General features: G+C 58.7%; 57 protein-coding genes and 1 tRNA gene (2 of these 58 only partly in view). 11 read left to right on the plus strand and 47 right to left on the minus strand.

Annotated features, from left to right (window positions below; genetic code table 11):
• The 6 genes from RHM62_RS15850 to RHM62_RS15875 form a co-directional block, all read right to left on the minus strand.
• Nucleotides 1-319 carry the beginning of a Fe2+-dependent dioxygenase gene (locus RHM62_RS15850; protein WP_322123019.1) on the minus strand. It extends 377 nt beyond the left edge of the window, so only the first 319 of its 696 coding nucleotides appear in the window; it begins with the start codon at nt 317-319; its stop codon lies beyond the left edge, outside the window.
• A gap of 12 nt (nt 320-331) precedes the next feature.
• Complete coding sequence (locus RHM62_RS15855; protein ID WP_322123020.1) at nt 332-2428, minus strand: TonB-dependent siderophore receptor; 2097 nt, start codon at nt 2426-2428, stop codon at nt 332-334.
• Between the two features lie 93 nt (nt 2429-2521).
• The gene (locus RHM62_RS15860) at nt 2522-2938 is read right to left on the minus strand and encodes a biopolymer transporter ExbD (RefSeq protein ID WP_322123021.1); all 417 of its coding nucleotides are present in this window, start codon (nt 2936-2938) and stop codon (nt 2522-2524) included.
• Nucleotides 2938-3654 (minus strand): MotA/TolQ/ExbB proton channel family protein, encoded by a 717-nt coding sequence (locus RHM62_RS15865; RefSeq protein WP_322123022.1) that lies wholly within the window; start codon nt 3652-3654, stop codon nt 2938-2940. Before RHM62_RS15865 ends, RHM62_RS15860 begins: the two co-directional genes overlap by 1 nt.
• 11 nt (nt 3655-3665) lie before the next feature.
• On the minus strand, nt 3666-4292 hold the full coding sequence (locus RHM62_RS15870) for a TonB family protein (protein ID WP_322123023.1): 627 nt from the start codon (nt 4290-4292) through the stop codon (nt 3666-3668).
• A gap of 36 nt (nt 4293-4328) precedes the next feature.
• Nucleotides 4329-4544 carry a (2Fe-2S)-binding protein gene (locus RHM62_RS15875; RefSeq protein WP_322123024.1) on the minus strand — a complete coding sequence of 72 codons (216 nt, stop codon included), beginning with the start codon at nt 4542-4544 and terminating at the stop codon, nt 4329-4331.
• 615 nt (nt 4545-5159) lie between these two features.
• Between RHM62_RS15875 and RHM62_RS15880 the strand changes: the two genes are divergently transcribed.
• Entirely contained in the window at nt 5160-5708 is a 549-nt protein-coding gene (locus RHM62_RS15880; protein WP_322123025.1) for a fasciclin domain-containing protein, read from the plus strand.
• 279 nt (nt 5709-5987) lie between these two features.
• Here RHM62_RS15880 and RHM62_RS15885 read toward each other — a convergent pair whose 3' ends face one another.
• Nucleotides 5988-6155 (minus strand): hypothetical protein, encoded by a 168-nt coding sequence (locus tag RHM62_RS15885; RefSeq protein WP_322123026.1) that lies wholly within the window; start codon nt 6153-6155, stop codon nt 5988-5990.
• Between the two features lie 473 nt (nt 6156-6628).
• Between RHM62_RS15885 and RHM62_RS15890 the strand changes: the two genes are divergently transcribed.
• Entirely contained in the window at nt 6629-7468 is an 840-nt protein-coding gene (locus RHM62_RS15890; RefSeq protein WP_322123027.1) for a universal stress protein, read from the plus strand.
• A 106-nt stretch (nt 7469-7574) separates the two neighbouring features.
• Here RHM62_RS15890 and RHM62_RS15895 read toward each other — a convergent pair whose 3' ends face one another.
• The 22 genes from RHM62_RS15895 to RHM62_RS16000 form a co-directional block, all read right to left on the minus strand.
• Entirely contained in the window at nt 7575-8666 is a 1092-nt protein-coding gene (locus RHM62_RS15895) for a chemotaxis response regulator protein-glutamate methylesterase (protein ID WP_322123028.1), read from the minus strand.
• Entirely contained in the window at nt 8663-9181 is a 519-nt protein-coding gene (locus RHM62_RS15900; protein WP_322123029.1) for a chemotaxis protein CheD, read from the minus strand. The genes RHM62_RS15895 and RHM62_RS15900 overlap by 4 nt, the downstream gene beginning before the upstream one ends.
• The gene (locus tag RHM62_RS15905; protein ID WP_322123030.1) at nt 9178-9999 is read right to left on the minus strand and encodes a CheR family methyltransferase; all 822 of its coding nucleotides are present in this window, start codon (nt 9997-9999) and stop codon (nt 9178-9180) included. The genes RHM62_RS15900 and RHM62_RS15905 overlap by 4 nt, the downstream gene beginning before the upstream one ends.
• A 58-nt stretch (nt 10000-10057) precedes the next feature.
• Nucleotides 10058-10573 carry a chemotaxis protein CheW gene (locus RHM62_RS15910; protein ID WP_322123031.1) on the minus strand — a complete coding sequence of 172 codons (516 nt, stop codon included), beginning with the start codon at nt 10571-10573 and terminating at the stop codon, nt 10058-10060.
• 14 nt (nt 10574-10587) lie between these two features.
• Nucleotides 10588-11589: a methyl-accepting chemotaxis protein gene (locus RHM62_RS15915; RefSeq protein WP_416172269.1), complete on the minus strand. Its 1002-nt coding sequence runs from the start codon at nt 11587-11589 to the stop codon at nt 10588-10590.
• Complete coding sequence (locus RHM62_RS15920) at nt 11586-12656, minus strand: hypothetical protein (protein ID WP_322123032.1); 1071 nt, start codon at nt 12654-12656, stop codon at nt 11586-11588. The genes RHM62_RS15915 and RHM62_RS15920 overlap by 4 nt, the downstream gene beginning before the upstream one ends.
• Before the next feature lie 58 nt (nt 12657-12714).
• The gene (locus RHM62_RS15925) at nt 12715-14868 is read right to left on the minus strand and encodes a chemotaxis protein CheA (protein WP_322123033.1); all 2154 of its coding nucleotides are present in this window, start codon (nt 14866-14868) and stop codon (nt 12715-12717) included.
• Nucleotides 14865-15170, minus strand: coding sequence for an STAS domain-containing protein (locus RHM62_RS15930; RefSeq protein ID WP_322123034.1), 306 nt, complete (start codon nt 15168-15170; stop codon nt 14865-14867). The genes RHM62_RS15925 and RHM62_RS15930 overlap by 4 nt, the downstream gene beginning before the upstream one ends.
• 12 nt (nt 15171-15182) lie before the next feature.
• Nucleotides 15183-15560, minus strand: a complete 378-nt coding sequence (locus tag RHM62_RS15935) for a response regulator (protein ID WP_322123035.1) — start codon at nt 15558-15560, stop codon at nt 15183-15185.
• Between the two features lie 25 nt (nt 15561-15585).
• Nucleotides 15586-16791 (minus strand): methyl-accepting chemotaxis protein, encoded by a 1206-nt coding sequence (locus RHM62_RS15940; RefSeq protein WP_322123036.1) that lies wholly within the window; start codon nt 16789-16791, stop codon nt 15586-15588.
• Between the two features lie 628 nt (nt 16792-17419).
• On the minus strand, nt 17420-18310 hold the full coding sequence (locus tag RHM62_RS15945) for a TadE/TadG family type IV pilus assembly protein (RefSeq protein ID WP_322123037.1): 891 nt from the start codon (nt 18308-18310) through the stop codon (nt 17420-17422).
• A gap of 36 nt (nt 18311-18346) precedes the next feature.
• A complete protein-coding gene (locus tag RHM62_RS15950; protein ID WP_322123038.1) occupies nt 18347-19270 on the minus strand; it encodes a type II secretion system F family protein in 924 nt (307 codons plus the stop codon).
• A gap of 14 nt (nt 19271-19284) precedes the next feature.
• The gene (locus tag RHM62_RS15955) at nt 19285-20157 is read right to left on the minus strand and encodes a type II secretion system F family protein (protein WP_322123039.1); all 873 of its coding nucleotides are present in this window, start codon (nt 20155-20157) and stop codon (nt 19285-19287) included.
• Nucleotides 20154-21887, minus strand: coding sequence for an ATPase, T2SS/T4P/T4SS family (locus RHM62_RS15960; RefSeq protein WP_322123040.1), 1734 nt, complete (start codon nt 21885-21887; stop codon nt 20154-20156). Before RHM62_RS15960 ends, RHM62_RS15955 begins: the two co-directional genes overlap by 4 nt.
• A gap of 13 nt (nt 21888-21900) precedes the next feature.
• Nucleotides 21901-23826, minus strand: a complete 1926-nt coding sequence (locus RHM62_RS15965) for a type II and III secretion system protein family protein (protein WP_322123041.1) — start codon at nt 23824-23826, stop codon at nt 21901-21903.
• A gap of 70 nt (nt 23827-23896) precedes the next feature.
• Entirely contained in the window at nt 23897-24877 is a 981-nt protein-coding gene (gene cpaB / locus RHM62_RS15970) for a Flp pilus assembly protein CpaB (RefSeq protein ID WP_322123042.1), read from the minus strand.
• Nucleotides 24878-24947: 70 nt separating this feature from the next.
• Complete coding sequence (locus tag RHM62_RS15975; RefSeq protein ID WP_322123043.1) at nt 24948-25223, minus strand: hypothetical protein; 276 nt, start codon at nt 25221-25223, stop codon at nt 24948-24950.
• 458 nt (nt 25224-25681) lie between these two features.
• Entirely contained in the window at nt 25682-26116 is a 435-nt protein-coding gene (locus RHM62_RS15980) for a ProQ/FinO family protein (RefSeq protein ID WP_322123044.1), read from the minus strand.
• 88 nt (nt 26117-26204) lie between these two features.
• A complete protein-coding gene (locus RHM62_RS15985; protein WP_322123045.1) occupies nt 26205-27767 on the minus strand; it encodes a DHA2 family efflux MFS transporter permease subunit in 1563 nt (520 codons plus the stop codon).
• A gap of 34 nt (nt 27768-27801) precedes the next feature.
• Complete coding sequence (locus tag RHM62_RS15990) at nt 27802-29010, minus strand: HlyD family efflux transporter periplasmic adaptor subunit (protein WP_322123046.1); 1209 nt, start codon at nt 29008-29010, stop codon at nt 27802-27804.
• On the minus strand, nt 29007-30524 hold the full coding sequence (locus RHM62_RS15995) for an efflux transporter outer membrane subunit (RefSeq protein WP_322123047.1): 1518 nt from the start codon (nt 30522-30524) through the stop codon (nt 29007-29009). The genes RHM62_RS15990 and RHM62_RS15995 overlap by 4 nt, the downstream gene beginning before the upstream one ends.
• A gap of 58 nt (nt 30525-30582) precedes the next feature.
• On the minus strand, nt 30583-31047 hold the full coding sequence (locus RHM62_RS16000; RefSeq protein ID WP_322123048.1) for a MarR family transcriptional regulator: 465 nt from the start codon (nt 31045-31047) through the stop codon (nt 30583-30585).
• A gap of 296 nt (nt 31048-31343) precedes the next feature.
• On the opposite strand from RHM62_RS16000, the gene RHM62_RS16005 reads away from it, so the two are divergent.
• A complete protein-coding gene (locus RHM62_RS16005; RefSeq protein WP_322123049.1) occupies nt 31344-31961 on the plus strand; it encodes an excisionase family DNA-binding protein in 618 nt (205 codons plus the stop codon).
• A gap of 145 nt (nt 31962-32106) precedes the next feature.
• Here the strand turns inward: RHM62_RS16005 and RHM62_RS16010 are convergent.
• From RHM62_RS16010 to RHM62_RS16025, 4 genes are all read right to left on the minus strand, one after another.
• Nucleotides 32107-32181: transfer RNA gene (locus tag RHM62_RS16010), tRNA-Val, on the minus strand.
• A 55-nt stretch (nt 32182-32236) separates the two neighbouring features.
• Complete coding sequence (gene dnaQ, locus RHM62_RS16015; protein WP_322123050.1) at nt 32237-32944, minus strand: DNA polymerase III subunit epsilon; 708 nt, start codon at nt 32942-32944, stop codon at nt 32237-32239.
• 42 nt (nt 32945-32986) lie between these two features.
• Entirely contained in the window at nt 32987-33421 is a 435-nt protein-coding gene (gene rnhA, locus RHM62_RS16020; RefSeq protein ID WP_322123051.1) for a ribonuclease HI, read from the minus strand.
• A gap of 2 nt (nt 33422-33423) precedes the next feature.
• A complete protein-coding gene (locus RHM62_RS16025) occupies nt 33424-34194 on the minus strand; it encodes a class I SAM-dependent methyltransferase (protein WP_322123052.1) in 771 nt (256 codons plus the stop codon).
• Between RHM62_RS16025 and gloB the strand changes: the two genes are divergently transcribed.
• The 4 genes from gloB to RHM62_RS16045 all read left to right on the plus strand — a co-directional run bounded on the left by gloB (nt 34193) and on the right by RHM62_RS16045 (nt 39420).
• Nucleotides 34193-34972, plus strand: a complete 780-nt coding sequence (gene gloB / locus RHM62_RS16030) for a hydroxyacylglutathione hydrolase (RefSeq protein ID WP_322123053.1) — start codon at nt 34193-34195, stop codon at nt 34970-34972. The two genes, RHM62_RS16025 and gloB, sit on opposite strands and share 2 nt — an antisense overlap.
• A 227-nt stretch (nt 34973-35199) precedes the next feature.
• Entirely contained in the window at nt 35200-36675 is a 1476-nt protein-coding gene (locus RHM62_RS16035) for a transglycosylase SLT domain-containing protein (protein ID WP_322123054.1), read from the plus strand.
• Between the two features lie 175 nt (nt 36676-36850).
• Nucleotides 36851-37633 carry an enoyl-ACP reductase FabI gene (fabI, locus tag RHM62_RS16040; RefSeq protein WP_322123055.1) on the plus strand — a complete coding sequence of 261 codons (783 nt, stop codon included), beginning with the start codon at nt 36851-36853 and terminating at the stop codon, nt 37631-37633.
• Nucleotides 37634-38013: 380 nt separating this feature from the next.
• Nucleotides 38014-39420: a DEAD/DEAH box helicase gene (locus RHM62_RS16045; RefSeq protein WP_322123056.1), complete on the plus strand. Its 1407-nt coding sequence runs from the start codon at nt 38014-38016 to the stop codon at nt 39418-39420.
• An 87-nt stretch (nt 39421-39507) separates the two neighbouring features.
• On the opposite strand, the gene senA is transcribed toward RHM62_RS16045, so the two are convergent.
• A complete protein-coding gene (gene senA / locus RHM62_RS16050; RefSeq protein WP_322123057.1) occupies nt 39508-40704 on the minus strand; it encodes a selenoneine synthase SenA in 1197 nt (398 codons plus the stop codon).
• A 46-nt stretch (nt 40705-40750) separates the two neighbouring features.
• On the opposite strand from senA, the gene senB reads away from it, so the two are divergent.
• Nucleotides 40751-41710 (plus strand): selenoneine biosynthesis selenosugar synthase SenB, encoded by a 960-nt coding sequence (gene senB, locus RHM62_RS16055; RefSeq protein WP_322123058.1) that lies wholly within the window; start codon nt 40751-40753, stop codon nt 41708-41710.
• Between the two features lie 46 nt (nt 41711-41756).
• Nucleotides 41757-42827, plus strand: a complete 1071-nt coding sequence (gene selD / locus RHM62_RS16060) for a selenide, water dikinase SelD (RefSeq protein WP_322123059.1) — start codon at nt 41757-41759, stop codon at nt 42825-42827.
• Between the two features lie 54 nt (nt 42828-42881).
• Here selD and ntrC read toward each other — a convergent pair whose 3' ends face one another.
• The 4 genes from ntrC to glnA all read right to left on the minus strand — a co-directional run bounded on the left by ntrC (nt 42882) and on the right by glnA (nt 47652).
• The gene (ntrC, locus tag RHM62_RS16065) at nt 42882-44381 is read right to left on the minus strand and encodes a nitrogen regulation protein NR(I) (RefSeq protein ID WP_322123060.1); all 1500 of its coding nucleotides are present in this window, start codon (nt 44379-44381) and stop codon (nt 42882-42884) included.
• Nucleotides 44382-44447: 66 nt separating this feature from the next.
• Complete coding sequence (glnL, locus tag RHM62_RS16070) at nt 44448-45521, minus strand: nitrogen regulation protein NR(II) (RefSeq protein WP_322123061.1); 1074 nt, start codon at nt 45519-45521, stop codon at nt 44448-44450.
• Between the two features lie 55 nt (nt 45522-45576).
• The gene (locus RHM62_RS16075; RefSeq protein ID WP_322123062.1) at nt 45577-46062 is read right to left on the minus strand and encodes a DUF4124 domain-containing protein; all 486 of its coding nucleotides are present in this window, start codon (nt 46060-46062) and stop codon (nt 45577-45579) included.
• A gap of 174 nt (nt 46063-46236) precedes the next feature.
• Nucleotides 46237-47652 (minus strand): type I glutamate--ammonia ligase, encoded by a 1416-nt coding sequence (gene glnA / locus RHM62_RS16080; RefSeq protein WP_322123063.1) that lies wholly within the window; start codon nt 47650-47652, stop codon nt 46237-46239.
• A gap of 387 nt (nt 47653-48039) precedes the next feature.
• Between glnA and RHM62_RS16085 the strand changes: the two genes are divergently transcribed.
• Nucleotides 48040-48504 carry a rhodanese-like domain-containing protein gene (locus RHM62_RS16085; RefSeq protein WP_322123064.1) on the plus strand — a complete coding sequence of 155 codons (465 nt, stop codon included), beginning with the start codon at nt 48040-48042 and terminating at the stop codon, nt 48502-48504.
• On the opposite strand, the gene RHM62_RS16090 is transcribed toward RHM62_RS16085, so the two are convergent.
• The 7 genes from RHM62_RS16090 to RHM62_RS16120 all read right to left on the minus strand — a co-directional run bounded on the left by RHM62_RS16090 (nt 48501) and on the right by RHM62_RS16120 (nt 54839).
• Nucleotides 48501-49838, minus strand: coding sequence for a TAXI family TRAP transporter solute-binding subunit (locus tag RHM62_RS16090; protein ID WP_322123065.1), 1338 nt, complete (start codon nt 49836-49838; stop codon nt 48501-48503). The genes RHM62_RS16085 and RHM62_RS16090 overlap by 4 nt on opposite strands.
• Nucleotides 49839-49922: 84 nt before the next feature.
• Entirely contained in the window at nt 49923-50492 is a 570-nt protein-coding gene (locus RHM62_RS16095; protein ID WP_322123066.1) for a hypothetical protein, read from the minus strand.
• A 204-nt stretch (nt 50493-50696) separates the two neighbouring features.
• Nucleotides 50697-52376, minus strand: a complete 1680-nt coding sequence (locus tag RHM62_RS16100; RefSeq protein ID WP_322123067.1) for a peptide chain release factor 3 — start codon at nt 52374-52376, stop codon at nt 50697-50699.
• A 150-nt stretch (nt 52377-52526) separates the two neighbouring features.
• Complete coding sequence (locus tag RHM62_RS16105) at nt 52527-53024, minus strand: glycine zipper 2TM domain-containing protein (protein WP_322123068.1); 498 nt, start codon at nt 53022-53024, stop codon at nt 52527-52529.
• 122 nt (nt 53025-53146) lie between these two features.
• Nucleotides 53147-53437 carry a hypothetical protein gene (locus tag RHM62_RS16110; RefSeq protein ID WP_322123069.1) on the minus strand — a complete coding sequence of 97 codons (291 nt, stop codon included), beginning with the start codon at nt 53435-53437 and terminating at the stop codon, nt 53147-53149.
• 94 nt (nt 53438-53531) lie between these two features.
• On the minus strand, nt 53532-54179 hold the full coding sequence (locus RHM62_RS16115; protein ID WP_322123070.1) for a phosphatase PAP2 family protein: 648 nt from the start codon (nt 54177-54179) through the stop codon (nt 53532-53534).
• Between the two features lie 165 nt (nt 54180-54344).
• Nucleotides 54345-54839, minus strand: a complete 495-nt coding sequence (locus tag RHM62_RS16120; RefSeq protein WP_322123071.1) for a glycine zipper 2TM domain-containing protein — start codon at nt 54837-54839, stop codon at nt 54345-54347.
• 317 nt (nt 54840-55156) lie between these two features.
• Here RHM62_RS16120 and RHM62_RS16125 point away from each other — a divergent pair, with 317 nt between their 5' ends.
• On the plus strand, nt 55157-55471 hold the full coding sequence (locus RHM62_RS16125; RefSeq protein WP_322123072.1) for a DUF5710 domain-containing protein: 315 nt from the start codon (nt 55157-55159) through the stop codon (nt 55469-55471).
• Between the two features lie 92 nt (nt 55472-55563).
• Here the strand turns inward: RHM62_RS16125 and RHM62_RS16130 are convergent, their stop codons facing one another.
• Together RHM62_RS16130 and fdhF are read right to left on the minus strand one after the other, a co-directional pair.
• Nucleotides 55564-55839: an HU family DNA-binding protein gene (locus RHM62_RS16130; RefSeq protein ID WP_009665054.1), complete on the minus strand. Its 276-nt coding sequence runs from the start codon at nt 55837-55839 to the stop codon at nt 55564-55566.
• 180 nt (nt 55840-56019) lie between these two features.
• Nucleotides 56020-56933, minus strand: partial view of a formate dehydrogenase subunit alpha gene (gene fdhF, locus RHM62_RS16135; RefSeq protein ID WP_322123073.1) — the 3' end only. Its footprint extends 1903 nt past the window's final position; 914 of the gene's 2817 nt are visible here — the last part of the coding sequence; its start codon lies beyond the right edge, outside the window; it ends in the stop codon at nt 56020-56022.

The raw sequence follows: 56933 nt of genomic DNA on the forward strand, positions 1-56933 counted from the left end.
CCACCGAGGTGCGCACCGCGTTGTCGATGTGGCTGCCGAAGGCATTGGCCGATCCGTCATACCGGTTGAACAGCGGCGGATAGGTTTTCTTGGGCAACGCACCGGTCATGAACAGCGCACTTTTGCCGAGCGCCTCGATGACGATGGCGCGCGCGGCGCGCGATGCCACGTCGTCTTCCGGCAGTTGCCGGTTGTTCTTGACGCGGGCCGATTGCGAGCCGGCGGTCAGCTTGCCGTCGGCCCAGTCGGCACGATCAATCAGTTTGCGACAGCTTGCCAGCGCCTCCGGAGAGAGCAATTCAGGTATGCGCAACAGCATGGGCGGCTTTCGTCAGAACTTGGTGGACATCGACAACTGGAAAGTGCGGCTGGTGCCGGGTACGGCGTGACCGGCGTACACGCCCTCGTAATAATCCCTGTCCAGCAGGTTGAAGATGTTGAGCTTGAGCGCGACCTTGTCGAGCTGGTATTCGAGCAAGCCATCCCAGCGCGCATAGGCCGGCGCGGCATTGAGGTTGGTGGCGTTGCCGTAGCGCTTGCCGACTGCCTCGACCCCGCCGCCGATTTTCCAGTGACTGTCCAGCTTGTAGGTACTCCAGACATTGGCGGTGTATTTCGGCGTGTTGACCGGGGCCTTGCCGAGCGTATTGGCTTGGTCGCCGGTGGCTGCGTCGATACGGGCATTCATCAGCGCGAGACCGCCGAAGATATCCCAACGCGAGGTGATCTTGCCGGCGGTTTCGAACTCGATACCGTCGGTATGGCGCTTGCCCGACAACAGGTTCTGGGTCAGATTGGTTTCGGCCAGGTCGGTGTTGCGCTCGTTGGTTTTTTCGGAGCGAAACAGCGCGGTACGCAGCATCAGGTTGCCCTCCAGCAGATCCCACTTGGCACCGATTTCAAGGTTGCGGCTTTTTTCCGGTGGCGTGTTGGTGGTGCGGTCATCGAGCGCATACAACTCGCCCGACGGATTGAACGAAGTGCCATACGAGGCATAGTACGAGGCCGTTTCGGAGGGCTGGAAAATCAGTCCGGTGCGATAACTCCAGACATTGTCATTGCGCTCGAGCGGCCCGCCGGTGGCGCGGGCGTAGTCGGCGCTGAAGCTGTCATGGCGCGCGCCGCCGATGACTTTCCACTGCGCATTGAGTGACATCGTGTCCTGCGCATATACGCCGACGGTGCGGGCACTGTAGCTGACCGGATTGATGCGGTTACGCACGCCGTAGCCGGCCGGCAGCACCGGATACGGATCCGGATTGCCGACCGTGGTGGAAGGATTACCGGGTGTCGTGGCGACATTCCAGCGATTGGCATCTTCCTGCACCAGCTCGACACCGGTCAGCAAGGCGTGTTTAAAACCAAGTGCATTGACCGTCGTGGTGAAGTCGGTCTGGCTGGTCAGTGTGTGCTCGACGCCGCCGCGACGCTGGGCCTGACGATTGATGACCGTGTCCGGATTGATGCTGGTGGTACCACGCGTCAGCCTGGGCGCGATGGCCCACAGGTCGCGCTCGTAATCAGCCTTGCGCAGGATGGAGCGCAGTTCGGTGTCCTTGTCGAAGCGGTGGAGCCAGCTGGCTGTCAGGACATTGGTTTCTTCTTTCTGACTATCCTCGCCGGGCAGACCGTAGAAGGTATTCACCGGCACATTGAGCGGTTTGCCCTCGAAGTACGGCACGCCGAAGTCGGGCACGCTGTCGCCTTTCAAGTAGTAGTACGACAGATTGAATTCATTGCGGGTGCCGATGCCCCAGCTGACCGAGGGCGCAATGCCGAGTCGATCATTGCCGACGCCATTGCGGAAGCTGTTGGTGTCGGTCTTCATCACATTGAGTCTGACTGCGGCGTTCTCGCCGATGACCTTGTTGAGGTCGAGCGTGCCGCGCTTGTAGTCATCGCTACCGACGGTGACGCTGGCTTCGTTGGTGTCGAACAGGAACGGCTTCTTGCTGACCTGGTTGACGACACCGCCGGTCGAGCCACGGCCGAACAGCATCGAGGCTGATCCGCGCAAGACGTCGACCTGCTCGATGTTAAAAATCTCGCGGTTGTACTGGGCGATGTCGCGCATGCCATCGAGGTACAGGTCGCCGACCAGCGAGTAACCGCGCAACGTGACGTTGTCGCCAATGCGGCCGCCCTCGCCGGCATTGAAGGTCAGGCCGGCGACATTGCGCAATGCCTCCTTGAGCGTATCGGCGCTGCGGTCCTCGATCAGTTTTCTGGTCACCACGGTGACCGCTTGCGGGATATCGCGCAACGGTTGCGCCGTCTTGCCGACGCGGGACTTGAGGCCCTGATAGCCGGTCTCTTCACGGCTGGCATTGACGTCGATGGTGGGCAGGGCTTCCTGAGCTTGAACATTGCCAAACGAGAAGGCGGCAAGCATCGCGCCCAGCGGCAGCAGGCGGGGGGAATGGGACATGTGTTTCTCCGGAAAATAAACGTGGTCTGCAGCAGGCTGCAGGAGTTGGCTGGCTATCCGGACAAACAGGAATGGCTTGCTGTGAATGGGAAATTATTTGACCAGCGGCTCGGTCACGAAACCGATCTTGCTCAGGCCACCGGCTTGCGCCGCCGCCATCACTTGCGCGACTTTTTCATATCGGGTAGTACGTTCGGCACGCAGATGCAGCTCGGGTTGCGGCTGTGCTTGCGCAGCCGTAGCGATGCGCGCTTGTAATTGGCGATCATCGATGACTTCGGCATTCCAGTACACCTGGCCGGCTGCATCGATCGCCAGGTTGATGCTCTCCGGCCTGGCGACATCGGGCTGGCTGCTGGCGCGCGGCAAATCGATTTTCACGCTGTGGTTCATCACCGGTATCGTCATGATAAAAATCACCAGCAGCACCAGCATCACGTCGACCAGCGGCGTGGTGTTGATCTCGGGATTAAAGTCATCGTCCTGGTCGGACAGCGAGCCCATGGCCATCAGGCACTCCTGGCCAGTGCCAGTCCGGCCGCCGGCGTATCCTGTCCCGAACGGGCACCGGTGACAAACCACGCATGCAGATCGAAGCCGAACTTATTGAGTTGCGCCAGCGTCGATTTGTTGCCGCGCACCAGTGCGTTGTAGCCGAAGGTGGCCGGAATTGCCACCGCCAGCCCGAGCGCCGTCATGATCAGCGATTCGCCCACCGGTCCGGCGACCTTTTCGATGCCAGCCTGGCCACTGGTGCCAATGGCAACCAGCGCATGGTAAATCCCCCAGACTGTCCCGAACAGACCCACGAAGGGCGCGGTCGATCCGACCGAGGCAAGTACCGCCATACCCTGCTGCAAACGGCCGGCAGCGTCATCAATCCCCTGCCGCAGTGACATCGTGACCCAGTCGGATTTTGATAGCTGGTCATGCAGATGACCTTGATGTGTCGCGTGATGCGCCATCGCAGCACTACCCGCTTGCGCCAGTTCGGCAAACGGATTGTCGCGACCGAGCCGTGCGACGCCCTGCTCCATCGAACTGGCGTCCCAGAACTGCAAGCCAACCAGTGCAGCCGAGCGACGCAGTCGCAGCAGTTGCACCCCGCGCGTGATGATCACAAACCATGAGGCCACCGACATCGCCATCAGCAGCAATGCCACGCCCTTGATGACAATATCTCCCTGTTGCCACAGGCTTTCCAGTCCGTACGGGCTGACTTCCATGATGTGTCCTTTTATTGAATTGAAAAATTGATCGAGACCAGCGCATACACCGCGACGGCAATGCCGTCTTCGAGGTGCGGCTGGAAGCGCGCTTTCAGCACCGACTGGCGGGCCGATTCGTCGAGCCGGTCGTAGCCGGACGAACTGCGTAGCTCGACCTGTTCGGCGCGCCCCTGCTGGTTAACCAGCACACGTAAAGTGACCTTGCCTTCTTCGGCAGCACGTCTGGCAAGCGGCGGATAGACCGGTTGCGGCGCTTCCAGGTATTGCACGCCGGAGACGGTTTTCGGCGGAGCCGGAGTGACTGCTTGCGCGACGACGGCCGGTGCCGGACTCGATGACATGTGCGGCACGGACGGCACAACGACCGGTGCACTGGTTTCTTGCGACGCGGGAGCCGGTGCGGCTGTCCTGACTTGCATCGCCGGTGGCGAAGGCGACGGGGTTTTTACTGAGGGGACAATTTTCGGAACCGGTGTCCTGACTGGCTCGGCTGCCGCTGCAGGCCTTGGCACGGGCGCTGGCGCAATCAGGCTGGCGATCAGTTCGCGTGGTGCGGCCAGTGCCACTGTCTGCGGCGAGCGACTTTGCAGCACAAACAAAAATCCGCCATGTGCCAGCAGAATAAGTAGCAGCAATCCGCTACGGTGCCACCGGATCAGCGATAACTGCAATCAGGCCGCCATCATCGACGGATGGAACACCATCGGCTGCGCTGGGACTGCCTGGCTCAGGCACTCGCGCAAAACCCGCTTGGCGCAGCCATGACATTTGCCGCAACACGTGCCGACCTGGAGGCTGGTACGCAGCGCGACCATCGACGTCACACCTTCACTGACTGCCTGGCGAATGGCCCGGTCGGAGACATTGTTGCAGATGCAAACAATCATTCGATACCTCGTGAAAGACAATAAAAAAGCGGAGCAGCATTCAACCGATCCGGCTCGGCCCTCATCAATGAGAACGATTCTTGTTTAGATTATTAAGCATCGGCGGATAAAATGCAAGAATTTATCCGCCATGCAAAAAGAGAGAGCACAGGCCCGGCACTTGGGTAAGCCGGACATTGCCGCGTAGCGCAACAGGAAAGCAGGGCCTGCAGCGTAGACAACAAAAAGCCGGCTATAGAGCCGGCGTTTTTGGGCTTAGCGCGGTGTCTTGCGCTGCAATTCCGCCAGATCCCAACCTAGCTGGCGGCGGACTTCATGTGGATCAGGAGGTGGTTTGCGTGCGCGCTGGCGACGCCCCATGTATTGGCGGACTTGCTCTTTGGTTGGTTGTTTTGAATCCGACATGTCACACCTCGCACATTCAACATGGACCTGGAGGAACTCGTGCGTCCACTGTCACGACCTGCGTTGTTAAACGTGAATGGCGTGTTGGTAGTTGACGGTTCCACAAGATGCCGGAGGCAGGTAATGACGGAGAACAAAGACTTGAATCCGATGCAGGAAAGCAACCGTAGAAGGACAGGTAAGCCTCCTCTAACTCAATAAGGAATCATCATGCGTTCACTTCGTACTGCTCTCGTTTTCACTGCGTTGCTCGCGACAGCCAGCGTTTCTTTTGCCGACGTCATGGTCGGTGGCCAAAGCATGATGCCAAGTAAGGACATCATCGACAATGCCGTCAATTCAGCTGACCACACCACGCTGGTCGCCGCTGTCAAGGCCGCTGGTCTCGTCGAGACACTCAAGGGCAAAGGTCCGTTCACCGTCTTTGCACCGACCAATGCGGCCTTCGGCAAACTGCCGGCCGGCACCGTCGAGACGCTGGTCAAGCCGGAGAACAAAGCCACGCTGACCAAAATCCTGACCTATCACGTGGTCCCCGGTAAATACGACTTCATGGCACTTGCCGCCGAAATCAAGAAGCACAACGGCAAGGCAGAACTGGCCACGGCCAGCGGCGGCAAACTGAGTTTTGCAATGAACGGCATGCACAACATCAGCGTCATGGACGAGACCGGCCACACCGCCAGCATCAGCACCTATGACGTCACCCAATCGAACGGCGTAATCAATGTGATCGATACGGTCCTGATGCCGAAATAAGCGTTACACGATCCCTGTGGACTGGTGCACTGCACCGCAACCCGGAGAAGTTTCCGGGTTTTTTTTCGTCCGGAAAACCGTCAAAAGGCGGGATTCAAGCAGGGTGGGCGCAGCCCTTCGTGCCCACGCAAGCAAACCACCCATCGCTGCCAATACACCCTCCAACAGCCGGGCATGCCTTCCTATAATCCCATCAAGGCCACGGCGCCGGAGCGACATTGACATACTGCTCTCCGCCATCAGATGGTGTCGGGCCTGCGTTGTAAGGCATCCCGGCGTTTAACCGCGCGCCCAGCAACAAGGCGATTTCCCGCCGCGACGCACTGAAATCTTCCGGAACCAGCGGCTGGTTTTTTCCGGCCAATGCACTTTGGCCCAGTCAATCAAGGCGTCGAAACGCTGGTTGAATTCATCGGCAAACTGCGCATTACGGCTTGGTTCGGACATGGTGGCATCCCCATTCATGGAGTCAGTAAGACTTCAGATCCTAGCAGACGCCCGCGTGGACCACGATGACTGCGGACAGATGCGAAGCAATCAATCGTTCCGGCATCGTGCACTGCCTGCTATTTTGCGTAAATCAATCACCAACACTCAAAAGCGGGCGTGCTTCCCCATCCGGGCCAATCCGGCCTCTCGTTACTGATGTCGTTATGGCTGAGCCGGGTGCTTGCCGGTTTCAAGGGCATGTCCGATATTTATCGCTCTATCCAAGAGCGGCGTGGTGCCGACCGTCGGTTGAGGTGGATCAAGTGACAACCAATCAAACCGGGGGTCGTCAAGGCATGGGTCGACTTGCCAGCCCTGCGGGCCTACACTGAGCGGCAAGCATTTGTCATTCTGCTATGCAGTTTGCCGGTTGCCCGCCCAGAGAAAACCATTCTCTGCGAAGCGGCGCCATCCGTTACCAGGAGCTCTTCATGTCTTACAAGACCATCCTCATCCATCTCGACGAATCCCCGAACATCGACTCCCGCATCGACCTCGCGGCACAGTTGGCCAATACCCACGAAGCGCATCTGATCGGACTGGCCACCACCGGCGTCTCGCGCTACTTCTACGAATCAATGGCTACCGGTGCCGGCGATGCCGGTATCGGTCCCTACCTTGAGACGCTGCGCGAACAGGCACGCGGACGGCTTCAGCATTTTGAAGACAAAGTGCGCCGGCTAGGCGTCAGTTCCTACGAAAAACACCTGGCGGACGACGAAGCCGAGAGCTGCCTGGCCATGCGTGCCCGTTATTGCGATCTCGTCATCCTCGGCCAGTACGATCCCGAGGGCACCATCCCGTCGATCTACGCCGACCTGCCCGAATACGTCACCCTCAACGGCGGCTGTCCGGTCCTCATCATTCCGTACATCGGCACCTATCCACTGAAACCGGGGCATATTCTGATTGCCTGGGATGGCGGTCAGGAAGCGGCAAAAGCGGTGCGCAACGCACTACCTTTCCTGCAAGCTGCGAAGTCCGTCGAAGTCGCCGTATTCAATGCGCAGCAACGGCCCGACAGCCACGGCGAAGAACCCGGTGCCGACATCGCCCTGTACCTGACACGCCACCACGTGAAAGCCAACGTACGTCAGGAGCAGTCCGAGATCCCGGTCGGCGAAGCCTTGCTATCGCTGGCGGCAGACCTCAATGCCGATCTGCTGGTGATGGGCTGCTACGGTCATTCGCGTTTCCGCGAAGTCTTGATGGGCGGCGTCAGCCGCACCATCCTCGATTCGATCACGCTACCGGTGCTGATGTCGCACTAAGCGACCACGGCAAAACCCGCCGCACCGTAGCTGTGGGCACAGCGTCATCGTGCCCACGCTACAAAACCTCCGCGCGGGTCGATCGCATTTAGCTTCGGCACACGGCTCAGCCGCGCTGGTAGAACCGCACCATCTCTGCGGCGATCCGGTCCAGCGGCATTTCGATATCGACCGCGCCCAGCTTGACCGCCTCGCGCGGCATGCCGTAGACCACACAACTGGCTTCGTCCTGGCCGATTGTCGGCGCACCGGCGTCATGCATATCACGCAAGCCGCGCGCGCCGTCGTCGCCCATGCCGGTCATGATGATGCCCAGCGCGTTGCGACCCGCCACCTGCGCGACCGACTTGAACAGGACATCGACCGAGGGCTTGTGGCGGTTCACCGGCGGCCCGTCAAGCACCTCTACCTGGTAGTAAGCGCCACTACGGGTCAGTCGCATGTGCAGGCCACCGGGAGCGATCAGCGCGCGGCCCGGCATGACGCGGTCGCCGTGACGGGCTTCGCGCACTTCGATGGCACACAATGTATTGAGCCGGTTCGCAAACAGCGCAGTGAATTTCTCGGGCATGTGCTGGACTACGATGATGCCGGCCGAAACCCGCGGCAAGGCGGTCAGGATGGCTTCCAGCGCCTGCGTGCCGCCCGTCGAGGTGCCGATGGCGATGACCTTGTCGGTGGTCTGTGCCAGCGCGCCGGGAGGCAATGGCTTGTCGTTGCGCGCGCTCGCCGGGCTGGCCGCGCCCATTCCCGCTGCACCGGATGGAGCCGCACCGCGCACGATACGCTTCGGCTTGGAGAGCGCCGCCTGCTTGACGTTACGGATCAACTCGGCCGCCGACTCCGACAAAAAGTCCTTCAGCCCGAGCCGGGGCTTGGTCACATAACTGACGGCGCCTGCCGCCAGGGCCTGCATCGTCGTCTCGGCACCTTTCTCGGTCAACGTCGAACAAATCACGACCGGTGTAGGCCGCTCGCTCATGATTTTTTTCAGGAACGTGATGCCATCCATACGCGGCATCTCGACATCGAGGATGATCACATCGGGCCATTCCACGGCCATTTTTTCCTGCGCCAGAATCGGATCTGCTGCCGATGGCAATACCTGGATCTGCGGATCTTTCGACAACAGCGCCGTCAGGACCTGGCGTACTACGGCCGAGTCATCGACGATCATTACCTTGATTACATTTGTCATAGGACCACATCTTTTTGATCAGAATCTATCCAGTCGAACTTCAACCAGACGTCGCCGGTGGCGACATCGAAATACAAACGCCGGTAGCCATCGCTACCGACATGTTCGGCCGCAATAGCCAACCCGGCTTGCTGCACCACTTTCCGGGCCATCGTGATATTACGCTCACCGATATCGTTGATCAGAAAGCCGGCCCCGAACATGCGGCCGCCACCAAAAATCTTGGCGATGCATTCGCTCGGACGCACGCCGTTGCGCAGCAGCTCAGCCTGCATCAACGCGAAAGCACTTTCGCCATACCGGCCGCCGGCCCGCCGTTCTCTGGCACCGGCCGCATCGGCCGGCAAAATGAAATGGCAGATGCAACCCAGCTTGCGCGTCGGATGCCAGAGCGTGATCGCGACACAGGACCCCAGCAGCGTGCCGAAGACTTCGTGCCGGCAGCCCACACCCAGGTCCCCCGGATTGAGAAAAATTTCGCGCTCCGCCAGACTCGAAAAAGGGATTTGCTTCATTGCCGCCGCTCCATGCAATACGCGCCGGGACCAAAAGAAATCAAGCCATCAATGAGACCGTTGAGGCTCTCGGCCATCCCGACAAACAGCATGCCGCCCGGCACCAGCGTCGACAGCAATTGGCCGACCACCTTGCGCTTGACCGGTGGGTCAAAATAAATCAGGACATTGCGCAGGAAGATCACGTCGAACGGTACCAGATCAGGCAAGGGTTCGATCAGATTGATCTGCGCAAATTCCGTCTTGTCACGCAAGGCCCGGTCAATCAGCAAGGAGCCTTCGTACGGTCCAAAACCGCGCAGGCAATACCGGCGCAGGAAATCCGGCGGGATTTCGTGGGTCCGGTCAACACTGTAATTGGCGCGCCGTGCGGTGTCGAGCACGCGCGTACTGATGTCGGAACCACGTATTTCCCAGTTCGGTGCCCGACCGACGCGACCCAGTTCGGCCAATGTCATCGCCATCGTATAGACCTCTTCGCCGGTCGAACAGGCTGCGCTCCAGACCCGGAAAGTCCGGTTGCGCGGTGCCGCTTCGGCCACCGTCGACAGCATCGAAAAATGCTTGGCTTCGCGAAAAAAATAGGTCTCGTTGGTGGTCAGCAAATCGATCGCCGTCTGCAGTTCGACCGGCTGCCTGCCCGACAGCAGAAGCTCGAAATAGGCGCCGTACGAAGCCAGGCCGAGGACCTGAATGCGCTTGAACAGGCGACCGCAAATCAGTGCTTTCTTGGCCGGTGTCAGCGCAATGCCGGTTTCGCGAAACAGCAGGTCGCGGATGGTGGCAAACTCCCGCTCGCTCAGGGCGTTTAATTCCATAAAAAACCAGTCAACAAAAAATAGCCTCCCCATGTGCCGGCAGGCAGGATGTCAGCGCCTACGCTACCACATCGATGCTGGCCAATTCCGTCAGTGAAAAAGTGCGACCGACATCCAGAATGATCACGAAATGTCCATCGATCCTGCCCAGGCCTTCGATGAATTCGGCGCGCACTTCGGTACCGAAATCGGGTGCCGCTTCGATCTCGGCTAGCGCAATATCGACGACCGCCGAGACCGCATCGACCAGCATGCCGATGTCGTGCGATTCGCCGTCATGGCTGATTTCCAGCACCACGATACAACTGCGTTTGCCGACCTGCGCCGCCGCGCCGCCGAAACGCAAGGCCAGGTCGATCACCGGCACCACTGCGCCACGCAGGTTGATGACGCCCCGGATGAAGGCCGGCATCAACGGCACCGTGGTCAACTGGCCGTACTGGATGATTTCCTTGATCACCAGAATGCCGACCGCAAACAAGTCCCGACCGAGCGAAAATGTCAGGTACTGCTTCGCCTGGACATTGGCGTCACCGGCCACCGGGGGCGCGCCTTGCAACAGGGAGGTTTGCATGCGCACGGCTCCGGTCAGAAACGTTTGAAATGGGATTCATCGACCAGCGCGGCTGACTTGCGTGCGGCGCTGGCACCACTCAATTTGCGAATCGGTTCTTTCGATGGCCGCTCCTTGGCAAGGCTAGCGGCACTGGCGACCTGGAAAAATTCCATCAATTGCTGCAATTGTTCGGCCTGGCCCGACATCTCTTCGGCGGTCGCCGCCAGCTCTTCGGAGGCCGAGGCGTTCTGTTGCGTGGCTTGATTGAGCTGGCTCATGGCGGTGCTGATCTGCGACAGGCCCGTGGTCTGCTCTTCGGAAGCGGCGGTGATTTCCTGCACCAGATCGGAGGTCTTGCGGATCGATGGAATCATCGCATCGAGCAGTTTGCCGGCACGCTCGGACATCGTCACGCTGGTGACGGCCAGTTCGCCGATTTCCTTCGAAGCGACCTGGCTGCGCTCGGCCAGCTTGCGCACCTCGGCGGCTACCACCGCAAAACCCTTGCCGTGCTCGCCAGCACGCGCGGCTTCGATGGCCGCATTGAGTGCCAGCAGATTGGTCTGGTAAGCGATGTCGTCGATGATGCCGATCTTGGCCGCGATCTGTTTCATGGCTTCAGCGGTGCGCGTGACGGCGTCGCCGCCCTCGACCGCTTCCTTGGCCGAGGTCGAGGCAATGCCATCGGTGACTTTGGCGTTCTCGGTATTTTGCGCGACCGAGGCCGACATCTGCTCGACCGAACTGCTGGTGCGCTCGACGCCGGCGGCTTGTTCGGACGCCGATTGCGACAGGCTTTGCGCGGTCGAACTGACTTGCTCGGAGGCCGAGGTCAGCGCATCGGCGGCATTGCGGACATCGCCGATGATGCTGGCCAGCTGCTCGCTGGTGGTGTTCGAGTATTCCTTGAGTTCGCCGAAAGTGCCCGAATAGTCGCGGGTAATGCGCTGCGACAGATCGCCGGTCGACAAGGCCTTGAGCATGCGTACCACCTCATTGAGTCCGACTTCGCTGGTATCCATCAGCTTGTTCATGCCGCCGGCCAGCACCGCAAAAAACCATCCTTGCCGGTGGCATCGATCCGATGCTTGAAGTTGCCCTCGGCCGCGCCTTGCACCACGTTCGCGATCTCGCCCTCGACCACCACCTCGGCGGTGCGGTCCTTCCATTCCACCACAGTACCCAGACGTTCATTGGCGGCATTGATAATCGGACTGGCCACCAGCGCCATCGTGCGTCCGCCAATCTTGATCTCGGTATGGTAAGTGTTGCGCAAGGCGCCGAGCATGTTGCGCTGATACGAAGGATTCTTGTGGAAACGGTCGAAACTGCCGCCGACGATTTCGCGCACACGGAACTGCGGCAAGTCCTTGCGGATGTCGTTTTCGGCGCTGTTCATCATGCTGGTCACCGATTCATTCATGTAGATGATATTGCCCTCGTTATTGGCGATCATCACCGAGGTCGTGCATTTGTCGAGTGCCTGCTTGATGCGGGCATTGATCACCGCATCTCGGACGCTCTCGCGCATCTGATCACGCACCAGATCGATGGCAGCGGTGATCGTCGCTTTCTTGCCCCGTAACCGGTCCATATCGCGCGAGAAATCCCCCGTCGCATAAGCGGTGATAAGGCCGACGATCTGCATTTTGACGTCGATATGCGAACGCACCAAGTGGTTGATCAGGTCGGCGATGGCCTTGTAATTGCCAGCCAGTGTGCTGCTGTCGATCTGTTCATCGATCCATCCTTCGGCATGCTTGTTGGCCATGACTTGCTGGCCGGACTGCAAGCGCTTGAGCGATTGGCCGACGTCATTGAGTGCCTTGCCCAGTACTCCGACCGCGTCCTCACCGGCGCTGGCAATGACGGAAAAATCGCCTTGTGCCAGCGCCTGCGCCACCGCGACCGATTCCTTGAGTTCGTCGCGCTGAGCACTATTAAGCCAGGCGAACAGCAAGGCAGCCGCCAGTACCAACACGATTTGCGGCATGCCGAAGGCGGCTGCACCTGCCGCCATGAAGCCCGGCGCCAGCCCGAGCACCACCAGCACCACCAATGCCACGCCTGTTTTTTCTGCCATACCGAATCGATTGAACATCCTGTTCCCCTGTTGAATTGTGATTCCTGACCCGCACCCGACCACCTTGCTCACTGCGCTACTTCACGACGACTTCTTCCTTCTTTTTGACCGATGCCAGCTTCACCATCGCGCCCACATCGAGGATCAATGCCACTTCGCCGGAACCCAGCACGGTCGAACCGCTGATACCACGCAGGTTCTGGAACAGCTTGCCGAGCGGCTTGATGACGGTCTGGTATTCGCCCAGCAACTGGTCGACCAGCAAACCGGAACGGCCGCTTTCGCTCTGGACGACGACGATGCTGCGCTTGCCGGAACGCGTCCCGGCGATCGAAAACACTGCCCGTAAATCGAGAAAGGGCAGCACGCCACCGCGCAGTTCGATGCGACCGGCCGCGCCATGGTGCAGCTGCAGACGCGACTCGTCGGCATCGATGCACTCGACCACCGCGTTAAGCGGAATGACGAACGAACTGCCGCCGATACGCACCAGAAATCCATCGATGATGGCCAGCGTCAAGGGCAAGCGGATTTCGATCAGCGTGCCCTCCCCGATGACGCTGTGAAGGCGGATCGCGCCGCGCAGCGCCTCGATGTTCTTGCGCACCACATCCATGCCGACGCCGCGGCCGGACAGATTGGTGACGGCTTCGGCGGTCGACAATCCGGGTGCAAAAATCAGGTTCAGCTTGTCGGCCTCGGTCAGCACCTGGCCGGGCGCGACCAGACCGGACTGCAGCGCCTTGGCCAGCAGTTTTTCGCCGTCGAGACCACGGCCATCATCGCTGACGCGGATCAGGATATTGCCCGACTCGTGTCGGGCCGAGAGCCGGATGGTGCCGCCGGCCGGTTTGCCGGCAGCCAGCCTTAGCTGCGGCGATTCGATGCCGTGGTCGAGTGCATTGCGCACCAGATGCATCAGCGGGTCGCCGATTTTTTCGACCACGGACTTGTCGAGTTCGGTCTCGGCACCTTCGATCTCCAGTTGCACCTGCTTGCCCAGCTCACCGGAGACATCACGCACGACGCGCCGGTAACGGGCGAAGGTTTCGCCGATCTGCACCATGCGCAAGGACAGTGCGCCGTTGCGGATCTCTTCGACCAGCCCGCTCATTTGCTGGGTGGTCCCGATCAGGTCGATATCGTTCAGATTCAGCGCCTGCAGGCTGGCACTCGATCCGCAGATGACCAGTTCGCCCACCAGATTGATCAGTTCATCGAGCTTGTCGGCCGGCACCCTGACAAAGCGCGCATCGTCGCTGCGCGCATCACGCGACTTTGACTGCCGCGACAGCGCCGCATCGACCACTTCGGGTGCGACCTGATGTTGCGCAATCAGGATTTCGCCCAGCGGCGCGGGCGCACCGGACTCCTGCCGCAGCAGCGCTTCGTCGAGCGCCTGGCGCGTCACGGCACCGCAATCGATCAGGATGTCGCCCAGCCTGCGCTCCTGCGGCAAGGCCTGGATCAGCGCGACAAAATCGGGCATGCGGCACCCCGGCGCGATGACCCGCACCATGCAATCGTCGTGGACAAATTCAAAGGCGCCATCGATGTCGGCCCGTGATGCAGACGAGCGCAGCGATAGTTCGAAACCGAGGTGGCAGGACTCCGGATCGAACATCGCCCAGTCGGGGATGGCGTCGTCGATGGTCACCAGCGCCACGATGTCGCCCAGGGTCTTCAGATAACGGATCACGGCCAGCGGATCGAAGCCGTTGCGAAAGGCGTCTTTGCCGAAGCGCAGCGAGATATGCCAGAGGTTTTCGGTACGGTCCGCAGCAAGGTCGGCCGGTCCGCCTGCAACTGGCTGATCCACCAGATAAACGGCGATCTGGCCAGCCAGTGTGGCGGCATCCAAATCGAGTCGCGCCAGCGCTTCGGGCTGGTGAAGCGGGTGTTCGGCTTCGGCCAATAATGCCGCCATCATGTCGCAACTTTTGAAGAGCAATTCGCTGAGCGTGGCATCGATGTTCAGTGCATTTTTGCGCACGCGGTCGAGCACGCTTTCGACCTGATGGGTGAAGCGTACAACGCGGTCGAGACTGAATATGCCGGCAGACCCCTTGATCGTGTGCGCCGCCCGGAACAACGCATTGATGGTTTCCGGATTGGCCGCTTCCTGCTCCAGCTCCAGCGCCAGCAGCGCATCTTCGATTTGCTGCACCATCTCGCGCGCTTCATCAAAAAACAGCGTCAGCGCTTCGTCGTAGATCCCCGCCGTACTCATGCTGCGACTGCCGGTGCACATTCCGCAAACCGGCTGCCGAGTCCGAACTCGCGCAACAGCTCCGCAAGAAACGGTGCGACGTAGCACAACACCAGATCAGTGCCGCCGGCCGATACCGCTTGCGAAAAGGCCAGCAGCAATTGCACGCCGGCGCCGTCGCATTCGGTCACGCCCGCCAGGTCGAGCATTAGTTGATCGCTGCCATCATGGCCGGTCAGTGCGCGCTGCAACAGCGCGCGGGTTTCTGCCACCTGATAAATCGTCAATTCGCCGCTAATCGTGATCATCACCGGTTTCATCATCGCTCCTCGGAGTCAAGGAGGAATCAGTTTGGCAACCGCGTTGAGCATTTGCGGCGGATTGAACGGCTTGAGAATCCAGGCTTTGGCACCGGCGGCGCGCCCCTGCTCTTTTATGGCGTCCTGGCCCTCGGTGGTGAGCATGATCACCGGGGTAAATCTGTAGGCCGCGTTGTTCTTGACCTGGCGGACAAATTCCAGTCCTCCCATGCGCGGCATGTTGACGTCGCTGATGATCAGGTGGACCTTCTTTCCCGCCAGCCCGGCCAGCTTGTCGAGGGCATCGAGTCCATCGCCGGCCTCGATGACCTCATAGCCGGCACCGGTCAGTGCAATCGCCACGACTTTGCGCAGACTCACCGAATCATCAACAATCAATATGGTCTTTGCCATTGCTTGCACCCCAAGTCGTTGCTGTCTAAAAAAAGGTCACGTCATCATCCGCGCTGGCGACCGCTTGACCGATCGCCTTGCGCTTGGCCGGCACGTAGCCGTGTCGCTCTTCTTCCATCGTGTAAGTACTGTCGAGCACGGCCATCCAGGCTTGCGGCGTTGGCAAGGCCGCCTGTTCATCCTCGACCGCTTGTCGCAGACGCAGCATGTCATCGTCGAGTACCGACAGAATCTGTGAAATGCGGTCCTGGTACTGCAGGCTGACCAGCAGGTTCTCGACATCGGCGCGGATGATCGCGCCCTGGCGGCGCATGCTTTCGGCCGATTCGCCGAGCTTGCGGACATGGTCGAGGACGTCGCGGATCTTGTCGCCCGCAGCCGTGATGCGCTGCGCATCGCTGTCGGCTGCGGCCGCCGCACCCTGCAGGGTCTGGTTGGTGATGACAGCAATCTTGCGCACGCGGTCGCCGATGCTCTTGCCGGTCTCGGCCGACATCAGCGACAGCTTGCGCACTTCGGTAGCGACCACCGCAAAGCCGCGTCCGGCCGAACCGGCACGCGCCGCTTCGATGGCAGCGTTGATCGCCAGCAAATTGGTTTGGGCGGCGATCACGCTGACCTGCTCGGCCATGTCGCGCAACTGATGGGTCTCGCCAGCCAGCGCTCTGACGCTGTTGAGCAGCGTGTCCTTGCTGGCGATGACGTGCTCGAGCGTCACGACCACCGGGGTCAGCTCCTGTTCGCACAGCGCCAGCAAATTGATCGAGGACGGGTCACGCTTGCCGGCGCGCTGCTGCTCGCCAAAACCGGCCTTGTCGAACTGCGTGACGATCGATGAAAAACTGTCAACCAGTTGCACCACGGCGTCTTCGGTCTGGGATTTGACCGATACCACATGGCGTTGCCAGACCGGCACGACGGCACCGGCCAACTCGCGCAACCGGGTGGCGGATTGCTCCGTAGCATCGCGCTCTATGGTGCTATCCCGGCTGGCACCGGCCAGACAGGCGGCGAACCAGCAGCTACCGCCAGCAGTAAAAAGCACCCCCGTTGCCGCCACGATTTGCCACGTCCCGAACCGCTGGAACAAAGGCAGGCAGGCAAAACAAAACGCCAGAAATGACATGCCGTAGCAAGCCGGCAGCGCCTGGCGGAGGGGGATAGCCGAGCGTCGACCTGACGCGGCAGGCGAGCTGAAGGACGATGAATCGGCGTGGCGCATATTTGGCATGGTGATAAAGCGGCTTCATTGCCTTATAACGGGAAAACCCAATAAAATTGGATTGGACGTTACACCATTTCACGCGGAGGGCTACTATTAATTTTGAATAATTATTTTAACTGCCAAAAAAAAGAAAAGTGATTTACCGAAAAAAGTTTATATACGTACAATTAAGAATAAAAGGTGACTGATGTTTCATTTTATTTTATTTTTCATCGTTCACTCAACGCATATAATGCTTTTAGGAAATAAAATTTAAAATCGGCACTCATGTATCTAGATGGGCGTTAAATGCTGAAATCCTGCGATAATTCCGTCTTATTCTTCTATTTGCATTGTTTTAGCGTAAAAAATTAAAACACGTCTGTATTCGGAAAATAAAAAAATATCGCATACGGACACAAACAGTTAATGAAGTTCATGGAGTAAGTCTAGGTTAATTAATAAATTAATAAAATAAATTACTTCTCTAATATTATTAAGATGGCAGGCACTTTTCGTCACTATGACTATTCGATAAAGATTTACGTCAAGAGAAGGTAGTTATGATTACAACTCATAAAAAACACTTTTTGATGACTTCCCGTTTATAAGAAATTCACTTTTTTAATCCAATCCGACCACATGAATTTACGACTCATTGGCTCGACAACTCCGGCATTGCGCAGAGAGCCGGCGGCTTGCAAACCGGATCACACTGGATATCGCCCGGTCGGCATCGTGACGGCAAACAACCGTCCGGATGGTTGATCGCAATGCAATCGTTGGCGCCCGGGTGCGGAACGGTCAAACGCTCGATTGCATCCGATTGCATTTGCAGCGTGACCGTGGCCACCAGCGGGATCAGGCCCCTACCGAGTAAATCGGTATAAGTCGTGTCGCTGTCATCGTCCTGCCTGGCGAGGTATCGGTTGTAAAGCCGCCCCATCCAGGGGATGGTCGGCTGATATCCCTGAGTGATGCGCAAGCTGATCAGATTGGCTTCCTGAAAACTTTGGCCGAACCCGTCTCGACGCCCCGCGGCACGCAGCGCCGGAGCGCTGTGTGGGATCACACGACTGCCGGCACCGACGGTGTATTGCAATAACGGACTATTCCAATCCGAAAAACTCTGTCGGGTAGGATTTTCCAGAACGATGCGGGCGTAACTGCGTCGCGGATTTTCGCCCCCGTCATTACTACCGGTAACAACATCCTTTGCCCTGATCTTCGCATCGAAGAGCTCATCACCACTTAGGCTATCAACATAACGTGGCACCAGTGCCTGGACATAGGCTTGCTGGATGGTTTCGAGATTCGCGTGTGCCACTGCCCCGGCCCGCGCAGCCATGAGGACCGCATGATTGAAGTTGTCACGGACGATATACAGCATGCCGAATTGCACGATCGCCATACCGGACAAAATGAACAACGGAACCGCAATGACCATGCCGAGCAGGCTGGCGCCTCGCTGACGATCCGGCGTCGCAAAGCCGATGCGGCAACTGACGATCCGGGTCATGCGGGCAATGAGCAAGAGCAAAGCCATTCAAGTCAACTCCTGGAAAATTTGCACGGCCGGACATTACGATCCCGCATGTAAGAACTGCATCGCGATAGGGAAAAATAGCACGATGAACGTACATGGAAAGATGAAAACGATCAGCGGCAGCAGCAGCTTGACCGGCGCTTCCAGGGCTTTTTTCTCGGCGCGCTGGAAGCGCTCGGTACGACGTTGATCGGCCTGGGCGCGCAACACCGGGCCGAGATTCATGCCCATGCTTTCGGCCTGAATGACAGACGTGACGAAGCTGGTGATGCCGGGTTCGCGCAAGCGTTCGGCCATTGCCCGCAAAGCTTCGGCGCGGGCCTTGCCGGCGCGCACGTCGCGCAACACGCGCTGGCATTCGTCGCGAAACGCGCCCGGTGGTCCTTTATCGACGGACTGGCTCAGCGCCCCCTGCAAATTTAGACCGGCTTCGACGCACAAGGTGACGATATCGAGAAAAAACGGCAGGCTCTTAAGGATCTCGCGCTGGCGCAACGCGATGCGGTCATGCAACCAGAAGCGCAGCATGACCCAGCCAAACACCATGCCGGACAAGGCAGCTTCGCCGTAGGCGACCGTGCTCAACGGTGCTGATCCGACCCGTGCCTGCATCAGCGCATACAGCAGCCAGCAAAACAGGACCGCTGTCACGCTCATGCACAACAGACATCCGGCGAGGAACTGGCTTGGCGTGAGCATGTAATCGAGTCCGGCGCGACGCATCCGCAACCACGACTTATCGTCGGACGGCGCGATACCGAGCAGGGCGAGGTAATAACTGATCCACTGAATCGGCCACCACGCCAAGCGGAAAGCCAGCGGCGGGGCATCCTTGTAGTCGCGGTTTTCGGTCGGCACTTCCGCGACGGACCGTCCCAGCAGCCAGCCAATCAGCGCGACCGATAAGCCGATGGCAAGCGCCAGCAGGAAGATCAGCGTCGAATGCGATAGCGGAGTCATCGTGGCAGCTTCCATCAGACGTCAATCGCCACGATCTTGCGGATCAAAACGACACCCATGATTTCAAGGAAGGCGATCACCGCCAGGGTGGCCCAGCCGACCTGGCTGTGCCACAGGTAGCTCATCGACTCCGGCTCCATTTTATTGAGCACTGCCATCAATGCCAGCGGCAACATGCCGACCACCCAGGCTTGCAGCTTGCCTTGCGCAGTCAGTGCACCGATCTTGCCTTCCATTTGCAGCCGGCTGCGTACCGTGTGCGAAGTGCGCTCGAGCGCTTCGGCCAAGCCGCCGCCGGTTTCGGCAGCGATCCGCATGGCCGATACCACCAGCGTGGTGGTGACGGTAGGGATGCGTCGGCTGAGATTGGTCAGGCTTTGTTCGAGCGTGACGCCAAGGCGCTGTTCGCGCAGCATCAGCGAAAACTCCTGCGCCAGCGGCGGCTGGGATTCGGCCACCAGTTGCTGGGTCGCGGCATTGAGACCGACGCCGGCACGCAAGCCGCCGGACAGCATCAGCAGGGCATCCGGCAACTGCGCATCGAACTGTTGCAGGCGGCGCTCGCGCAACCAGCGATACAGCGCGCGCGGCAGCAATCCCAGCCCGAAAAATACCGGCAATGCCAGCAAGGCGCTACCGGTCAGCGCCCATGCCAGCACGCCGCCCAGCAGCATCACGGCGAGATTAGCAACGAACAGCTTGGCCGGATCAATGAACAGAAAAAATTCGCGCGCCTGAAAGCGCGTCCTGTCCGTAAAACTGGCGCGATAGCGCTGCATTGCCGCGCCGCCCTGCTCGATGATCACCCAGCTCAGCAAGCCGACTGCCAGGCACACCACGACACTGATACCGGCCACCAGCAAGCCCTGACTGGATGCGGTATTCATGCCAGATCCCTCGGTGCCGGTGCCAGCGTCGCGTCGGGCTTGAAGATCGACATGTCCGGCGTGATGCCGGCGGCGCGCAAGTCATCGTAAAACGTCGGCACCAGGTCGCAACCGGTAAAGCAGCCCCGCACTTTGCCGGCCTTGCCATCGAAACCCTGGCTGGCGAAACGGAACAGTTCCTGCAGCAGGATCTTGCCGCTTTCCATGCCGGTGATTTCAGTGATGCTGGTGACCATGCGGGTACCGCAGGCAAAGCGGGTCTGCTGCACGATGATGTCAACCGCCGAACTGATCTGTTCGCGGATCGCTTGCAGCGGCAAATCCATGCCGGCCATCAGCACCATGGTTTCGAGCCGGGCCAGCCCGTCGCGTGGCGTGTTCGCGTGCAGCGTGGTCAGCGAACCTTCATGGCCGGTATTCATTGCCTGCAGCATGTCGAGCGCTTCGGCACCGCGGCATTCGCCAACGACGATGCGGTCGGGTCGCATCCGCAGCGTGTTGCGCACCAGCTCGCGGATCGTCACGGCACCCTTGCCTTCGACGTTGGCCGGCCGCGCCTCGAGGCTGATCAGGTGCGCGTGGTGCAGCTTGAGTTCAGCGGCATCCTCGACGGTGATCACCCGTTCGTGGTCAGGGATGAAGTTCGACAGGATATTGAGCAGCGTGGTCTTGCCGGAGCCGGTGCCGCCGGAGACGACGATGTTCTTGCGTGCGACCACGCAGATGCGCAGGAATTCGGCCATCGCGGCACTGACCGAGCCGGCCCTGACGAGGTCATCGGCATTCAGCTTGCGGCGGGCAAATTTACGGATCGTCAGTGTGGCACCCTTCAGTGCCAGCGGCGCGATGATCGCATTGACCCGCGAGCCATCCTTGAGTCGCGCATCGACCATCGGCGAGGATTCGTCGATACGCCGTCCGAGCGGTGCGACGATGCGTTCGATCACGCCCAGCACGGCGCGCTCGCCGGTAAACACCAGCGGATGGCGATGCAAGCGGCCGGCCCGTTCGACATAGATCTCGTCGTAGCGGTTGACCATGATTTCACTGACCTCGTCGTCGGCCAGCAAGTCTTCGAGCGGGCCGAGGCCGATCGCTTCGTTGAGCACTTGCTGGCGCAACAGGTCGCGATCGAGTTCGGACGGAATGTCGGCCTCGCGGGCCAGCATGATTTGCCGGATCAGCGCATCGGTATCTTGTCGCAACTGCTGGTCGGACATCGTCGAGACATCGTGGCGACGCAAGTCCATGGTCTGCAACAGTTCGGCATGCAGGCGCCGGCGCCAGTCGAATTCAAGTTCGCGCTGCGCCGGATTGGCCGATGCGTGCATGACCAGCGGACCGGCCGGCACGAGAGCATGGTCGGTCGCGCCGGCCGGTTCGGGCATCACGATGTCGCTATCGGCTCTGGTCGTGGTGCCGGCTGGTGCGCTATCGCGCATGTGCGGGGCAACCTGCAAGCGATACGGACCGATACCGATCAGGTCATGCCGCTGCAGCGGACCGGCATGCACATCGACCCGTTCGCCATTGAGACTGACGCCACCGTAGGCACCAAGGCACTGGATCATGATGCCCGACGGTGTCGTCATCAGGCGGGCATGCTCCTGGGCGATGCGCCAGTTTGCCAACCGGATTTCATTCCGGCGCGACTTGCCGATGCCGCAATCGGCGGGCACATCAAGCGTACTGATGGATCCGTCGGGATCGATGATTTTGATATGCAACATGATCGATCCGGGCTCAGTGGGATGACATGCCGAACGGGACAAAATCAGTGGTCCCGGCAGGTGCGGCATCGGCGGATGACGGAGCGGATGGCTCCGTTGCAGAGGCTTGCTTTGGCAACACGGCGGGAACTGCTGCGGGCATCGTTGCGGGTGTAGGTGCAGGTGCGGGCGGAGCAAGCTGCGCCGGCACAGGTCCCGTCGCCAACCCGGACGCCTTCGTGTTGTCTTGTGCGGGCAAGCGTATCGTCGCGGGTGTCTCCAGGTAAGGCTGTTTGCCGAGGTTGTTTTTCAGCTGACCGGTGGTGCGCTCGATGCGCTCGATCAGCGCCGGACTGCGGCTGTCGACGATGGTTGGCGTGACGAAGACGACCAGCTCGGTTTCCTTGTTCTCGAACCGCTTGGAGCGGAACAATGCACCGAGCACTGGCACGTCGCCGAGTAACGGCACTTTGTCGATGCTGGTGCTGTTATCGGCTTGCAGCATGCCGGCCAGTACGATGGTGTCGCCGGCCAGCACATTGAATTCGGTCTTGGTCTTGCGCGTCTGCAGTGCCGGACCGGCGGCGGTACTCAGCGAGGCATCGATCTTGCTGACTTCGGCATCGATGGTGGCGCGAATGACGCCATTACGGTCGACCTTCGGCAGGATGTCGAGCTTGATACCGTAGGGCTTGAACTGGACCGTCACGCCATTGATGGTCGCCACCGAATACGGAAATTCGCCGCCAGCCAGGAAACTGGCCTTGGTGCCGCTGCGCGCCGACAACTGCGGTTGTGCCAGCAGGCTGGCCTTGCCTTGCTGTGCCAGCAAATTGAGTTGCGCATTCAGGCCGAGATTGAGCACACTGAGCACGTTGAGTCCGCCCGGTACCCGCACCGGACTGCCGCTACCTTCCGGCGAGGTGATCGGTGCGGCATTGGTACCCTGGATATTGACCTGGTAAGGCCCATCGGTGCCGCGTCGTCCCGGCGACCAGATCGCACCGATCGCAGCACCGCCGACACTGCCCCACTTGAGGCCGATATCGCGCAATTCGTTGGTCGGAAATTCGACCACTTTCACATCCAGCATCACCATTGGTTCCCAACCGAGCTGGTTGGTGAAGTTGATGATTTGCGGGTAGCGCTTTTCGAGCATGTCGATTTTGGCCAGCTCGACATCGGACAGGTTGTCGCCTTCGATGATGACCTTGTCGCCGATGATCGAGGTGCGTGTGCCGGGCATCGACTTCAGGAACGCCATCACGTCACGGGCAATACGCGTGGTGTCGCCAGGGACGATGCTGACCTTGACGCGCTGGTAGCGGCCATCGGCATTCCAGACAAACAACGACGAGGTCCCGACCCCGTTGGCAAACACGATGACTTCTTTTTCGTCGAGCGCTGCCGCCGACATGATTTGGCCGTTGCCGACCGCGATACGCGCCACGCCGGGCGTCGGGAATACCCGCGACTCACCGACGAACATTTCGATTTCGGGAATCATGCCCTGGTCGTTTTGCGGCGAGATCGGTGCATACGGACGTGACGCCGCTGGCGGACGACGCACTGTGGGCTTCAGTTGTACGGCGTAGCCATTGAGCGGTGGTGCGGACGCTGCGGCGGTGTCTGCAGCTTGACCCGCTGGCGGACTGGCAGGCGCAGGAACCGGGGCCGGAGGGGGTGATGTCACTGCCGGCACCGCCGCTGGCGGACGCGCTGCCACGCGGTTGGCGGGTGCTACCGGTGCCGCTGCCGGTGCCGGCGCAACCGGTGCCACTCCCTGCGCATGCACCTGCAGCAATGTCAGGCCCGCACACAGGCTGACCACCCCCGCGCTGATGCGCCAGCGTGAAAACGTCATCACATCCTTGCGGGCGCGAACAGACGATGGAGCGCGGGCAGCGCGACGAGGCGACGCGCGCAGCGCGTCCCGGCCCATATGGTGGGAACTGGTCATGGCAATTGGTTTTTGTTATGAGGTTAAATAAGAACGTCGGGAAAAATCACTGGCTGGGTAATCGGATTCGTCAGGGATATGGCGGCGGTGCTGGCGGTCTCGCTGCCGGCGCTGCTGGTACTGCTGGTACTACTGGCATGACCGGCGGCTGCTTCATTTTTTGTAGCGTATCGAGGCCAGCCTGCATCGGGTCGGACACCGGATTGGCCTCTGCCCTGGACTGTCCGCCCAATTGCAACGACTCCGGCACCAGCTTGCCGCTCCCGCCGTAGAGCACCGGGATCACCCGGTCCGGACGCAATCGTCCGGTCTGCAAACCGAGCAATGCCGCAAGGTCGCCGCGGGTACCCGCCATCGGTGCCTGATCCGCGGGATTGCGCAGCAAGGCGGTGATCTTGCCTGCTTCACGCGCGACGATGACGTTCTGTGCCTGCTCGGGTGTCGTATTGAGCGTTACCGTACTGAATTGCCGGCGCTCGCCGGTGCGCGGGTCGTCAACGGCACGTTGGCCGGTGGCCATCACCTGCACCGCTTGCAGCAGCGGGAATGTGATCTTCTTGCCGCTATGGTCGACGGTGACGATCAGGTCGATGCTGTCGCCGGGTTCGAGCAGGCCGGAGATCGAATTGATTTCATCGACCGGCACCGTCATGGCACGATGGCCGGCCTCCAGACGGGCTGAAAACGTCGGCACCTTCTTGCCTTCCATCAGCCCCCACATCACCGATTCGCCGGACTTCAGCCCGTAAGCAATGGGCTGACCGTCGATGCGGGCAAACTGATCCGGGAACACCGACGCCGAATGCGCAAACTCACGGGGGATCTCGCGTACGGCGACGTTATCGGCGCTGAGCACCGTCCCCTTGGTCAGATCGCCCTTGGCAACAACAACCGGTGTCGTCGGCCCCTTGCTGCGCGCTTCGATGCTGGCGATCTGGTCACTCAGAAAACTGCGTGCCAGCAAGGCTGCGCCTACGCCGATGGTCAGGGCGACGCCAAGGACCAGCCAGGTTTTTTCGGGTTTGAAGTTGCCGAGGGAAGGGACGTTCATGGTTAGGCGGATAGGGTTGAAAAAAAAGGGTTTCGTGAAAATAGAGAGAGAAGGTCGCGCCAACGATCACTTAGCGTGCAACACCGTCATTGCCGTATTTTTCCAAACCCTTCTTGACACGTTCACCCCCGGTTGCTGTTGCTGAGGCTTTAGCTGCGTCCAAGGCATCTTTCGAGTCCTGCCCCGAGAGCTCCAGCGCAATACCCGAGGTTTGGCTACGGATGGTTTGCCCAAAAAACTGATAAACCGCAATCGCTGCAACTGCCACAAGAGCAACGATAACAATGTATTCCGTCATTCCCTGGCCGGTTGCGCGGTGGATAGTGGGGGTGGTGTGGTGTTTCATCGGAGAGCTCCTGACTGGTTGGATTGACAAGGAAAGATGTCAATTTACCTAACTTTTTTAACCAACTAGCAGGGAGTTTGCTTTGCAGTTGTGTAGTTGCTCATGGCGACATTCAACGGGAAATGGATCGAAATGGATGCCATCAGCAGCAGTCATTTCAATCCCCCTCTATCCGCCGGCAGCAACCCAGCGCAGACCGGCATCAAAAAAGTGAACGCGCGATGCCAGTCGTCATCAAGCAGCAAATGGCCATTTCGATCTGCCATGCGCGCAAGCCAAAAAGACCGTCGTTACGGAGACAAATTATCGTTGCAATCAGACCATAGCCAGATCAACAAATTGGCAAAACCGGGGGACAAAGCGGAGACGAAGCAAGGAAGAAGAAACAACAACGCCAGGTCATGCCTGGCGTTGGAAAATCAGGTGTCCGGCGTTGCACCGGCCACGCTCAACAATCATTACTTGGCAAATTTGGCGGCCAACTGGCTCAGCTTTTCGGTATGCAGACGCGCTGCCTCGTCGGCCAGGCGCGCTTCTTCTTCTTTGGCGCGCACTGCCTTGCGCTGGTCGGCTTCTTTCTTGAAGCGTTCCTTGAGCAAGGTGGTCGCCCGCAGACGGTGTTCATCGGTCAGCGCATCACCGGGCAAGCCGTCGAGGTCGTGGCGGTGGGTGGCCTTTTCGACTGTCTTGAGATACCGCAATGAGTTGGTGTGCTGACCCAGCGCGATGCGCAGTATCTTGCGCGGCAATTCGGGCTGACGCGCAATAAGCTGCTTGTCGATGCCGATAGCTAGCGGCAAACAATCACGGAATGCAGGGAAAGTTTGCTGGAGTTCTTTCAGCAGCGCGCGCGCAGCCTGGACGGGATTGGGGGCAGTGGTCGGAGAAGTCATTCGGAAAAGTGGTTGTAATCTGAGGAGAAAGAAGCCGGAGGATAGCATGCCACCTGGCCGCCGGATGCCTCCGGCGGCATCAATGACGTCAATGTGCTCCACCGCCGTCGGCGGGTGCTGCCGAGTTGGATCGCTTGGTCATCCACACCAGACTGATCAGGGCCAGGAACAAAATGGACGATATCCAGAAAATATCCGTCGCGGCCATCGTGCTTGCCTGCACGCTCATGGTCCGTTCGATGACGGCATACGCGCCCTGCTCCGACAAGCCTTGCGCCGTCAGTCCCTGCACCGCCTGGGCAAAAGCCGGACTCTGGGCACTGGTATGTTCGGCCAATTGCGCGTGGTGTAGCGCGGTCCGGCTGTCCCAGACGGTCGAGGTGATCGAAGTGCCGATACCGCCAAACATGATGCGCACGAAGTTCGACAGCCCCGCGGCGGCCGGGATTTTGTCCGGCGACAGGCCGGACAGGATGATGGACGTCAGCGGGATAAAGAACATGGCCATGGCTGCGCCCTGGATGAAGGTCGGGATGATCAGCGTGATCGGATCGACGTCGACATTGAAGCGTGAGCGCATGGCGAACACCAGCGCGAAGATCAGGAAGCCGGCGGTGGCCACCCAGCGCGCATCGACCTTGGGCATCATCTTGCCGATGAGCGGCGACATCAGGATGGCGAGCACGCCGACCGGTGCCATCACTTTGCCGGCTTCGGTGGCGGTGTAGGACAACTGGGTTTGCAACCAGAGCGGCAGGATCACCAGACTGCCGAAGAACAAACCGTAGCCCACCGAAATGGCAATCACGCCACCGGTAAAATTGCGCCCCTTGAACAGCGACAGGTCGACCACCGGATGGTCCTCGCCCAGCTCCCAGATAACGAAGTAAATGAACGCGACGACGGCGATCGAGCCGAGCAAGATGATTTCGCCGGAATTGAACCAGTCGAGTTCCTTGCCCTTGTCGAGCATCAGTTGCAACGCGCCGACCCAGAGCACCAGCAGCACCAGCCCGACCTTGTCGATCGGTAAGTGCCGGATCGCAGTTTCGCGTTTGTGATAGATCGACCAGGTCGCCCAGGCAGCGAATAGTCCGATCGGAATGTTGATGTAAAAAATCCAGGGCCAGGTGTAATTATCAGAAATCCATCCGCCCAGCAGCGGCCCCATGATCGGAGCCACCAGCGTGGTCATGCCCCAGAACGCGAGCGCCATGCCGCTCTTGGCAGGCGGATAACTCGATAACAGCAAGGCTTGCGACAGCGGAATCATCGGGCCGGCTACCGCGCCTTGCAGCACGCGGGCCGCGATCAGCAGTTCGATGCTCGGTGCCAAGCCGCACAGGATGGATGCGATGACGAACAGCAGAATCGAGGTCACGAACAGTTTGACCTGGCCGACGCGCATGGTCAGCCAACCGGTCAGCGGAACCGAAATCGCATTGGCGACCGCGAAGGACGTGATGACCCAGGTGCCCTGTTGCGGCGAGACACCGAGATCGCCGGAAATCGCAGGAATCGAGACATTGGCAATCGACGAATCGAGCACATTCATGAATACCGCCAGCGACAGGGCGATCGTGCCCACGACAAGCTGACTGCCTTGCAGTGGCGGTAACGCCGGTCGTGCGGGTGTGTTCGCGGTTGCCATCAGAAACGTCGGTTACAGAAGATCATGGCGGCGTTCAGCGCTTGGCAGGTGTAACGGCCGCGCTGTTTTCAGCAATGATGCGGCTGATCAGCAAATGGCCATCGCTGCCGGCCTTGTCGAAGGCAGCGGTCTGGTAGACCGGTGCGGAGCGCGTGCTGCCTGACGCGGTCAGCGAGGTGCCGGCATGGTCGGCAATATCCACCTCGACCTGCATCGAGACGCCGAGCCGTAGCGGTCGTTCTGCCAGTTCGGCAGGGTCCAGCGAAATGCGTACCGGCACGCGCTGGACCACCTTGATCCAGTTGCCGCTGGCATTTTGCGTCGGCAGCAGCGCGAACGCCGAGCCGGTACCGGCCGACAGGCCAAGCACCTTGCCGTGGTAATTCGCCTTCGCGCCATACACATCCGAATGCAAGGTCACCGGCTGGCCGATGCGCATCCGGTCGATCTGGACTTCCTTGAAGTTGGCATCTACCCACAAACTGTCGAGCGGTACGATGGACAGCAGCGGCGTGCCGGCGGCAACCCGCTGGCCGACTTGCACCGAACGCTTCGCAACATAGCCGGCGATCGGTGCCGGCAGCGTTGTGCGGGCGGTAGCCAGGTAAGCGGCCTGCACCTGGGCGGCGGCGCGCAGTACGGTCGGATGCTGCGCCACCGACGTCTGGTCGGTCAGCACGCGATTCGAGGCCAGCTGTTCGCGGGCTGCGACGGCGGCCGACTCGGCACTTTGCAGCGCGGTGCGGGCGTGGGCGAGTTCTTCTTTCGACACCGCACCGGAGCCGATCAGTTCCTGCCGCCGCGCCAGGTCATTACGCGCCCGTTCGAGCTCGCTGTTACGCGAGGTGATGTTGGCATTGAGCGCGCCATTATTGACGAACAGCGTGCGCACTTCGCGCACGGCCTGCGCCAGCTGCGCCGTGGCCTGATCCAGCGCGACATTCGCATCGGCCGGGTCGAGCAGCACCAGCGCCATGCCGGCCTGAACCCGCTGGGTATCGTCGGCATTGATCGCAATGACCGTCCCGCCGATCTGTGAGGTGACCTGCACCACGTTCCCCGCCACGTAGGCGTCATCGGTACGCTCGAAATGACTGGCAAAAATGAACCACCAGATACCGTAGGCAATCATCAGCAGGATCAGTACGCCGGTCATGACCAGTAACAGAAAGCGACGCTTGCCGCGCGGTGGTGCCGTGACGACCGGAACAGCAGCAGGTGGGTGGGTGACAGGTGAGTTCATGATGCCGCTTTGACGATGAGTGGAATTTCGGAAGACGGGACGACTGGCGCAACCAGTCCGCTGGCTGCGGCATCAAAGCCGCCACCGAGCGCCTTGATCAGGCTGATGCGCAAATCACTCAAGCGCAGGCTGACATCAAGCTCGGTGCGGCGCTGCTGCAGCAAGGCTGCTTCGGAGGCCAGCACCTGCAACTGATTCGCCGTACCGACGCGCTGTCGTTGCTCGGACAAGCGCAGTACATTGCCGGCCGCTTGCACCGCCAGGCGCTGGTGTTCTTGTTGCAAGGCTGCGCCGCGCAATGACTGGACCTGATCGGCGACGTCGTGCAAGGCATCGGTCAATGTCTGGTTATAGGTCGCGACCGCAGCGTCGTAACCGGCGATCTTGCCTTTGAGACGGGCGCGCAGCGCACCGCCCTCAAAGATCGGCAAGCGGATGGCAGGGCCGATGCCGGCGATGGCGCTGCCACTGCTGATCAGGTTGGGCAAGCCGAGGCTGGACAGGCCGGCAAACGCCGCCAGATTGATGTTCGGGTAGAAGTCGGTGCGTGCCGTATCGATCTCGCCCTGCAGCGCTTCGACATGCCAGCGTGCCGCGACGATGTCAGCACGACGACCGAGCAAGGCGAGCGGCAAGGCGTCCGGCAGTGGCCGTGCCGTCACCGGCATGATCTGTGGCAGGGCAATCGTCAGTCCGCGGTCCGGTCCTTGCCCCAGCAGCGCCGCCAACTGATTGCGACTCAGCGCCAGCGCTTCCTGCCATTGCGCTTGCTCGGTTCGTAGATTTTGCAGCTGGACCTGGCCGATCTGCTTGTCGCTCTGGTTGTCGAGACCGGCGGCGATGCGGCGCGCCGTCAGGTCATCGAGTTGCAGGCGTACGGCCTGTTGTCGCGCGATCAGGTCGAGTTGTTCAACCTGCCGATGCATCCCCAACCAGCTGCGCGCCACCGCGCTGGCCAGCATCAGGCGCGCGCTGTATTGCTCGGCTTCGATGGCCTTGCCCTGCGCCAGCACCGCGCGCAATTCGGCAGCATGACGACCCCAGAAATCCAGGTCGTACGACAAGCTCATTGCTAACTGGTTATCGGACCGGAGTGCGCCTGCCAGCGGTGGAGGAACGATGCCATTTTCAGTGTAGCGCTGGTAGGTGCTGGTAAAGCTGCCACCCACGGCCGGACCGGCAGCCGCACGCGTGGCGTCGGCGAGCGCTTGCGCCGCGGCGATCCGGGTCGCGCTGACTTGCAAAGTGGGATTAGTGGCCAACGCTTCATCGACCAGCGACTGCAAGGCAGGCCCGCCCAGGCTGGTTGGCCAATCCATCGCCGGCCACTGCCCGCCCTGCCCCGGCAAGGTGATGGCGCTGGCCAGTTCGGCAGGAGAACGCGACCGCGCGGTGCTGCGGATATCACCGGAACTGACACAGGCAGACAATCCTGCCGATAGCAGCGCGGCACTGAGCAGCGTTCTGGCGAGCACCGCCAGAGCAGAAAAATTACGGAAAAAAATGGTCATCATGGCAATTTTATTATTTGATCAGGCAAATTATTTTTCGAGGACTTGTCGGTGCCATGGTCTATCTGGACGACTCTGCTGCTTCGCCGTTAAGCAAGACGCGCCGCAACAGCGAGCGCAGGAAACCCATTTCTTCATCGCTCAATCCAGCGAAGTTGCGCTCGCGTGCCGCCAGGTAAATGGCCGGCAACTGGTCGGCCAGCACCCCCCCCTCGGCGGTGAGTTGCAGCAGGAGTCTTCGACGGTCGGTACCCGCTGGCAAGCGAACGACCAGGGAGTGTTTAACCAGCCTGTCAACCATGCGCGTCATTGCCGCCGCATCGATATACAACTCGCGCGCCAGTTGCGATGCCGTATCGAAACGTCCGGACCTGAGCATCAACAAGATGCCACCCTGTGCATGGGTAATCCCCAGCGAGCTCAAGGCCTCATCAAGGGATTTGGCGAGTTGCGCCCGCGTGCGGCCAAGCAGATAGCCGACGCTTTCTTCGACAATGTAGGGAGCAGGAGTGGAAGCTGTAGACACGTTAATTATTAGCAATTGATTGACTAGGCAAGAATATACGCGAGTTCTCCGTGCTCCGCATCCGATGACGATAAAACTCTGCGCCCCTTACGATGCGACGAACGACGGCCGTGAATTGCTCACCGGCCGGAAGTTTTCGGGAAATGCAAACGCATCACGCAATGCCCTGCAAGCCTGACATTGCTTGCTTATGAACCAGCAATACCGGCTTGCCCGAAAACCAACCCTCAAATTAATCAAACGACCTTGGTTAATGTGATTACACTGCACCTTTAATCATGCTATTTGGTTCACTTATGCCTGCTACCGAAGTATGTACGACACGTCATGCCGCCAAAATTCTGGGCATCTCCGTGACCTCGGTCCAGCAACTGGTTGAAACCGGGGCGCTGACCGCATGGAAGACAACTGGCGGACACAGGCGCATACCCCTCAACGCGGTGCATGCCTACAAACTCTCGCGCGCCACCAACGGTGACACCGCCGACGAACTGCCTGCGCAAACGGCAAAAACATCGATCCTGATCATTCAGGACGGGCAACAAAAACGTGATTTTTATGAAGACCAGATTGCATCCTGGAATCTCAATGCCAGCATGGCGTTTTGCAGCAATGGCTACCAGGCACTAATGGAAATTACGCGGAGCAAACCGGACATTTTGCTGGCCGACATGCCCATGGATAAGGCGGCGGGCCAGGAACTGATCAACACCATCCTGACTTATCCCGATTTATCCGACATGCACATGGCCGTCGTGTCGAACATAGAACAAGAGTCGCCGGCAAGTTGGGCAGGCCTGTCTGATGGCGTGGTGTTTTTCAGCAATCCGGTCAACCTCGATGAGTTACGCGGCTACTTGCGCGGATGCTGCGCAGGACAGGAGCGCGTGAGGCGCACTGCCGGCAGAGGATGACGGGGAATTATTGAAAGCCAGCTGAAGTTAGCCGGCTGCAGTTTCTGCAAGCGAGACGTCGAAGCGACTTTTCCAAGTCACATTGACTGCACAAACAAAAAAGGACTTGAGCAATAAGCCAAGTCCTCGATTGCAACTGTGATTCTGGTGGGCGGTGCGGGTTTCGAACCTGCGACCCCTGCCGTGTGAAGGCAGTGCTCTACCCCTGAGCTAACCGCCCGATGCGGCGCAGATTATCGCATGAATGCGATGCAAAACACCACACCACAACGCAATCAATTTTCAGCCACGCGCCAGAGCGAGGTACCACGGATTTCCTTGTCGAGCGCCGTCAATGCCAGCTCGTGTTCGCTCAGCTCCTCTGCGCTGGCCGGCAGCAAAACAATGTCCGCCAGCGGAACCAGTTCAAGATGCACCCCGGATTCGCCGGCTTGATCGCCGTCATCCAGTTCCATGCTGAGACTGTTCTGACCGCGTGTCATTGCCAGATACACCTCGGCCAGCAATTCGGCATCGAGTAACGCACCGTGCAATGTGCGATGCGCATTCGATACGCCATACCGGTCGCACAGCGAGTCCAGCGAGTTACGTTTTCCGGGGTGCATTTCCTTGGCCTGCACTAGCGTATCGATGACGCCGCTGACCTGTGTATTGAACAGCGGGATGTCGAGTCGCTTGAATTCGGCATCCAGAAAACCGACGTCGAACGGCGCGTTGTGAATGATGACCTCGGCACCGCTGATGTAGTCACGCAGCTCGGCAACGACTGCCGCGAACTTGGGTTTATCGCGCAGAAACTCGGTAGTCAGTCCGTGTACCGCCAGCGCGCCTTCTTCGGAATCGCGCTCCGGATTGAGGTAGCAGTGAAAGTTCTTGCCGGTCAGCCGGCGATTGATCATTTCAACGCAGCCGATTTCAATGACGCGGTCGCCGGAACGGGGATTAAGACCCGTGGTCTCGGTATCGAGAACGATTTGTCGCATGAGTGTGTTGTCCTGATAAATGAATGGCTTAGTGATGGCCGCTTAGCGGATCGAATCAACGCCGCGGTTGGCCAGCGTGTCAGCGCGCTCATTGCCGACGTGTCCGGAGTGGCCGCGCACCCAGCGCCATTGAATCTGATGCATCTGTTGGGCCAGATCCAGCGCTTGCCACAGGTCGACATTCTTGACCGGTTCGCGCGCGGCAGTTTTCCAGCCGCGTTTTTTCCAGCCGTGAATCCACTCGCTGATTCCCTTTTGCACGTACTGGCTATCGGTATGCACGATGACATCACAGGGGCGGCGTAGCGCCGTCAGCGCTTCAATGACGGCTTTCAATTCCATCCGGTTATTGGTGGTGTCGCGCTCGCCACCGAATAACTCTTTTTCGTTGGTCCCGGCCACCAGCCAGGCTCCCCAGCCACCTCGACCGGGATTTCCCTTGCAGGCCCCGTCGGTATAAATTTCAACTTTTTCCATGATTATTTTTTCTTGTGTGCTTTGTTAGTGGCGGGCACCGCGCGGGCAGAACTGGCTACTGGCCGCCGCCATGCCGGACCGATCAGATGCATACCCTTGACCCGCTTGATTGCATGCACGACATACACCGCGCCCAGGTAGGGCCACCAGCGCTGGCCGATTTTTTCCATGAACGCGAACCGCTCCAGCCATTTTTCGGTTCGGCACGGCGGCGCGTAACAGCCGAAATATCCCTGATCGACCTCCATGTTGAGCAGTTCGAGCCAGTCTTTCAGGCGCGGCATGCTGATAAATTCGCCATCGCGCGGCAGGAACGCCGACCCGCTCAATCGTCCTGCCATCTGCCGCGCGCCCCACAGGCTGGCTGAATTGAAACCGCAAATAATCAGCCTGCCTTCCGGCCGCAGCACCCGCTCGACTTCACGTAATACTTGATGGGGTTCGCGCGAAAACTCCAGCACGTGCGGCAAAACCACCAGATCCAGGCTCTGTGACGCAAAGGGCAATTCGGCCAGATCATGGGCAATCGCTACCGCGAGTCGGGTACCTGACGCCAGATCAACATGGGTATCGGCCAGCCACTTGTTGGGCATCCGGTTAGCGCTGAGCGCATTGATTTGCGGCAGGCCGATCTGCATCGCATTGAAGCCGAAAATGTCAGCGGTCAATGCATCGAGGCAGGATTGCTCCCAGGCCAGCACGTAAGCCCCTGCTGCGCTATCGAGCCAGGGGCCGAGCGCTATAATGCATTTTTCTGAAGGTAGGTGATCCATGGCGACGTTACAAGTGTTGACGATTCCCGCGTTCGATGACAATTACCTGTGGCTCGTCCATGACGGCGTCCATGCCGCCGTGGTTGACCCCGGCGATGCCGGGCCCATCCTCGCGGCACTGGCGCTCCATCAGTTGTCGCTAGCCGCTATTCTACTGACTCATCACCATGCTGACCATGTTGGCGGTGTGCCCGAACTGCTGCGACATGCCAGCGTGCCGGTCTATGGCCCCCGCCACGAAAAAATTCCCACCGTTAGCCATCTGCTGGAACAAGGCGATACCGTCGTCGTACCGGAATTGCAATGGCAACTTGGTGTGCTCGATGTTCCGGGTCATACAAGCGGCCATATTGCTTACTTCGCCGCGGTCGAGGAATGGCTATTTTGCGGCGACACATTGTTTGCCGGTGGCTGCGGACGCCTGTTCGAAGGGACTCCCGAACAGATGGATGCGTCGCTGCAAAAGCTCGCGGGCCTGCCGGGCCGGACCAGCGTCTTTTGCGCCCACGAATACACCATGGCCAATTTGCGCTTTGCGCAAGCAGTCGAACCGGGCAACGTCGCGTTGCAAGAGCGTATTGTGCGCGAGCAGGACAAGCGCGACCGCCACATCCCGACCGTTCCGTCGACGATCACGCTGGAGCGCGAGACCAACCCGTTTCTGAGATGGCGTGAAGCCGAAATCCGGCACAGCCTGCAAGAAGCCGGCAAGCTGGGGGACGACACCGGCATCGCCGGATTTGCCGCGCTACGTGCCTGGAAAAATAGCTATCGCTGATCCGGCGCAATCCGGTGGTGATTTTTTTGTCGTCACAGTGAATTTTTTAGGATGCCGGCGATCGACTCTGCAAGGGCTTGATCGACCATCGCTCAAGCATGGCCTGCGTGCCCGGGCGGCGGCTATTCTGTAACTATTCTTGACGGGTCGAATGGCGCTTACGTACACTCCGTGATCGATTTTACGATTCAGCTGCATCGAGTCCAGCAAAAATAAGGAACAGACCCATGCAGCAGAAGCTATTCCGCGCCCTCACCTTCTCCGCTTTCCTGCTGCTAGCCGCGCCCCACGCGAGCAAGGCCAACGACCTCAGTATTTCCCCGTCGATCACCGATTACACCTACGACCCGAGCGACCCCGTTACCCAGGTGCTGGCAATCGAAGAGCTCGATGTCTGGGGCCGCATCCGTAACGGCTTCGGTATTCCCGACCTCAATAATCCGCTGGTACTCAGCCAGACCAACTGGTACAGCGCCCGCCCCGAATACATCCAGCGCACCACGCTGCGGGCATCGCGCTATCTATTTCATGTCCTGCAGGAACTCGAAAAACGCGACATGCCAACCGAACTGGCGCTGCTGCCGTTCATCGAATCGGCTTTCAATCCGGAAGCCTATTCATCGGCCAAGGCATCCGGCATGTGGCAGTTCATTCCGTCGACCGGACTTGACTTCAACCTCAAGCAGAACCTGTTCAAGGATGAGCGGCGCGATGTCCTCGCCTCGACGGATGCCGCCCTGACCTATCTGCAAAAACTGCATGGCATGTTCGGTGACTGGCAGCTGGCACTGGCCGCCTACAACTGGGGCGAAGGATCGGTGCAACGGGCAATCAAGAAGAATCAAGCCAACGGCTTACCAACCGATTTCAATAGCCTGTCCGCACTGATGCCGGCCGAAACCCGCAACTATGTTCCCAAGCTCCAGGCCGTCAAGAACATCATCGCCACGCCGGAAGCGTTTGGCATCACGCTGCCGAAAGCAGACAACCAACCCTACTTTGTGACGATCGGCAAGACCCGTGACATCGACCTGAAAGTTGCCGCGCAACTGGCCGAAATCACCCTCGACGAATTCAAGAGTCTGAACCCTCAGTTCAACCGACCTGTTATTACCGGCAGCGCCAGCACCAAGATATTGCTGCCCCAGCAAAATGCCGAACGCTTCAAGATCAACCTGGCGCAATGGAATCGCCCATTGTCGTCATGGATGGCACACACGGTAACCAAGCGCGAGCGCATCGAAGCCATTGCCGCGCTGTTCAATACCGAGCCGCAGTTACTGCGCGAAGTCAATCACATCCCACCCAATATGCGCCTGAAGGCCGGCTCGACAATCCTGGTTCCCAAAACTGCCAAGGCTGCCGAAACCGACATCACCGCCGAAGTCGCCGATAACGCAGTGATGTCAATGGAGCCGGATGTGCCGGATTTCCGCCGCATCGCCGTGCGGGTTGGCAAGCGTGACAACCTTGCGTCGATTGCACAGCGCTACAACGTCACCGTGGCGCAAGTGAAGAACTGGAACGATTTGCAGCGCGACACCTTGCGCAGCGGCCAGACGCTGCATGTGCAAGTTCCTTATCGTGCAAGCGCCAAGACCGGACAGCGTACGGTGCGCGTCGCAGCGAACCGCCCCCATCACAAAGATGCCAGGTCAGACAAAAAATTACGCAACGGCCCGATACTCGCTTCAGCACGCTGAGCCGGGAGTACCGGTACGGGTGCGGACTTGCCCCAAGCACGGCAAGCCCCTACAATCTCGCACGATCTGACCGCAAGGGCTGCACCCGCCGCCTCATCCGTTCAACCCCAGCACTGGCGCTTGCCTTCTTCATCGAACGCAAGCGCTTGTAATTTGATCCCACCAGGAGTTCTGCATGGCTTTTTTGCAAGGCAAAAAAATCCTCATCACCGGCCTGCTATCGAATCGTTCGATCGCATATGGCATTGCAACCGCTTGCAAACGCGAAGGTGCCGAACTGGCATTCACGTATGTCGGAGAACGCTTCAAGGAACGCACGGTCGAGTTTGCCCGCGAGTTCGACAGCGAACTGATTTTTGATTGCGACGTCGGCAGCGATGAACAAATTACCGCCTTGTTCACTGACCTGGCCAAGTCCTGGGATCAACTCGACGGCCTGGTGCATGCGATCGGCTTTGCACCGCGCGAAGCAATCGCCGGCGACTTCCTCGACGGTCTGTCGCGCGAGGGTTTCAAGATCGCCCACGATATTTCGGCCTACAGTTTCCCGGCCATGGCCAAGGCCGCGTTGCCGATGCTGCGTCCGAACGCGGCCCTGCTGACGCTGACCTATCTCGGCGCAATGCGCTCGCTGCCGAACTACAACACGATGGGTCTGGCCAAAGCATCGCTCGAAGCCAGTGTGCGCTACATGGCGGAATCGCTCGGACCGAAAGGCGTTCGCGTCAATGGTATTTCAGCCGGTCCGATCAAGACACTGGCTGCCAGCGGTATCAAGGACTTCAGCAAGATCCTCAATTTCGTCAAGACGCATTCGCCGCTGCGGCGCAATGTCACCCAAGACGATGTCGGCAATGCAGCCGCCTTCCTGCTATCCGACCTGGCCGCCGGCATCACCGGTGAAATTACCTATGTCGACGGCGGCTTCTCGCATGTCGTCGGCGGTATCGCCGAATAAGACCACGCGCAACCGGCGTCAACGAACAGCCTCCTGTGCGGAGGCTGCTTTTGATCCCTCTGCGCGAGCCCCGCCGATTCGCCGCAGTGCAATAAATAGTTCGACACCGTAGCACTTTCCCCTGTACACTTCGCCTCGTTCATTGCCCAGCGCAGTGTTCACCGTAGCACCGCAAACCCTTCGCATTAACGATAAGCCCCCCGCCTCTTGGTGTTGATGTTCAAACACCGTCCCGGCGCAAAGCTTTATGTGCCGAAATTTCTCTGAGTTTACTAGCTGTTGTTACTTAGCTGTTTCGTTGGTTGGCGTTGCATTTTTATTGCGCTTTCGCATGCACTCGACCGAGTGCCGCGCAGCGCTGAGTTCACGAAAGATAAAAAATGACTTTTGAAGCCCTTGGCCTCCACACGTCCGTAATCAAAGCACTTACCGAATCCGGCTACCTCAAGCCAACCAGCGTGCAGGAGCAAGCCATTCCTGCCGCCATCGAAGGCCGTGACCTGCTGGTTTCATCGCAAACCGGCTCCGGCAAAACCGCCGCATTCATGCTGCCAGCCCTGCACAAATTTGCTACTGCCGCCGAACTGCAACTGGCCGACAGCAGCAAGACACCAAATCAAGAAAAACAATCCGCACTGGCCCGTGGCGAGCGTCCGCGCTTCAAGGCTGCCCAGCCTAAGATGCTGGTCCTGACCCCGACCCGCGAACTCGCTTTGCAAGTCACCACCGCCACCGACAAGTACGGTTCGCAGATGCGTCGCATCAAAGCTGTCTCGATTCTGGGCGGCATGCCTTACCCGAAGCAAATGCAATTGCTGGCCAAGAATCCAGAGATTCTGGTTGCCACCCCTGGTCGTTTGATCGACCACATGGAATCGGGCAAGATCGATTTCTCGCAACTCGAAATCCTGGTCCTCGACGAAGCTGACCGCATGCTGGACATGGGTTTCATCGACGATATCGAAAAGATCGTTGCTGCCACACCGGAATCCCGCCAGACCATGCTGTTCTCGGCAACGCTCGACGGCGTCGTCGGCAATATGGCCAAGCGCATCACCAAGAACCCGATGATCATCCAGATCGCCGGTTCGGCCACCAAGCATGAAAACATCAGCCAGCGCGTCCACTTTGTCGACGATCTGTCGCACAAGAATCGTCTGCTGGATCATCTGCTGCGCGACGAGACGATGGACCAGGCTGTTGTGTTCACCGCCACCAAGCGTGACGCTGACACCATCGCCGACCGTCTGAACATCGCCGGTTTCGCTGCTGCTGCCCTGCATGGCGACATGCATCAAGGCGCGCGCAACCGTACCCTCGACGGCATGCGTCGTGGTCAGGTTCGTGTTCTGGTTGCCACCGACGTCGCTGCCCGCGGTATCGATGTGCCAGCGATCACCCACGTATTCAACTACGATCTGCCGAAATTCCCTGAAGACTACGTCCACCGCATCGGTCGTACAGGTCGGGCCGGTCGTAACGGTATCGCCGTATCGCTGGTCAATCATGCCGAAGGCATCAATGTCAAACGCATTGAGCGCTTCACCAAGCAATTGATCCCGGTGGAAGTGATCGAAGGTTTCGAGCCTAAGAAGACCGCATCCGCACCACGTTCCGGCCAAAAGCCAGGCGGCTGGAAACCAGGCGATAACCGCAGTGCGGCCAAGCCAGGTCAGCGCACCTTCAGCAAGCCGTCGGCACCACGCAAAGATGGCAGCAGCTTCAGCAAGGGCCCGCGTACCGGCGACGCCGGCGGTGCTGCCCGTCGTCCCTACGGCGATCGTTAATCGATCACCGTACGAATTCCCGGGGTAACCCGGGAGGACATAAAAAAACCCGCGACAGCCCGGCTGACGCGGGTTTTTTATTGCCGCTCAGAGCGCGCAGGTACGAAAGCCGATGAACATGTCACTGCGCTCCGGCAAATAAAAATTCCGGTAATGCAGCGAACGCGATCGCGCCGGCGTCGCAAACGAGGCTCCCCGCACCGACTGGTGCGAGTCGAACCAGGGTGCGGAATATTCGCGGTATCCGTCAGCGGCAAAGCCTGCATACGGACCGAATGGCGAACAAGTCCACTCCCACAGATCGCCCCAATGAAAAGCCGGATGACCTGCACCGGCGGCGCCTTCCCACTCCGCTTCGGTGGGCAGTCGACGGCCGGCCCAGACGCAGTACGCTTGCGCTTCGTACAGGCTGACGTGCCGGACCGGCTCGCGCATCGGCAGCATCAGCACGTCACCAAAACGCCGGCAGCGCCACTGCTGCCCGTCCCGCACCCAGTCCTGCGGAGCCGAACGCTCCTGCTGCATCAGCCAGGCCTTGCCTGCAGCGGTCCAGAACTGCGCTTTCTGATATCCGCCATCGGCGACGAACTCGCTGAATTGCGCATAAGTCACTAGCGTCGCATCGATGCTGTAGGCGTCCAGCAGGTACGCATGCGCCCATTTTTCATTGTCGAATACGAAGCCCCGACCGGCCGCGCTGCCCAGTTGTATCGTCCCGCCCGGAAAGCGAATGGCGCGTTGCATCGCGCCGGATGTGAGGGGGAGCACCAGCGCATCTGACAGCGCAATACCGAGCGTATTGAGCGTCGACAGCAAGGCTTCGCCATGCATGTCTTCATGCGCCAGTACCAACCGGTACCGATACAGCGAGACATCGTCGGATAGAGCACGCGACAGCTTGTCGAGACTGCGGTCCAGCACTTCGCGACAGTACATCTTGAGCGCACCAGTGCCTGGCAATCCGAGCGTCCAGCGTGCGAGGTGGGGGATGGTATTCGAGTCGAACCAATCGTCTCCCTTGGTCAGCAACGAGGTCCGCAGCGCAGAATCAGGGGCGCTGGTTTGCGCATCCCGCAGCACGTACCATTCGGCAAACCAGGCCAGATGCCCGAGCTCCCATAACGGCGGATTGAGGATGGATAGCCTGGGGACATTGGCCGGATCATCCAGCCCGACCGACTGAAAACAGTCGAACAGGGCAAGGGTATAATTTCGCGCCTGGGACAAGGCCTCGGCCAGATCGCCGGGTGCCAGCAGACGAAAAGAAGCAACTTCAGCATTCATCGTTAATCATCAACTTCAAAAAAATCAGGTTCACTGGAAAGGTGTCTTGGCTAAACCACTCGTCCTCATTATCAGTCCCGCACTGGCAAATGCCAACAATGGCAACTGGCAAACTGCGGCGCGCTGGTCGCGCTTTTTGCGCGATGGGCATTCCGTCATTTGTACTGCGAGCGATGCCACAACGGCCTCCACGCTGCGACCCGATATCGTGATTGCGCTTCATGCGCGCCGCTCGGCCTCAGCCTTGAAACAGTTCGCAGACCACTGCCCGTCGATACTTGTACTGACCGGTACCGATCTTTACCGCGACATCCGGACTGATCCGGTGGCACGGCATTCGTTATCGATCGCCACGCGGCTGGTCCTCCTGCAGTCAGCCGGCATCGACGAACTACCTGCATCGATGCACGAAAAAACGCACGTTATCTATCAGTCGGCACGTACCCTAAAGGCAATCACGCGCCAGCGCTCCGCACTTAAGGTCATCATGATAGGCCACCTGCGCGCCGAGAAAGATCCGGCCACTTTCCTGCGCGCCTGCGTCCATCTGGCACACGATGATATCGACTTCCTCCATATCGGCGGCGCACTCGATGCAGAACTCAAGGCGCTGGCCGATACGACGGCAGAGCGGCAACCGCGCTACCGCTGGATCGGCAACCAACCGTATGCCACCACCCGCCAGCGCCTCAAGCACAGCGACCTGATGGTCATCAGCTCGGTCATGGAAGGCGGTGCCAACGTGATCATCGAAGCCATCACCAGCGGCGTGGCCGTCGTGGCCAGCGATATTCCAGGCAATCGTGGCATGCTCGGCGACGACTATGCCGGCTACTTTCCAGTAGGGGATGCGGGCGCGCTGGCGACGCTGATCCGGCGCAGCGCCAGCGAGCCACTTTTTCTCGCGCGCCTGCAAACGCAATGCGATCTGCGCCGTCCGCTGTTTGCTCCAGAACGCGAATGCGCAGCAGTGAGGCAGTTGGTAGATAATTGCGTGCACATTTAGGTCAGCCTGCAAGCCGACCCTCATTCCCGACACCCCAAGGATTTCCATGAACGCTCCCATCAACGCGCCAGCCAGCGCTCCCGTCAAACTCACCTCGTTTTCCCACGGTGGCGGTTGCGGCTGCAAAATTGCCCCCGGTGTACTGGCACAAATCCTGAAAAATTCGACCGGCTTTCCGGTACCAAAAGAACTGCTGGTCGGCATCGAAACCGCCGACGATGCGGCGGTCTACCAGCTCAATGACGAGCAGGCCCTGATCGCAACTACCGACTTTTTCATGCCCATCGTCGATGATCCGTTCGACTTCGGCCGCATCGCCGCGACCAACGCCATTTCGGATGTCTATGCGATGGGTGGTACGCCAATCATGGCGCTGGCGCTGGTTGGCATGCCGATCAACAAATTGCCGGTTGAGGTCATCGGTCAGATCATCAAGGGCGGAGAAACCATCTGCGCCGAAGCAGGCATACCGATTGCCGGTGGCCACACGATTGATTCGGTTGAACCTATCTATGGCCTGGTCGTGCTGGGCTTGATCCATCCATCCAAGGTCAAACGTAATGACGGTGCCAAAGTGGGCGACCGGCTCATCCTTGGTAAGCCGATTGGCGTCGGTATCCTGTCGGCTGCACTGAAGAAGGAAGTCCTTGATGCCGACGGTTACAAGGCAATGATAGCCAACGCGACCAAGCTCAACAAACCCGGCAAAGCCTTGTCAGAACTCGCTGGTGTCCACGCGCTCACCGATGTGACTGGCTTCGGCTTGCTTGGGCATACGCTGGAACTGGCCCGCGGTGCGAACCTGACCGCGCAACTGCGGATGGCAGACATACCGTTGCTGCCGAACGTGCAGGCACTGGCCGAGGCCGGTTGCGTGACCGGCGCATCGGGACGCAACTGGGATGGCTACGGCATGGATGTGGTGCTTGATGCATCAATCACGATGACGCAACAAATGCTGTTGACCGATCCGCAGACATCAGGCGGATTGCTGGTGTCCTGTGATGCCGATAGCGTCGATGCCGTTCTGGAGATATTCCGTGCGGGCGGTTTTGAACACGCCGCCGTCATCGGTGAGATTGTCAGCGGTCCGGGCAACGTCAACGTCTCGCAATAAACGCTCCCGGCACCGTGTCAGTGCAGCGTGTGCACTGACACGGTGCCAGCCCGTCTATTCGTCCTTGGCGCCGTCGATACCGAGCTCCTGTATCTTGCGCGTGATGGTATTGCGTCCGATACCAAGACGAATCGCGGCATCATTCTTGCGACCATGCGTGTGCTTGAGCGCTGTCTTGATCAACGCAGATTCGAACAGTCTGCCCAGCATGCCCATCACGTCCGGCTGACCGGCCGCCAGCATTCTGGCCGCTTCCGTTTCCAGCGAATCCACCCAGGTGTCAGGCTCGACCGCCCCGGTAACTGGCGCGCTGCTTGCCGGCGTCAGCGCCCCGCTCCCCTCAGGCATCGATAGCGGTGTCATCACGCCAGGGGGTGGCGTGGCAACTGCAGCAAAACTCCCGCCGTCGATCAAGTCGCGCGGCAAGTCCTTGACCTCGACGCTTTGGCCCGGTGCCATCACCGTAATCCAGTTGCACAGGTTTTCCAGCTGACGCACATTGCCCGGCAGATCAAGACCAGTCAGGAACTGCATCGCGCCATCGGTCATTCGCTTGGCATCACCGCCGAGCTGCTTGGCGCTCTGCGTCAGGAAATAACGGGTCAGGATAGGGATGTCTTCACGCCGTTCGCGCAGGCTCGGCAGCCGGAGGCGAATCACATTGAGGCGGTGGTATAAATCTTCGCGGAACAAGCCTTCCCGCACCCGCTGCTCGAGGTTCTGATGCGTTGCAGCGATCACGCGTACGTTGGCTTTCATCGGCTGGTGTCCGCCGACCCGATAGAAGTGACCATCGGATAGCACGCGCAACAAGCGGGTCTGCAGGTCGAATGGCATGTCGCCGATTTCATCGAGGAACAAGGTGCCGTTTTCGGCTTGCTCAAAGCGACCGCGCCGGCTGGCTTGGGCACCGGTGAACGCACCGCGCTCATGGCCGAACAATTCGGATTCGAGCAGGTCTTTCGGAATTGCGGCTGTATTGAGGGCGATGAACGGTTGCGCGGCGCGCGGGCTGTGCTTGTGCAATGCCCTTGCGACCAGCTCCTTGCCGGTGCCGGATTCACCGGTGATCAATACCGTCACGTTCGATTGTGACAAGCGCCCGATCGCACGGAACACATCCTGCATTGCTGGCGCCTGGCCGAGGATCTCGGGGGTTTCTGCCGGTGCCTGCTCGACACTGGCTTCGCGCAAGCTCTCGTCGAGCGCGCGGCGAATCAGCTCGACGGCTTTTTCAAGATCGAAGGGCTTGGCCAGATATTCGAAGGCCCCACCCTGGAAGGCTGCAACCGCCGAATCCAGATCGGAGAAGGCCGTGATGATGATGACCGGCAGGCCGGGGTACTTGGTCTTGACGGTCTGCAGTAATTCGAGGCCGGAGCCGCCCGGCATCCGTATGTCGGAAACCAGTACCTGCGGCGTGTCGTGTTGCAATGCGTCGTTCGCATCCCGTGCGTTGGAAAAACTTCTGGTCGCCAGATTTTCGCGTGCCAGTGCTTTTTCGAGTACCCAGCGTATCGATTCGTCGTCGTCAACAATCCAGATTGGTTTCATAGTCTCTTTGGTGTCCACGTCATGTAACAGCACTCGTGGTGCTTGCTACGATCCGCCCCCTGCTGATCAAGGTAGCGGTATCAATATCCTGAAATCCGTGCATCCCGGCTGACTCTCGCATTCGATCACACCCGAATGCTGCTGAATGAAAGTCTGGGCCAGTGTCAACCCCAATCCGCTGCCACCTTCTCTTCCTGAGACTAGCGGGAAGAAAATACGGTCACGAATCTCGGTCGGAATGCCGGGGCCATTGTCGAGGATATGCAAGTCTAGTGCCAGCCGATAACGTACCTTCGCCAGCGTCACTTGTCGCGCCACGCGCGTCTGTAAAGTGAGCACCGCATCGCCCAGACGGATCCGTTCGGAGAGTGCCTGGGCGGCGTTGTGGGCAATGTTCAGGACTACCTGGATCAGCTGCTCCTTGTCGCCCCGGAAGTCAGGTAAGGACAGATCATAGTCACGCCGGATTTCCAGGCCGCTTGGAAATTCGGCAACCATCAGGCTGCGGACACGTTCGCAGACTTCGTGGATATTGACGTCGCCGACGATGTGCGGGCGCCGGTGCGGCGCGAGCAAGCGGTCGACCAAGGTCTGCAACCGATCCGCCTCCTTGATGATGACCTGGGTGTATTCGCGCAGCTCTTTCAGGTGGCGCTCGGGCAGCTCGAGTTCTAGCAATTGCGCCGCACCGCGAATGCCACCCAGCGGGTTCTTGATTTCATGTGCCAGGTTGCGGATGAGCTCCTTGTTCGCTTGGCTCTGGTCGAGCAACCGTTCTTCGCGGTCGAGCTTGAGTTGCTGGACGTTTTCACGCATCTCGATGAGGACCGGCGAATCCGGATTATCCAGCGCTGTCACCACCACATGGACTTGCAAGGACTCGCGCCCGATCCGTTGCAGTGTCAGATCCTGGCGCTTTTCGGCGAACTCGTGCGCGACGGCTTGCCTGAACACAGTTTCCAGCTTGTCGCCATTGACGAACAGTCCGAATAGCAGATGCTGGTCCAGCAGACGGAACGAGCACTCCAGCATATTTTCAGCGGCGGCGTTGGCATAGGTAATACGGCCTTCGGCGTCGAGGATGACGACAGCCGACGCCAGCAGGTCGAGACCTGCAACGGAATTAACAGAGATTTTCACGATGATCCAGACAGGCAGGCCGCATCACGCGGCGCGGTTGATGCACGTTCCGGCGTCACTTGAGATTGCCGAGTTCGCGCTTGAGGGCTTCAATATTTTTTTCGGAACGGCCGATTTCTTCTTTCATGCCAGCCACGCGATCGAGGTACTTGGCATAGTTGCTTTCGTTACCCTGGCGTTCCGGCTCGCCACCGTTATAGGTTTTCTTGATCCCGGCGAGTTTTTCCTCTTCGGATTTCAATTCGTCGAGCAGTATCTGGCGGCGGTCGTTGTCACGCGCTTTCTGGATCTCGCTGTCTACCTTCGGAAAATCTCCCGACGCGCCCTTGGCTGATGTACTGCTCGCTGCCACTGGCGCACGCTTTGGCGTGGCAATGATGGTCATGCCGGGCAAATCGATTTTTTTGCAACCCTTGGTTGTGCCGGTGTTCTTGTACTCCTTGTTACCACGCTCATCGACACACAGGAATACTTCGTTCTGGGCATGGGCCTGATGCAGGCACAGAGAAAACAGGATGACGCCGCATACGGGGAGTTTCATAAATTTCATTCAGGGAACGGATCAGACGGACTGCCAGTTTAGGACAAGCGGCTGAGCATTACAAACGGTGATCCACCGCACACGCCGGCGTACAACACGGAGAGCGGATACAAAATAAAAAAGGGCGGGAAAAATCCCGCCCTTCTTTGCACTACACGTCAGCTTAGCGACGTCTTACAGCGAGTAGTACATGTCGAATTCGACCGGATGCGTCGTCATGCGGAAACGCGTGACTTCCTGCATTTTCAGTTCGATGTAGGCATCGATCATGCTGTCGCTGAATACACCACCACGGGTCAGGAATTCGCGGTCGCTGTTGAGGTACTCGAGCGCTTGCTCAAGTGACGAACAGACAGTCGGGATCAGCGCGTCTTCTTCCGGCGGCAAATGGTACAAGTCTTTCGAGGCTGCTTCGCCCGGATGAATCTTGTTTTGCACGCCATCCAGACCAGCCATCATCAGTGCCGAGAAGCACAGGTAAGGATTGGCCAGTGGATCCGGGAAACGGGTCTCGATGCGACGGCCTTTTGGATTCGGCACATGCGGGATGCGGATCGATGCCGAACGGTTACGAGCTGAGTAGGCCAGCTTGACCGGTGCTTCGTAGCCTGGCACCAGACGCTTGTACGAATTCGTACCCGGGTTGGTGATGGCGTTGAGTGCACGGGCATGCTTGATGATGCCGCCGATGTAGTACAGCGCGAACTCGGACAGACCGGCATAGCCGTCGCCGGCGAACAGGTTCTTGCCATCTTTCCAGATTGATTGATGGACGTGCATGCCTGAACCGTTGTCACCCACGATAGGCTTAGGCATGAAGGTCGCCGTCTTGCCGTAGGTGTGCGCCACATTCCAGACCACGTATTTCAGGTTCTGGGTCCAGTCGGCGCGCTCGACCAGGGTCGAGAAACGGGTACCGAGTTCATTCTGGCCGGCACCGGCAACTTCATGGTGATGCACTTCGACAGGAATACCCATGCCTTCAAGAATCAGCGACATTTCCGAACGCATGTCCTGCATGCTATCGACTGGCGGAACCGGGAAGTAACCACCCTTGACGGCTGGCCGATGGCCGGTGTTGCCGCCTTCGAATTTCTCGCCGGTGCTCCATGAGGCTTCTTCGGAATCGATCTTGACGAAGCAACCGTCCATGCCGATCTTCCAGCGTACGCTGTCGAAAATAAAGAATTCCGGCTCAGGACCAAAGTAGGCGGTGTCGCCCAGGCCGGAGGATTTCAGGTAGGCTTCAGCGCGCTTGGCAATCGAGCGCGGGTCACGGTCGTAACCCTTGCCATCGGATGGCTCGATGACATCGCACTGCATGAACATCGTGGTTTCTTCCATGAATGGATCGATGTTGGCGGTGTTTGGATCCGGCATCAGGATCATGTCGGAGGATTCGATGCCTTTCCAGCCGGCGATGGAGGAGCCATCGAATGCATGACCCGACTCAAATTTGTCCATGTCGAAATGGGAAACCGGAACCGTCACGTGCTGTTCTTTACCGCGGGTATCGGCGAAACGGAAATCAACGAATTTGACTTCGTTGTCTTTCGCCATTTTTAGTACTTCTGCTGCCGTCATTGCCATGCGAATCTCCTCTGATAGATCAATAAAATCCAAAATGTGCGAAATGGTCGTGAGCCGAATGATTGCATGTGAAAGTAGTCAACAGCAAGCTACGTACGTTCCAAAACTCAGCGTGAAATAATAGCAGATTCAATAGCAGATTCCATGCCAAGACCGGCGCGAATTATGGCACTCGAAATTATGCCGGAGTCAGGCAATATTGGCGCGCATCCTGCCTGTTCTTTAATTTTTCGCTGAATCGTACCGCCAACGACACTGCCACAATGGTGCCGAATCCTGTACGAATTCTTCATCTTGGTGCAGTCGCATTTTAATCGACCAAAAGCGCACCAACTTAAACAGAGAATGTGTTTACTCCCTTGCCACTTTTCATGATTGGATTTCAGCATGACATCGACTGAACACTTATTGGCCCGCGCCCGCGAATACGGCCAGGACCATGCTTTGCCCTATGCCGGATCCCTCACGCCGGTCGATACGTTTGCGTTACTGGCTGATAACCCCGACATCCGGCTAGTGGATGTCCGGACCAATGCCGAGCGTGACTGGGTCGGCAAAGTCAATATTGCGGAAGCTCAGCACCTCGCCGTGCAATGGAGCTTATATCCGGGCTCCGTTCCCAATTCGCATTTCATACAGGAACTATCCGCCCTGGCCAGCGCAGACACCATCGTCCTGTTCCTGTGCCGCTCTGGCGTCCGCTCGCGCCACGCAGCGAAGCTTGCCACCGAATCCGGCTATCGGCATTGCTTCGACATTCTGGAAGGTTTCGAAGGCGACCGCGATACCGACGGCCATCGCAAGACGGTAGCCGGATGGTGCAAGGCAGGGTTGCCGTGGATAGGGGCTTAACCCTCCGCGACCTGCTGCAAACCGAGAATGCGCTTGCGCACAAAATTGATGTGACTGCGCAATCCGTAGAGCTCCTCGGCAAACGACAAAGGAATAGAGATCTGGTTAACCTTTTCCTCAATCTGGTTGAGTCGGGCAAGCTGGTGGGCATAGACATCCCGGCGTTGGGGCGGTAACACGCCCTCAATAGCCTGTTCGACTGCCCGCAACTGGCCGTACCAGCGATAGACCCGTGAACGCACCTTCCACACATACAGCGGCGGCACGATGCGTGACAACGGAATGAATAGTGCTCCGACAGCAACGACGACGACCCACATGCGTTCCATGAAACTCGACAACCAGAACGGAAAATAGTGCTGCAGAAATGACGGGCCGGTCTGATAGAACTTCGCTGCCGCAGCCGCTACCGGAACCTCGGTAAAGTTAGCCGTCGGGAACTCATTACGTTTGTGGAACCAACCTGCGCCACCGTGGATGTTTGTCGCAGACTGGACGAACAGGTCGACCAGCGCCGGATGCATCGACGCCCGCGCAACCAGCGTGGCGGTTGGTGCAATGAGCTGATAGTCGCGTGCCGGCAAATCCCGCCCGAGGTCTACGATACCGCGCGGTAGCACGACATGCGACAGAAAAGGGAATCGTCGTGTGTAAGCTTCGGCTTGCGTGAAATCAAATAATTTGATTCCTGGCGTTTGCAGCAGCATCTGGATCAGCAATTCATCCGGCGCCGAACTGAACACCATGCCGTCGATCGTTCCGGCCAACAAGGCGACTGTTGCGGGGGTATTTTCGAGCGTCCCCAATGTCAGTTCAACCGGTTCAATACCGTTCACCGACAACAGTCTCCTGAACAATAGCGGCACGCCCGTGCCTTCCGGCCCGACATTGATCTGCAGTCCCTTGAGCTGATTCAGTTGAGTGATGTCATGGCTATCGCGATAAAACAGCCACACCGGTTCGGAAAATAAACTCCCCAGAGAAATGAGTCCCTGCCGCTCCGCGGCGTCCTGTTCGGTAGAACCGCTTTGAACAAATCCGATATCAATTCCCGAGTCCGGATCCATCAGCCGTTGCAGATTTTCCTGCGACCCTAGCGACGGTGCGAGCGTGACCTTAATATTGCGTTGCGCCAACTCGGCAGCGTATTTTTTTCCGATCAGTTCGTAAGCACTGTTTTCCTGCCCGGTTGACATCGTGACACGTGACGGCGGTGACGGATCTGCCAGCCAATAGACGAGCAAACCCACCACGGCGATGGCGAGCAGGGTCGGTGCTGCGGTAGCGAACAAGTCGCGCAGCGAAAATCGGGTGAAATCAAAAATTTTTGGCATGCCATGGCGCACTTCGGACGAGTCGAGACACCATGCCGACAATCCGGCTAGCGTGCAAGTGGAAAAATAGCACGCCCGGAGGAATCAATAAGTAGCCGTTCTTTCGCCGGGCATTGTGGGTGCCAGCGGTACCAGCGGCGGCGCTACGCGGCGCGACGTGTATTTGTTACCGTCATCGGCAAGGAACCGTGCACCCAGAGCGAATAAGTCCTCTCTGGTTAGCACCTCGCCGATCAGGGACATCAGCGATTCTTCCTCTTTCACTAGACGTGCGAGCATGGCATCGCAATACTGCTCTGCGACCGCACAGAATGTCGGATGGTCTCCGGTAACTTCGCTCACTTGCACGTGTTGCTGTAACGACGCCAGGCTCCTTCGCGCCGCACTGCTGAGGATCTCCAGTTTATCCACCAGCAAATCGGCCTCGTTAGTCGTACAGCACACGGCAGGGATCACATATCGCTCGATTTTGCGAGCATGAAAATATCTGTCAAATTGTTGCAACTGACTGAGTATCGACGCTAGTCCCAACGCATCAACGCATTCTTCTTGCCGACGGGTTGACTGCACATGACCGCGAAGCCTCGCAAGGATGCTGCACACATTTTTTTGCTCTGACCGGATGGCGAGCAACGAATAAGTGGCAGTAAGCATGACGGCTCCTGAAGCCTGCCATCCGTTTCACGGTGGCATCGGGTTTGAACGGGGTAATTCTCACCAGCGACAGACTTAATCCTACTCAACCGTCTCATCGCGTACGCCAAAGTATAGGGAAATACGCGACAGACTGGTTGATTTAAATCAGATTATTGGGTTAATACAAAAAGCTTAATTATTTTTAGTGTTATGAAAACTGTGTCATTCAAGTTTGACAGCATGTTCACGCGTCGCATGAAACGTCAGCAAGGGCCAGCGTTCCTGGGTATGCCGGAGGTTGACGCCGGAGGTGGCTAGATACGCCATATTGCCGGCGGCATCAAAGGCAACATTGTGCCCGGCAGCTGACTTCTCAAAATCGGCAATCGCCCGCTTGTCTTCGCCGGTAACCCAGCGCGCGCTGCTGATGCTGGTGCCTTCGAATACCGCATCGACGCCATACTCATTGAGCAAGCGACTGGCCACGACCTCAAACTGAAGTACCCCTACCGCGCCCAGAATCAGGTCGCCGCTGTGCACCGGCTTGAATACCTGCACGGCACCTTCTTCACCAAGCTGTTGCAAGCCCTTGTGCAATTGCTTGATCTTCAGGGGATTGCGGATACGGACCGAGCGGAAAAAGTCCGGGGCAAAATACGGAATGCCAGTGAACTGCAACAGCTCGCCTTCCGAAAAACTATCGCCGATCTGCATGTTGCCGTGATTCGGCAAACCGATGATGTCCCCGGCATACGCTTCTTCGACTTGTTCGCGGCTCGCTGCCATGAAGGTCACCACGTTCGAGACCTTGATTTCGCGGTTCAGCCTCAGGTGCTTGATCTTCATGCCGCGTTCGAAACGTCCGGAACAAACCCGCAGGAAAGCAATCCGGTCGCGGTGCGCCGGATCCATATTGGCCTGAATCTTGAAGACAAAACCTGAAAAAGGCGTTTCGCCCGGCTCGACCGAGCGCACACTCGCATCCCTCGGACGCGGTGCCGGGGCCCAGTCAAGCAAGGCATTGAGAATTTCCCGCACGCCAAAGTTATTAATCGCGGAACCAAAGAAAACCGGGGTCTGTGTCCCCGCCAGAAATGCGGCAAGGTCAAACGGATGAGACGCACCGTGCACCAGTTCGACTTCCATCTTCAGTTGTTCAATCTCGCGCGGGAACATCTCTGCGAGACGGGGGTTGTCGATGCCCTTGATGACTTCGAACTCCTGATCGGCGCGGGCGTCACCCGGCGCGAACAGCAAAATCTCATCGCGTAGTAAGTGATACACGCCACGAAACGCCTTGCCCATGCCAATCGGCCAGGTCACCGGAGCACACTGGATATCCAGCACTGACTCCAGTTCGTCGAGCAGTTCCAGTGGATCGCGTGTCTCGCGGTCCATCTTGTTCATGAACGTGATGATGGGCGTGCTGCGCATGCGGCAGACGTTGAGCAGTTTGATCGTTTGCGTTTCGACGCCTTTGGCGGCATCGATCACCATAAGTGCCGAGTCGACCGCGGTCAGCACCCGATAGGTATCTTCCGAAAAATCCTGGTGACCTGGCGTATCAAGCAGATTGACGACGTGGTCGCGATATTCGAACTGCATGACCGAACTGGCGACTGAAATGCCGCGCTGCTTTTCGATTTCCATCCAGTCCGACGTTGCATGGCGACCGCTCTTGCGTGCCTTCACGGTACCAGCCAGCTGGATCGCTCCTGAAAACAGCAACAGCTTTTCGGTCAGCGTGGTCTTGCCGGCATCGGGATGGGAAATAATGCCGAAAGTACGCCGGCGTCCGCCTTCACGGCGGATCAGTTCGGCAGACACATTGCGCGGTTGTGCAGGAGACGGTCCGGCCGTGGCATCTGCATCGGTGTGGGGTAAATCGTGATTGCTTGCCATGGGGCGTTCCTGCGGAAAAGGGGCAGAGTCTACCGGCTCTGGACCGCGAAGTCGATTCCGCCGATCAAAACAAGCATGCGTAGAAACTGAAAGAACAAAAACCCGTGCCTCTTGCGGTGCACGGGTTTTACGTGAAACTGATTTTTAAACTTAATTGCGAGGGGTTAGTGATACGCGAAGCCGGAGCCGCTCCCCTGGATCATAAGGCATCATGCTAGTGTAAGTGCGACCGTTGTACTCGTAGGTCACTGCATAGCCATTGTTACGCGACTGCCAGTTATCGACGGTACGGCATTGACGAACAACTTGCTCGGACGGTTGCTGATTATTGTTTTCGACCCGGTCACCGACAATGGCACCGGCAATCGCGCCAGCCGCTGTTGCTACCGTTCGGCCGCTGCCGCCACCAACCTGATTACCCAGTAATCCACCCGCTAATCCGCCAATGATGGAACCACCATAATTACGATCCTGGCGTTGCGCCTGAACATATTCGTTACGGCACTCCTGTTGTGGCTGATTGAACTGCTCGACCTGCGGTACAACCCTGACGACACGGGCCGTATCCTCGAAGTCAGCTGCCTGTGCGATGCCCGAAAACGCGGTGGCCAGAAGAAGGGCAACTGCGGTCTTGTATGATTTTTTCATGATTCCCCCGTTGTTTTACCTAGTGTAGTTTGGCCACACAAAGTCAGTGTTGCCATCACGGCGAATATTGTAATCACTTGTGTCGGGAAGCGTCCTTACCGGCGCTTTTTTGCGACTCCCGGCTACGCCTTGACCCCTTTCAGCTCGTGCTCGACGCTATTGGAGCTATCGCCGAGCTTACTAGCCCAGGCTTTTTCAAAATATCCTTTTTCGGCATCAGTCGGCTGCGATAACCAGATTACGAGCAATGTTCCCTTGTGGTCGTGAATCTGCCAGATTTTTGTAATGAATCCAGGATTTTGAAGATAGTCGGCAAGCCCGACTACATAGCCATACACTCGATTGAGTCGTTCGATGCGATCAGGCTCGGTACTCGCGCTCGTTGCGGTGATGGTGGGGTGATCCAAAAACATGCGTGCTCTCCTGATAAAGGCGACTGCGAAAACAGTCTGGCGGGCCTGGCAGAAAGTATAAGCGGATCGTCATCTACCTGGCTATGTGCATCAATCACGGCATCCTGGTACCTGATTGGACAACCCAGTCGGCACGCGTGAAAGGACGGTCATGTCCAGAGAGCTTCAAGGCAATATCCGTCATTAATTCCTGTGTCGGCGCAGGCTCGGCGGAAGAGACCCAGAACAATCCCGCCAGCGAAAGCGCAACCAGCCAGCCATTGAGCACGGGTAAGACACTCGTCGCGGTGATGCGCATGAAGAACAAGCTGGTCGCGGTACCGAGCAAAGCCCCGCTGACTGCTTCGGAAACCGAGTGCGCATCGACCATGACACGCGAGACGGAAATAAGCAGAGCAATGGCAAGCCCGACAGCGAAGCCGGCCAGTCGAACCCGTTGGCGGCCTCCGTTGAACGCAAGGAAGCCGATGACCGGCAGTACTGCAGTTGCCCGCATCGCATGACCACTGATACCGGTGAAGTCAATGGCAGTAATACCGACACCCCAACCGATAAAAGCGATTTTGGTCGCCACCACGAGCGTCATCCCGGCTCCGAACAGGACGATCCACCATAGCGCCATGCGCCAGGCGCGCCCGGATAGTAGCCAGAGAACAATGGCGGCAGCGGCAGGAATTGTCACCACTGAATCACCGAAGCTGGTTAGACGCAACCATGCAGTCATCGGAATTAAATAGGGCAAATTATTTCTTTCTGGAAAATTAATTGCGAGATTATCCTACGCGAAAGCTGGATGTCGCCACACCGGAAATGCACAAGGGTCCGGTGCATGAATGCACCGGACCCTTGTTGAGCAACGCTGCCGAACCAGTCTTCTGACGCGCTTCCAGCTGATTGGCTCAGCTAATCAGTGACGGTCGCCGTCCCGGCCACGCCAGTCGTCGCCGTGACGCCAGTGACGCTCATGGCGTTCTTCACGCCACTCGCGCCTGCCCTGCCACTCGTTTCCGCGATACGACGGCTGAACATAAATCGTGGCGGGAGCCACATAGACCGGCTGCGGCTGTTGGTAGTAGCTAGGCTGTGTCTGGTAATACGTCGGCTGCGCCTGGTAGTACGTTGGCTGCGGCTGATAATACGTTGGCTGAGGCTGATAGTAAGTCGGGGCTGGCTGGTAATACGTTGCGCGGCCCTGGTAGGAATTGTTGTTGGCACTGGCACCGACTGCAGCGCCAAGCACGCCGCCAACGATCGCCCCATTGCGGCCCCCTACCGAGCTGCCGATGGCGGCACCAAAAACGGCACCTACTGCCGTATCGACACCGCGATCACCGGCTTGTGCCGTCGTGCTCACAGCGGCAAATGTCATCAACAGGACGGAAAGATATTTTCGAATCAACATAAGGACCTCCTCGAGTCCCGCGTGACGGCCAGATATGGCGACAATGACACCGGGGATTGGTTATCAATATAGCGACCGATCCTGAAAATACAGATCGGAGACACAGACTATTACAACTGCAAAAGCCGGAGCTGCGGTCGTTCCCGGGCGGCTGCGAATCTTCTTCGGCATCATCGCACGGCAAGCTGGAAACACCCGTTGCAGTGAACGCAAAGTACAACATTCCCGTGAACTTTGCTTTGCAGTTGCTTCTAAGCTGCACGTGCAAGTAGACTTCGCGCCTAGCCTTTTGCCCCCATCCTGCCAGGAAAACCACCATGATATTGTTGACCGTACCGTTTGCCGAAAAAGATCAGGCCAAAGCGCTGGGTGCACGCTGGAATGCCGCACAAAAAAAATGGTACATCCCCGACGGTGCCAACAGTGCACTGTTCGATAAATGGCATCCGCAAGCGACGGCCGGCAGCGCTCCCGGCAGCAGCGCGCCGAAAGGACCTTCGATGATGGAAGTCGGATTAACGATTACCGGGGACAACTACCTGCCACTGGACCACGACTGTATCCCCTGGGAACCCTGCACAGACTGCGACGACATTGTCGCCAGACACCGCGCCGGTCAGCGCAGCAAATAGCAATCCACTGCCGCACTACAAAAATCAGCAAAAAAAAACGCCCATCGACGATGGGCGCTCTTCTGCGGAAACCACGAATTACTGGTTGACGATTACTTGTTGACGGCGTCTTTGAACGCTTTGCCAGCAGAAAACTTGACCGTTTTCGCTGCAGCAATTTTGATCTCTTCGCCAGTACGCGGGTTGCGGCCTGTACGCTCTGCGCGGCTACCGGAAGCAAAAGCGCCAAAACCGATCAGCTGTACCGAATCACCATTGACCACGGCCTGGATCACATTCGACAGGATGGATTCGAGTGCGCGTTGGGCAACAGTTTTAGGAAGATCGCAATCAGCTGCGATGGCATCGATCAGTTCAGTTTTATTCATGAGGACTCCAAGGAAAGATGAGCGCGGATTTTAGCATCAGCGCTTGGTGAAAAGGTGCGGTTTTCTGCATGGCAGTCGTGTTGCAGTGCGGCGCACGGCAAACAGGACGATGTCGCCGCCATGCATGAACCAGGTTAGCAAGTCGCTGGTAATCGACCAGCGCTGGCACGCGAAGTTGCATCAATCATCGCGGCCGGCCAATATTTGCCCGCCACCATAACTGGTTTGCGCGGTGATGATACCCCCAAGCCGCATCCGGATTGCACAATACTTGAACTCCGGGATTTTGCCGAACGGGTCGAGCGCCGAATTAGTGAGCTTGTTGATCGCCGCTTCGTAATAGCAGAACGGCACGAAGATCGCACCGCGCGGCGAACTGTCATCGGCACGCGCGTACAGCGTGACCTGTCCGCGCCGCGATTCCAGCGTGATCACGTCGCCCGGTTGCCCTCCCAGTGCAGCCAGATCAAGCGGATGGATCTGCGCCACCGGATCGGGTTCCAGCGCATCGAGTACGGCCGTACGGCGCGTCATGCTGCCGGTATGCCAGTGCTCCAGCTGACGGCCGGTAATGAGCACGTACGGGTACTCGGCATCGGGCCGTTCGTTGGCTGGAATGATGTCCGCTGGAACAAACCGCGCCTTGCCGCTATCGGTCGGAAAGTGCTCGGTGAAGACCACAGCCTGACCGGGATCACCTTCGTTTTCGCATGGATAGGTGATGGCTTGCTCGCGCTCCAGCCGCTCCCAGCGCATGCCGCCTATGCTCGGCATACAACTGCGCATTTCCTCGAACACATCGGCCACGCTGTCGTACTGCCAGTCCAACCCCATCCGCGCGGCGATCTGCTCGATGATCCACAAATCCTGACGCGCCTGACCCGGTGCATCGAGCGCCTGACGACCCATCTGCACCAAGCGGTCGGTATTGGTGAAGCTGCCGGTTTTTTCTGCGAAGGCGGTCGCCGGCAAAATCACATCGGCCAGATACGCGGTCTCGGTCAGGAAAATATCCTGCACCACCAGATGCTCCAGTGCCGCCAGCGCTTCGCGCGCATGGTTCGCATCCGGATCCGACATCGCCGGATTTTCAC

It is taken from the genome of Actimicrobium sp. CCC2.4 (assembly GCF_034347385.1).
Lineage (GTDB): Bacteria > Pseudomonadota > Gammaproteobacteria > Burkholderiales > Burkholderiaceae_D > Actimicrobium.

What these genes read in the sequence shown, in the direction of transcription:
- RHM62_RS15855 (WP_322123020.1), bottom strand. Translation starts at nt 2,428, where the DNA reads ATGTCCCATTCCCCCCGCCTGCTGCCGCTGGGCGCGATGCTTGCCGCC.
- RHM62_RS15860 (WP_322123021.1), bottom strand. Translation starts at nt 2,938, where the DNA reads ATGGCCATGGGCTCGCTGTCCGACCAGGACGATGACTTTAATCCCGAG.
- RHM62_RS15865 (WP_322123022.1), bottom strand. Translation starts at nt 3,654, where the DNA reads ATGGAAGTCAGCCCGTACGGACTGGAAAGCCTGTGGCAACAGGGAGAT.
- RHM62_RS15875 (WP_322123024.1), bottom strand. Translation starts at nt 4,544, where the DNA reads ATGATTGTTTGCATCTGCAACAATGTCTCCGACCGGGCCATTCGCCAG.
- RHM62_RS15880 (WP_322123025.1), top strand. Translation starts at nt 5,160, where the DNA reads ATGCGTTCACTTCGTACTGCTCTCGTTTTCACTGCGTTGCTCGCGACA.
- RHM62_RS15885 (WP_322123026.1), bottom strand. Translation starts at nt 6,155, where the DNA reads ATGTCCGAACCAAGCCGTAATGCGCAGTTTGCCGATGAATTCAACCAG.
- RHM62_RS15890 (WP_322123027.1), top strand. Translation starts at nt 6,629, where the DNA reads ATGTCTTACAAGACCATCCTCATCCATCTCGACGAATCCCCGAACATC.
- RHM62_RS15895 (WP_322123028.1), bottom strand. Translation starts at nt 8,666, where the DNA reads ATGACAAATGTAATCAAGGTAATGATCGTCGATGACTCGGCCGTAGTA.
- RHM62_RS15900 (WP_322123029.1), bottom strand. Translation starts at nt 9,181, where the DNA reads ATGAAGCAAATCCCTTTTTCGAGTCTGGCGGAGCGCGAAATTTTTCTC.
- RHM62_RS15905 (WP_322123030.1), bottom strand. Translation starts at nt 9,999, where the DNA reads ATGGAATTAAACGCCCTGAGCGAGCGGGAGTTTGCCACCATCCGCGAC.
- RHM62_RS15910 (WP_322123031.1), bottom strand. Translation starts at nt 10,573, where the DNA reads ATGCAAACCTCCCTGTTGCAAGGCGCGCCCCCGGTGGCCGGTGACGCC.
- RHM62_RS15915 (WP_416172269.1), bottom strand. Translation starts at nt 11,589, where the DNA reads ATGAACAAGCTGATGGATACCAGCGAAGTCGGACTCAATGAGGTGGTA.
- RHM62_RS15920 (WP_322123032.1), bottom strand. Translation starts at nt 12,656, where the DNA reads ATGTTCAATCGATTCGGTATGGCAGAAAAAACAGGCGTGGCATTGGTG.
- RHM62_RS15925 (WP_322123033.1), bottom strand. Translation starts at nt 14,868, where the DNA reads ATGAGTACGGCGGGGATCTACGACGAAGCGCTGACGCTGTTTTTTGAT.
- RHM62_RS15930 (WP_322123034.1), bottom strand. Translation starts at nt 15,170, where the DNA reads ATGATGAAACCGGTGATGATCACGATTAGCGGCGAATTGACGATTTAT.
- RHM62_RS15935 (WP_322123035.1), bottom strand. Translation starts at nt 15,560, where the DNA reads ATGGCAAAGACCATATTGATTGTTGATGATTCGGTGAGTCTGCGCAAA.
- RHM62_RS15940 (WP_322123036.1), bottom strand. Translation starts at nt 16,791, where the DNA reads ATGCCAAATATGCGCCACGCCGATTCATCGTCCTTCAGCTCGCCTGCC.
- RHM62_RS15945 (WP_322123037.1), bottom strand. Translation starts at nt 18,310, where the DNA reads ATGGCTTTGCTCTTGCTCATTGCCCGCATGACCCGGATCGTCAGTTGC.
- RHM62_RS15950 (WP_322123038.1), bottom strand. Translation starts at nt 19,270, where the DNA reads ATGACTCCGCTATCGCATTCGACGCTGATCTTCCTGCTGGCGCTTGCC.
- RHM62_RS15955 (WP_322123039.1), bottom strand. Translation starts at nt 20,157, where the DNA reads ATGAATACCGCATCCAGTCAGGGCTTGCTGGTGGCCGGTATCAGTGTC.
- RHM62_RS15960 (WP_322123040.1), bottom strand. Translation starts at nt 21,887, where the DNA reads ATGTTGCATATCAAAATCATCGATCCCGACGGATCCATCAGTACGCTT.
- RHM62_RS15965 (WP_322123041.1), bottom strand. Translation starts at nt 23,826, where the DNA reads ATGACCAGTTCCCACCATATGGGCCGGGACGCGCTGCGCGCGTCGCCT.
- cpaB (WP_322123042.1), bottom strand. Translation starts at nt 24,877, where the DNA reads ATGAACGTCCCTTCCCTCGGCAACTTCAAACCCGAAAAAACCTGGCTG.
- RHM62_RS15975 (WP_322123043.1), bottom strand. Translation starts at nt 25,223, where the DNA reads ATGAAACACCACACCACCCCCACTATCCACCGCGCAACCGGCCAGGGA.
- RHM62_RS15980 (WP_322123044.1), bottom strand. Translation starts at nt 26,116, where the DNA reads ATGACTTCTCCGACCACTGCCCCCAATCCCGTCCAGGCTGCGCGCGCG.
- RHM62_RS15985 (WP_322123045.1), bottom strand. Translation starts at nt 27,767, where the DNA reads ATGGCAACCGCGAACACACCCGCACGACCGGCGTTACCGCCACTGCAA.
- RHM62_RS15990 (WP_322123046.1), bottom strand. Translation starts at nt 29,010, where the DNA reads ATGAACTCACCTGTCACCCACCCACCTGCTGCTGTTCCGGTCGTCACG.
- RHM62_RS15995 (WP_322123047.1), bottom strand. Translation starts at nt 30,524, where the DNA reads ATGATGACCATTTTTTTCCGTAATTTTTCTGCTCTGGCGGTGCTCGCC.
- RHM62_RS16005 (WP_322123049.1), top strand. Translation starts at nt 31,344, where the DNA reads ATGCCTGCTACCGAAGTATGTACGACACGTCATGCCGCCAAAATTCTG.
- dnaQ (WP_322123050.1), bottom strand. Translation starts at nt 32,944, where the DNA reads ATGCGACAAATCGTTCTCGATACCGAGACCACGGGTCTTAATCCCCGT.
- rnhA (WP_322123051.1), bottom strand. Translation starts at nt 33,421, where the DNA reads ATGGAAAAAGTTGAAATTTATACCGACGGGGCCTGCAAGGGAAATCCC.
- gloB (WP_322123053.1), top strand. Translation starts at nt 34,193, where the DNA reads ATGGCGACGTTACAAGTGTTGACGATTCCCGCGTTCGATGACAATTAC.
- RHM62_RS16025 (WP_322123052.1), bottom strand. Translation starts at nt 34,194, where the DNA reads ATGGATCACCTACCTTCAGAAAAATGCATTATAGCGCTCGGCCCCTGG.
- RHM62_RS16035 (WP_322123054.1), top strand. Translation starts at nt 35,200, where the DNA reads ATGCAGCAGAAGCTATTCCGCGCCCTCACCTTCTCCGCTTTCCTGCTG.
- fabI (WP_322123055.1), top strand. Translation starts at nt 36,851, where the DNA reads ATGGCTTTTTTGCAAGGCAAAAAAATCCTCATCACCGGCCTGCTATCG.
- RHM62_RS16045 (WP_322123056.1), top strand. Translation starts at nt 38,014, where the DNA reads ATGACTTTTGAAGCCCTTGGCCTCCACACGTCCGTAATCAAAGCACTT.
- senA (WP_322123057.1), bottom strand. Translation starts at nt 40,704, where the DNA reads ATGAATGCTGAAGTTGCTTCTTTTCGTCTGCTGGCACCCGGCGATCTG.
- selD (WP_322123059.1), top strand. Translation starts at nt 41,757, where the DNA reads ATGAACGCTCCCATCAACGCGCCAGCCAGCGCTCCCGTCAAACTCACC.
- ntrC (WP_322123060.1), bottom strand. Translation starts at nt 44,381, where the DNA reads ATGAAACCAATCTGGATTGTTGACGACGACGAATCGATACGCTGGGTA.
- RHM62_RS16075 (WP_322123062.1), bottom strand. Translation starts at nt 46,062, where the DNA reads ATGAAACTCCCCGTATGCGGCGTCATCCTGTTTTCTCTGTGCCTGCAT.
- glnA (WP_322123063.1), bottom strand. Translation starts at nt 47,652, where the DNA reads ATGGCAATGACGGCAGCAGAAGTACTAAAAATGGCGAAAGACAACGAA.
- RHM62_RS16085 (WP_322123064.1), top strand. Translation starts at nt 48,040, where the DNA reads ATGACATCGACTGAACACTTATTGGCCCGCGCCCGCGAATACGGCCAG.
- RHM62_RS16090 (WP_322123065.1), bottom strand. Translation starts at nt 49,838, where the DNA reads ATGCCAAAAATTTTTGATTTCACCCGATTTTCGCTGCGCGACTTGTTC.
- RHM62_RS16095 (WP_322123066.1), bottom strand. Translation starts at nt 50,492, where the DNA reads ATGCTTACTGCCACTTATTCGTTGCTCGCCATCCGGTCAGAGCAAAAA.
- RHM62_RS16100 (WP_322123067.1), bottom strand. Translation starts at nt 52,376, where the DNA reads ATGGCAAGCAATCACGATTTACCCCACACCGATGCAGATGCCACGGCC.
- RHM62_RS16105 (WP_322123068.1), bottom strand. Translation starts at nt 53,024, where the DNA reads ATGAAAAAATCATACAAGACCGCAGTTGCCCTTCTTCTGGCCACCGCG.
- RHM62_RS16110 (WP_322123069.1), bottom strand. Translation starts at nt 53,437, where the DNA reads ATGTTTTTGGATCACCCCACCATCACCGCAACGAGCGCGAGTACCGAG.
- RHM62_RS16120 (WP_322123071.1), bottom strand. Translation starts at nt 54,839, where the DNA reads ATGTTGATTCGAAAATATCTTTCCGTCCTGTTGATGACATTTGCCGCT.
- RHM62_RS16125 (WP_322123072.1), top strand. Translation starts at nt 55,157, where the DNA reads ATGATATTGTTGACCGTACCGTTTGCCGAAAAAGATCAGGCCAAAGCG.
- RHM62_RS16130 (WP_009665054.1), bottom strand. Translation starts at nt 55,839, where the DNA reads ATGAATAAAACTGAACTGATCGATGCCATCGCAGCTGATTGCGATCTT.